The sequence below is a fragment of the Limnohabitans sp. WS1 genome, from assembly GCF_003063265.1.
Lineage (GTDB): Bacteria > Pseudomonadota > Gammaproteobacteria > Burkholderiales > Burkholderiaceae_C > Limnohabitans_A.
This window is the reverse complement of sequence record NZ_NERU01000015.1, coordinates 57,051-114,721: the sequence shown is the minus strand read 5'-3', so window position 1 is coordinate 114,721 and position 57,671 is coordinate 57,051. Positions and strand designations below refer to the sequence as shown.

41 protein-coding genes and 1 riboswitch (2 of these 42 cut by a window edge) are annotated in these 57,671 nt (G+C 57.6%); of the genes, 12 read left to right on the top strand and 29 right to left on the bottom strand.

What is annotated here, in order from left to right; all coding sequences use genetic code 11:
- Positions 1 to 549, bottom strand: the start of a protein-coding gene (ahcY, locus tag B9Z48_RS16620; RefSeq protein WP_089963788.1) for an adenosylhomocysteinase. It extends 885 nt beyond the left edge of the window; only the first 549 of its 1,434 coding nucleotides appear in the window; it begins with the start codon at positions 547 to 549; its stop codon lies off the left edge, out of view.
- An 82-nt stretch (positions 550 to 631) separates the two neighbouring features.
- Positions 632 to 723, bottom strand: a riboswitch (S-adenosyl-L-homocysteine riboswitch).
- A gap of 278 nt (positions 724 to 1,001) precedes the next feature.
- On the opposite strand from ahcY, the gene B9Z48_RS16615 reads away from it, so the two are divergent.
- From B9Z48_RS16615 to B9Z48_RS16600, 4 genes are all read left to right on the top strand, one after another.
- Positions 1,002 to 1,232: an antitoxin of toxin-antitoxin stability system gene (locus B9Z48_RS16615; RefSeq protein ID WP_108379876.1), complete on the top strand. Its 231-nt coding sequence runs from the start codon at positions 1,002 to 1,004 to the stop codon at positions 1,230 to 1,232.
- Positions 1,219 to 1,587 carry a type II toxin-antitoxin system PemK/MazF family toxin gene (locus tag B9Z48_RS16610; RefSeq protein ID WP_108379874.1) on the top strand — a complete coding sequence of 123 codons (369 nt, stop codon included), beginning with the start codon at positions 1,219 to 1,221 and terminating at the stop codon, positions 1,585 to 1,587. Before B9Z48_RS16615 ends, B9Z48_RS16610 begins: the two co-directional genes overlap by 14 nt.
- Positions 1,588 to 1,776: 189 nt before the next feature.
- Positions 1,777 to 3,405, top strand: coding sequence for a peptide chain release factor 3 (locus tag B9Z48_RS16605; protein ID WP_108372276.1), 1,629 nt, complete (start codon positions 1,777 to 1,779; stop codon positions 3,403 to 3,405).
- A 1,189-nt stretch (positions 3,406 to 4,594) separates the two neighbouring features.
- Positions 4,595 to 5,374 (top strand): HAD-IIB family hydrolase, encoded by a 780-nt coding sequence (locus tag B9Z48_RS16600; RefSeq protein ID WP_108379872.1) that lies wholly within the window; start codon positions 4,595 to 4,597, stop codon positions 5,372 to 5,374.
- 604 nt (positions 5,375 to 5,978) lie between these two features.
- Here B9Z48_RS16600 and B9Z48_RS16595 read toward each other — a convergent pair.
- From B9Z48_RS16595 to B9Z48_RS16545, 11 genes are all read right to left on the bottom strand, one after another.
- Positions 5,979 to 7,316 (bottom strand): TolC family outer membrane protein, encoded by a 1,338-nt coding sequence (locus B9Z48_RS16595; RefSeq protein ID WP_108379900.1) that lies wholly within the window; start codon positions 7,314 to 7,316, stop codon positions 5,979 to 5,981.
- Positions 7,316 to 8,692, bottom strand: coding sequence for an HlyD family type I secretion periplasmic adaptor subunit (locus tag B9Z48_RS16590; RefSeq protein WP_108379870.1), 1,377 nt, complete (start codon positions 8,690 to 8,692; stop codon positions 7,316 to 7,318). Before B9Z48_RS16590 ends, B9Z48_RS16595 begins: the two co-directional genes overlap by 1 nt.
- A gap of 73 nt (positions 8,693 to 8,765) precedes the next feature.
- A complete protein-coding gene (locus tag B9Z48_RS16585; protein ID WP_108379868.1) occupies positions 8,766 to 10,454 on the bottom strand; it encodes a type I secretion system permease/ATPase in 1,689 nt (562 codons plus the stop codon).
- A gap of 8 nt (positions 10,455 to 10,462) precedes the next feature.
- Positions 10,463 to 12,214 (bottom strand): type I secretion system permease/ATPase, encoded by a 1,752-nt coding sequence (locus B9Z48_RS16580; RefSeq protein ID WP_108379866.1) that lies wholly within the window; start codon positions 12,212 to 12,214, stop codon positions 10,463 to 10,465.
- Positions 12,214 to 12,834, bottom strand: coding sequence for a hypothetical protein (locus tag B9Z48_RS16575; protein WP_089963754.1), 621 nt, complete (start codon positions 12,832 to 12,834; stop codon positions 12,214 to 12,216). The genes B9Z48_RS16580 and B9Z48_RS16575 overlap by 1 nt, the downstream gene beginning before the upstream one ends.
- 754 nt (positions 12,835 to 13,588) lie before the next feature.
- The gene (locus B9Z48_RS16570; RefSeq protein ID WP_233261167.1) at positions 13,589 to 14,059 is read right to left on the bottom strand and encodes a PIN domain-containing protein; all 471 of its coding nucleotides are present in this window, start codon (positions 14,057 to 14,059) and stop codon (positions 13,589 to 13,591) included.
- Positions 14,059 to 14,529: a helix-turn-helix domain-containing protein gene (locus B9Z48_RS16565; RefSeq protein WP_089963985.1), complete on the bottom strand. Its 471-nt coding sequence runs from the start codon at positions 14,527 to 14,529 to the stop codon at positions 14,059 to 14,061. Before B9Z48_RS16565 ends, B9Z48_RS16570 begins: the two co-directional genes overlap by 1 nt.
- A gap of 368 nt (positions 14,530 to 14,897) precedes the next feature.
- The gene (locus B9Z48_RS16560; RefSeq protein ID WP_255419496.1) at positions 14,898 to 15,926 is read right to left on the bottom strand and encodes an IS4 family transposase; all 1,029 of its coding nucleotides are present in this window, start codon (positions 15,924 to 15,926) and stop codon (positions 14,898 to 14,900) included.
- Between the two features lie 213 nt (positions 15,927 to 16,139).
- A complete protein-coding gene (locus tag B9Z48_RS16555; RefSeq protein ID WP_108379862.1) occupies positions 16,140 to 17,087 on the bottom strand; it encodes an Rpn family recombination-promoting nuclease/putative transposase in 948 nt (315 codons plus the stop codon).
- A gap of 400 nt (positions 17,088 to 17,487) precedes the next feature.
- Positions 17,488 to 19,398 carry a hypothetical protein gene (locus B9Z48_RS16550; RefSeq protein WP_158273296.1) on the bottom strand — a complete coding sequence of 637 codons (1,911 nt, stop codon included), beginning with the start codon at positions 19,396 to 19,398 and terminating at the stop codon, positions 17,488 to 17,490.
- 225 nt (positions 19,399 to 19,623) lie between these two features.
- Positions 19,624 to 23,001: a DUF4214 domain-containing protein gene (locus B9Z48_RS16545; RefSeq protein WP_108379858.1), complete on the bottom strand. Its 3,378-nt coding sequence runs from the start codon at positions 22,999 to 23,001 to the stop codon at positions 19,624 to 19,626.
- A gap of 212 nt (positions 23,002 to 23,213) precedes the next feature.
- Here B9Z48_RS16545 and B9Z48_RS16540 point away from each other — a divergent pair, with 212 nt between their 5' ends.
- Entirely contained in the window at positions 23,214 to 23,930 is a 717-nt protein-coding gene (locus B9Z48_RS16540) for a Crp/Fnr family transcriptional regulator (RefSeq protein WP_158273295.1), read from the top strand.
- On the opposite strand, the gene B9Z48_RS16535 is transcribed toward B9Z48_RS16540, so the two are convergent.
- The 14 genes from B9Z48_RS16535 to wbaP form a co-directional block, all read right to left on the bottom strand.
- Positions 23,889 to 24,986 carry a hypothetical protein gene (locus tag B9Z48_RS16535; RefSeq protein WP_146186316.1) on the bottom strand — a complete coding sequence of 366 codons (1,098 nt, stop codon included), beginning with the start codon at positions 24,984 to 24,986 and terminating at the stop codon, positions 23,889 to 23,891. The genes B9Z48_RS16540 and B9Z48_RS16535 overlap by 42 nt on opposite strands.
- Before the next feature lie 38 nt (positions 24,987 to 25,024).
- Positions 25,025 to 26,920, bottom strand: coding sequence for a CHASE2 domain-containing protein (locus tag B9Z48_RS16530; RefSeq protein WP_108379852.1), 1,896 nt, complete (start codon positions 26,918 to 26,920; stop codon positions 25,025 to 25,027).
- Between the two features lie 15 nt (positions 26,921 to 26,935).
- On the bottom strand, positions 26,936 to 28,297 hold the full coding sequence (locus B9Z48_RS16525) for a FecR domain-containing protein (protein ID WP_108379850.1): 1,362 nt from the start codon (positions 28,295 to 28,297) through the stop codon (positions 26,936 to 26,938).
- Positions 28,298 to 28,374: 77 nt separating this feature from the next.
- Complete coding sequence (locus tag B9Z48_RS16520; protein WP_108379848.1) at positions 28,375 to 28,722, bottom strand: VanZ family protein; 348 nt, start codon at positions 28,720 to 28,722, stop codon at positions 28,375 to 28,377.
- 24 nt (positions 28,723 to 28,746) lie between these two features.
- A complete protein-coding gene (locus tag B9Z48_RS16515) occupies positions 28,747 to 29,910 on the bottom strand; it encodes a glycosyltransferase family 4 protein (protein WP_108379846.1) in 1,164 nt (387 codons plus the stop codon).
- A complete protein-coding gene (locus B9Z48_RS16510) occupies positions 29,907 to 31,046 on the bottom strand; it encodes a glycosyltransferase family 1 protein (protein ID WP_108379844.1) in 1,140 nt (379 codons plus the stop codon). The genes B9Z48_RS16515 and B9Z48_RS16510 overlap by 4 nt, the downstream gene beginning before the upstream one ends.
- Complete coding sequence (locus B9Z48_RS16505) at positions 31,040 to 31,924, bottom strand: GDP-mannose 4,6-dehydratase (protein WP_108379842.1); 885 nt, start codon at positions 31,922 to 31,924, stop codon at positions 31,040 to 31,042. The genes B9Z48_RS16510 and B9Z48_RS16505 overlap by 7 nt, the downstream gene beginning before the upstream one ends.
- A complete protein-coding gene (gene gmd / locus B9Z48_RS16500) occupies positions 31,924 to 32,958 on the bottom strand; it encodes a GDP-mannose 4,6-dehydratase (RefSeq protein ID WP_108379840.1) in 1,035 nt (344 codons plus the stop codon). Before gmd ends, B9Z48_RS16505 begins: the two co-directional genes overlap by 1 nt.
- Before the next feature lie 14 nt (positions 32,959 to 32,972).
- Positions 32,973 to 35,528, bottom strand: coding sequence for a glycosyltransferase family 1 protein (locus B9Z48_RS16495; protein WP_108379838.1), 2,556 nt, complete (start codon positions 35,526 to 35,528; stop codon positions 32,973 to 32,975).
- Position 35,529: 1 nt separating this feature from the next.
- The gene (locus B9Z48_RS16490; RefSeq protein WP_108379836.1) at positions 35,530 to 36,882 is read right to left on the bottom strand and encodes a bifunctional 2-polyprenyl-6-hydroxyphenol methylase/3-demethylubiquinol 3-O-methyltransferase UbiG; all 1,353 of its coding nucleotides are present in this window, start codon (positions 36,880 to 36,882) and stop codon (positions 35,530 to 35,532) included.
- Positions 36,879 to 38,099, bottom strand: a complete 1,221-nt coding sequence (locus B9Z48_RS16485; protein WP_108379834.1) for an ABC transporter ATP-binding protein — start codon at positions 38,097 to 38,099, stop codon at positions 36,879 to 36,881. Before B9Z48_RS16485 ends, B9Z48_RS16490 begins: the two co-directional genes overlap by 4 nt.
- Positions 38,099 to 38,893: an ABC transporter permease gene (locus B9Z48_RS16480; protein ID WP_108379832.1), complete on the bottom strand. Its 795-nt coding sequence runs from the start codon at positions 38,891 to 38,893 to the stop codon at positions 38,099 to 38,101. The genes B9Z48_RS16485 and B9Z48_RS16480 overlap by 1 nt, the downstream gene beginning before the upstream one ends.
- Complete coding sequence (locus B9Z48_RS16475; protein ID WP_108379830.1) at positions 38,894 to 40,306, bottom strand: mannose-1-phosphate guanylyltransferase/mannose-6-phosphate isomerase; 1,413 nt, start codon at positions 40,304 to 40,306, stop codon at positions 38,894 to 38,896.
- Positions 40,307 to 40,491: 185 nt separating this feature from the next.
- Positions 40,492 to 41,880: an undecaprenyl-phosphate galactose phosphotransferase WbaP gene (gene wbaP, locus B9Z48_RS16470; protein WP_233261165.1), complete on the bottom strand. Its 1,389-nt coding sequence runs from the start codon at positions 41,878 to 41,880 to the stop codon at positions 40,492 to 40,494.
- A 398-nt stretch (positions 41,881 to 42,278) separates the two neighbouring features.
- On the opposite strand from wbaP, the gene B9Z48_RS16465 reads away from it, so the two are divergent.
- Positions 42,279 to 43,487 carry a class I SAM-dependent methyltransferase gene (locus B9Z48_RS16465; protein ID WP_108379829.1) on the top strand — a complete coding sequence of 403 codons (1,209 nt, stop codon included), beginning with the start codon at positions 42,279 to 42,281 and terminating at the stop codon, positions 43,485 to 43,487.
- 383 nt (positions 43,488 to 43,870) lie between these two features.
- Here the strand turns inward: B9Z48_RS16465 and B9Z48_RS16460 are convergent, their stop codons facing one another.
- The 3 genes from B9Z48_RS16460 to B9Z48_RS16450 form a co-directional block, all read right to left on the bottom strand.
- Positions 43,871 to 50,365 carry an excinuclease ABC subunit UvrA gene (locus tag B9Z48_RS16460; RefSeq protein ID WP_108379827.1) on the bottom strand — a complete coding sequence of 2,165 codons (6,495 nt, stop codon included), beginning with the start codon at positions 50,363 to 50,365 and terminating at the stop codon, positions 43,871 to 43,873.
- 486 nt (positions 50,366 to 50,851) lie between these two features.
- Positions 50,852 to 51,046, bottom strand: coding sequence for a hypothetical protein (locus tag B9Z48_RS16455; RefSeq protein WP_089952509.1), 195 nt, complete (start codon positions 51,044 to 51,046; stop codon positions 50,852 to 50,854).
- Between the two features lie 88 nt (positions 51,047 to 51,134).
- The gene (locus B9Z48_RS16450; RefSeq protein WP_108379825.1) at positions 51,135 to 52,895 is read right to left on the bottom strand and encodes an MFS transporter; all 1,761 of its coding nucleotides are present in this window, start codon (positions 52,893 to 52,895) and stop codon (positions 51,135 to 51,137) included.
- Positions 52,896 to 53,247: 352 nt separating this feature from the next.
- Between B9Z48_RS16450 and B9Z48_RS16445 the strand changes: the two genes are divergently transcribed.
- The 6 genes from B9Z48_RS16445 to B9Z48_RS16420 all read left to right on the top strand — a co-directional run.
- Positions 53,248 to 54,963, top strand: coding sequence for a GMC family oxidoreductase (locus B9Z48_RS16445; RefSeq protein WP_108379896.1), 1,716 nt, complete (start codon positions 53,248 to 53,250; stop codon positions 54,961 to 54,963).
- A gap of 14 nt (positions 54,964 to 54,977) precedes the next feature.
- A complete protein-coding gene (locus B9Z48_RS16440) occupies positions 54,978 to 55,226 on the top strand; it encodes a DUF4212 domain-containing protein (protein ID WP_108379823.1) in 249 nt (82 codons plus the stop codon).
- A gap of 294 nt (positions 55,227 to 55,520) precedes the next feature.
- Positions 55,521 to 55,817, top strand: coding sequence for a hypothetical protein (locus B9Z48_RS16435; RefSeq protein WP_062407371.1), 297 nt, complete (start codon positions 55,521 to 55,523; stop codon positions 55,815 to 55,817).
- On the top strand, positions 55,808 to 56,425 hold the full coding sequence (locus B9Z48_RS16430) for a tetratricopeptide repeat protein (protein ID WP_108379821.1): 618 nt from the start codon (positions 55,808 to 55,810) through the stop codon (positions 56,423 to 56,425). The genes B9Z48_RS16435 and B9Z48_RS16430 overlap by 10 nt, the downstream gene beginning before the upstream one ends.
- An 81-nt stretch (positions 56,426 to 56,506) precedes the next feature.
- The gene (locus B9Z48_RS16425) at positions 56,507 to 56,770 is read left to right on the top strand and encodes a DUF4212 domain-containing protein (protein WP_089952515.1); all 264 of its coding nucleotides are present in this window, start codon (positions 56,507 to 56,509) and stop codon (positions 56,768 to 56,770) included.
- Positions 56,767 to 57,671, top strand: partial view of a sodium:solute symporter family protein gene (locus B9Z48_RS16420; RefSeq protein WP_108379819.1) — the 5' end (the start) only. Its footprint extends 1,210 nt past the window's final position; the window shows 905 of its 2,115 coding nt (coding positions 1-905); its start codon is at positions 56,767 to 56,769; the stop codon falls past the right edge of the window. The genes B9Z48_RS16425 and B9Z48_RS16420 overlap by 4 nt, the downstream gene beginning before the upstream one ends.

Sequence of the window (57,671 nt, the reverse complement as noted above, 5' to 3'; positions counted from 1 at the left end):
GGCCAGCTTGGCTTTGATGGCGTTGAAGAGGCAGGTCTCTTCTTCGCTGGTGGGGTTGGCGATGAGAGATGCGTCGGTTTCGGCACGCTTGCCCAAGTGCATGAGCAAGGTGGCGTCGCCGCCGTCGTCCAAGATCATGTTGGGGCCTTCGCCGGGCGTGCCTGCGGGGCCAAAGTCAAAAATGCGGTGGGTGTAATCCCAATAGTCGGCCAGGGTCTCGCCCTTGATGGCAAAAACGGGCGTGCCCTTGGCGGCAATCGCCGCAGCGGCGTGGTCTTGGGTCGAGAAGATGTTGCAAGAAGCCCAACGCACGTCAGCGCCCAGGGCTTGCAGGGTCTCGATCAGCACGGCCGTCTGGATGGTCATGTGCAGCGAGCCGGTGATGCGAGCGCCCTTCAAGGGCTGCGCTGCGTTGAACTCTTCGCGGATGGCCATCAGGCCGGGCATTTCGGTCTCGGCGATTTTGATTTCTTTGCGGCCCCAATCGGCCAGGCCGATGTCGGCAATCACGCAATCAGCGTTAACGGTGGAAGGCATACGTGCATTCATGAGAAAAGCTCCAAAGCAATGTGAAAAAGCCACACGCATGGATGAAAGCACTGAATGGAAGGTACAGGCTCACCGCACGTCGTGTGGATGAGCGTCGTTGCTGTTTGAAGGTTCCGAGCCTCACGCCTGCTGCCAGCTTTGGGGCTGGTGGGCGCTGCAACGCTCCTCGGAAGTTGGGCATTGTAACGACTACCGAGCCACCCGATAGCCGTCTTGATGAAAAGACATGTTTTTTCGGTCAATTGAAGCCCCGGGGCGATGGGTCGTTGTTTACGGGGCTTTTCGCGACGAGGGCGTCGCTCCTGCGGGGAGTTTCGTAGCGTGCCAGCGCCCGCAAGGCACGGGCCCTGTCCAGCGACCACCTTCAATGACGACAAATTCCACACACAAAAACGTATTACAATTTTTGCCATAGCTTTTGTAAGTTCATTTTCAACCACAAGGAGATCACCATGCATGCCGCCACGCTTTCATTTCGAGCCGGTGACGAGTTCGCCGAGCAAACCCGTGCGCTGGCCAGCCTGCTGGGTTTAAAGAGCTCTGACTACATTCGTCAGGCTGTTCGGGAGAAAAACGAGCAGGTCATGGCGCAGCGCATGGCGATGCTCTCCAAAGCACTCTCCGCTGATCACCTGAGTCTGAATGAATCGCTTGAGGACTCGCTCGAAGATGGCCTCCATTAAGGTCTTGCGGGGCCAAATCTGGGAAGTCAATTTCGAGCCTCAGGCCCACAAAGAAGAACCCGGAAAACGCAACAGACCGGCCCTGGTCATTCAGACCGATTTGTTAAACCGGGCCGGGCATCCCACCACCATTGTGGTGGTGGGGACAACACAAATAAGGCGTGACCAAGACTACTTTCCTTTGCGAATTGCCTTGGTCAACCAAGCCGGGCTCATCCAGGAAACTGATTTGCTCATCGACCAGATTCGCGCCATCTCCAACCAACGGTTCATGGGCACGCAGCCGCTTGCCACACTGAGCAGCAACCATCTTAAAAAAGTCGAAGAAGCACTCAAGCTGCTGGTTGGACGTTGAAGGGATTCACACTGAGCGCCTTGAATCTGCCACGCACGAACAAAGCACAGGGTGAGAATTGGGGCTGCATTTGACCGGCCCCAGCGCCCACAAGGCCCCCCCTTGGCCCGTTAAAATCTCCCCCATCGCGACCACCCTTGGCCGCCCGCTCAGCACCCCCTGCGGTGCCACCCCGATCAGGACCCCCTTGTGACCTACGCCAATGAAACCCGGCGCCGCCGGACTTTTGCCATCATTTCGCACCCCGACGCCGGTAAAACCACGCTGACCGAAAAGCTCTTGCTGTTCTCGGGCGCGATCCAGATTGCCGGTTCGGTCAAGGCCCGCAAGGCCTCGCGCCACGCCACATCGGACTGGATGGAAATCGAAAAGCAGCGGGGCATTTCAGTCGCTTCGTCCGTGATGCAAATGCTCTACCGCGAGCACGTCATCAACCTGCTCGACACCCCCGGCCACAAGGACTTTTCCGAAGACACCTACCGCGTGCTCACGGCGGTGGACTCGGCGCTCATGGTCATTGACGCGGCCAACGGCGTGGAAGCACAAACCCGCCGCCTGATCGAGGTCTGCCGTCAGCGCGACACGCCCATCATCACCTTTGTGAACAAGATGGACCGCGAAGTGCGCGACCCGCTCGACATCCTTGACGAAGTCGAGCGCGAGCTGGGCATGCCCTGCGTGCCCATGACCTGGCCCGTGGGCCAGGGCAAGAGCTTCGGCGGCATCATCAACTTGCGCACGCAGGCCATGACGGTGTTTGACTCCGGCAGCGAACGCCTGCCGCAAGACTTCGAGACCATTCCCCTCACCGAGCAAGCCCAACTGGCCGAGCGCTTTGGCCTGGAGTGGCAGACCGCCATGGACAGCATGGAGCTGGCCACCGGCGCATCGCCCGCGTTTGACGAAGCGGCCTTCTTGGCAGGCAAACAAACACCCGTGTTCTTTGGCTCCGGTGTGAACAACTTCGGCGTGATGGAAGTGCTGGACGCCCTGGTCGATTTAGCCCCCGCGCCCAAGCCCCGCACCAGCAACTTGCTGGTCAACAAGCAGCCCGTGGTCAAAGAAATCCAGCCCGAAGACAGCGCATTCTCGGGCGTGGTGTTCAAGGTGCAGGCCAATATGGACGCCAACCACCGCGACCGCATCGCTTTTGTGCGCATGGCGTCTGGCAAATACACCCCCGGCATGAAGCTCAAGGTGCAGCGCACGGGCAAAGAGCTGCGGCCCACCAGCGTGGTGACCTTCATGAGCCAACGTCGCGAAGCTGTGGAAGAGGCCTTTGCGGGTGACATCATTGGCTTTACCACCCATGGCGGCGTGCAGCTGGGGGACACCATCACCGACGGCGCGAATTTGCAATTCACCGGCCTGCCGTTTTTTGCACCCGAACTCTTCATGACCGTGATCCTGAAGAACCCGCTGCGCACCAAGCAACTGCAAACCGGCTTGGACCAGTTGGGTGAAGAAGGCGCGATCCAGGTTTTCAAACCCGAAATCGGCGGTCCCATGCTGCTCGGCGCAGTGGGTCAGCTGCAGTTTGAAGTGGTGCAGCACCGCCTCAAAGCCGAATACGACTGCGATGTGCGACTGGAAGGCTGCCAGTACACCGGCGCCCGCTGGATCACCGCCGACACCCCGGCCGAGCTGCGTGAGTTCACCAACGCCTACCCGCAGCGCATGTCGCTCGACGCGGCCGGCACCTTGGCGTATTTGTGCACCAGCCCTTACGACGTGCGCCTGGCGCAAGAACGCTTTCCCAAAATACACTTCCACCCGCTGCGCGAACACGCGGGATTGGCGTTGGGCAGCGCGGGCTGAATGAGTTTGGCATTGGGCGTCTCCCTTGTGGGAGCGACGCCCTCGTCGCGATAAGCCTTATGGACCACCAAGAATCGCCCCGAGGGCGGGGCTCCTACAAATTGCAGGCATCCCCTTGTAGGAGCGACGCCCTCGTCGCGATAAGCCTTGTGGACCACCAAGAATCGCCCCGAGGGCGGGGCTCCTACAAAACGCAGGCATACCCTTGTAGGAGCGACGCCCTCGTCGCGATAAGCCTTGTGGACCACCAAGCATCGCCCCGAGGGCGGGGCTCCTACAAAATGCAGACATCCCCCTGTAGGAGCGACGCCCTCGTCGCGATAAGCCTTGTGGACCACCACCCATCGCCCCGAGGGCGGGGCTCCTACAAAACGCAGGCATCCCCCTGTAGGAGCGACGCCCTCGTCGCGATAAGCCTTGTGGACCACCAAGCATCGCCCCGAGGGCGGGGCTCCTACAAAACGCAGGCATCCCCTTGTAGGAGCGACGCCCCCGTCGCGATAACCCCCGCAGACAACCAAGCATCGCCCCGAGGGCGGGGCTCCTACAAAATGCAGGCATCCCCTTGTAGGAGCGACGCCCCCGTCGCGATAAGCCTTGTGGACCACCAAGAATCGCCCCGAGGGCGGGGCTCCTACAAAAAGCAGACATCCCCTTGTAGGAGCGACGCCCCCGTCGCGATAAGCCTTATGGACCACCAAGAATCGCCCCGAGGGCGGGGCTCCTACAAAACGCAGGCATCCCCTTGTAGGAGCGACGCCCCCGTCGCGATAAGCCTTGTGGACCACCAAGCATCGCCCCGAGGGCGGGGCTCCTACAAAATGCAGACATCCCCCTGTAGGAGCGACGCCCCCGTCGCGATAAGCCTTGTGGACCACCAAGAATCGCCCCGAGGGCGGGGCTCCTACACAATGCAGGCATTCCCCTGTAGGAGCGACGCCCCCGTCGCGATACCCCCCGCAGACCACCACCCATCGCCCCGAGGGCGGGGCTCCTACAAAATGCAGGCATCCCCTTGTAGGAGCGACGCCCTCGTCGCGATAAGCCCCGCAGACCACGACCCATCGCCCCGAGGGCGGGGCTCCTACAAAAAGCAGACACCCCCCTGTAGGAGCGACGCCCCCGTCGCGATCAGCCTCGCAGACCACGACCCATCGCCCCGAGGGCTGGGCTCCTACAAAAGGTTTTCATGAAACCACTTTCAGACTGGCACACGCCGCAAGGCCTCATCGGCGTCTTCACCGACATCGACGACACGCTGACCACCGATGGCGCGATCACCCCCGACGCCTTGCAAGCCCTGGCCGATCTGAAAGCCGCTGGCCTGCATGTGGTGCCGATCACCGGGCGCCCTGTGGGCTGGAGCGAGCCCTTTGCGGCCAGTTGGCCGGTGGACGCCATCGTGGCCGAAAACGGGGCGGTGGGGCTGCAACACTCGGCCAACTTGGGTTTGCGCAAGCTCTACCAGCAAGACGCGGCCACACGCCGCGACAACTTCAGCCGCATGCAAACGGTCCTGACTCACATTGAAAACAGCGTGCCGGGTGCACAACGCTCACAAGACAGCGCCGGGCGCGAGACCGACATCGCCATTGACCACAGCGAATTCACACACTTGCCGCAGACGGCCATCAACAGCGTGGTGCGCATGATGCAATCAGCAGGCATGACGGCGACGGTGAGCAGCATCCACATCAACGGCTGGTTTGGCGAGCACAGCAAGCTGACAGGCGCCCGCTGGATCGTGCGCGAACTGTGGGGCCGCGATCTGGACGCCGAAATCGAGCGCTGGGCCTATGTGGGCGACTCGACCAATGACCAGGTGATGTTTGAGCACTTTGCGCACAGCGTGGGTGTGGCCAACATCCGGCGCTTTGAGGGGCAGTTGACCCACCCGCCGCGCTACATCACCCCCAGTGAACGCGGTGCGGGTTTTGCTGAAATGACACGGCATCTGCTTAAAATTTAATCGATGGTGGTGGTGTGCGGGGGTTATCGCGACGGGGGCGTTGCTCCTACAAGGGAATGCCTGCTTTTTGTAGGAGCCCCGCCCTCGGGGCGATGGTGGTGGTGTGCGGGGCTTATCGCGACGAGGGCGTCGCTCCTACAAGGGAATGCCTGCTTTTTGTAGGAGCCCTGCACTCGGGGCGATGGTGGTGGTGTGCGGGGCTTATCGCGACGGGGGCGTCGCTCCTACAAGGGGATGCCTGCTTTTTGTAGGAGCCCCGCCCTCGGGGCGATGGTGGTGGTGTGCGGGGGGCATCGCGACGGGGGCGTCGCTCCTACAAGGGGATGCCTGCATTTTTTGGGAGCGCTGCACTCGGGGCGATGGTGGTGGTGTGCGGGGCATATCGCGACGGGGGCGTCGCTCCTACAAGGGGATGACTGCATTTTTTGGGAGCGCTGCACTCGGGGCGATGATGGTGGTGTGCGGGGCATATCGCGACGGGGGCGTCGCTCCTACAAGGGAATGACTGCATTTTGCGGGAGCGCTGCCCTTGGGGCGATGGTGGTGGTCTGCGGGGGTTATCGCGACGGGGGCGTCGCTCCTACGGGGAGCGGTGCCCCTTGGGTCAGGGGGTGAAGGCGGAGTGGATGTCTTGCAGGGCGGTCAGGGGGTCGTGGCCGCTCAGGGCGTGCAGGCGCAGGCGGGACATCAGGTAGAGGTAGCGGGCCTGGATCAGGTCGCGGTGGGTGGTGGCCAGTTGTTGTTCGACGTTGAGCACATCGAGTTGGGTGCGCACACCGGCCAACACCGACTTGCGGGTGGAGTCGAGCAGCTGTTCATTCGAGCGCACGGCTTGCTCCAGGGCGCGGATTTTCAAAACCCCTTCGGTCACACCACGGTATTCCCGGTGGATGCGCAAACCCAAATCGCGGCGCATGGCCTCCAGGGCTTCTTCCTGGCGCAACTTTTCGGCCACGGCCTGGCGTTCAAGCGAGCTCACATAACCGCCTTGATACAGCGGAATCGTCAGCTGAAAACCGAGGGTCTTGTTTTCAAAGCTCGAATTCAAACGCGTCACGTTTTCGCTGCCACTGTCCGACCACTGCGCCACCGCGTCCAAAGTGGGGGCATGGCCAGCTTTGGCTTTTTGGATCTCTTTATCGGCTGCCTGCAAACGCGCTTGCAGCGACTTGACCTCGGGGCTGTGGGCCAGGGCTTTGTCCAGCCAGGCGTTCAGGTCCAGGCCCAAGGCGGGCAAGGCTTGCAAGCCGGTGGGGTGCAAAGACTGCAACTGCGGCACGGGCTGGTTGAGCAAAATTTCCAGCTGACGCCGCGTGTAGTCCTCGTTTTGACGCGCCTCCAACTCTTGCGCCAGCGCCATGTCCAAACGGGCCTTGGCATCGTCCATGTCGGTGCGGGTGCCGGTGCCCAGCGCCAGCGCTTTTTCGGCCGCCGCCAGCACGGTGGTGAACTGTTGCTTTTGGCTCAGCACCAGCTTGAGCTGCTCGCTGCTCATCAGGGCTTCGAAATATGCACCGCCCACACGCACCGACAGGTTTTGCAGCTCGCGCTCAAACACCGCCTCGGCCTCGCCCACCATGTCCGTGGCTTGCTGGTACTGGATGTACTTGGGCATGTTGAACAAGGGCTGGCGCAAAGACAGCGTCTTGTTGAAGCTGAAATAGTCGTCACGCGAGACCGACTCGCCCCCCAGCACCGTGTTGCTGGTGGTGGTGAGCCGGTTGCTGCTGCGTGCCCAATTGGCCGACACCGAAGGCAGCAACTGCGCCCGGGCCTGAGGCAGGCGCTCACGCCCGGCATCGAGCGCGGCACGCGAGGCGCGAATGGTCGCGTCTTGCTCCAAGGCCAGCTTGTAGGCGTCGAGCAAACCCATGGCCTGCGCCCCCAAACTGGCAGCGCTCAGGGCCAGCGCCCATGCGGTTTTTTGAAATGTCGTGCGCATCATTCTTCCTTCATCGAACCAGCCAAACGCTTGGTCAACGGGTTCAGCAAATACGTCAACATCGAGCGCTCGCCCGTCTTGATGACGAGTTCGACCGGCATGCCTGGCTGCAACTGGCGTGCGCCCAAGGTCTTTTTGCCTTCAGGCGTGAGCTGCAAACGGGCCAAAAAGTGCGCCATTTGTGGGTTTTGTGGATCGGTCACCAGGTCTCCCGAGATCGACAGCACCTGGCCCTCGACCACCAACTGGGGCGAATGCGCGAAGGTGTTGAAGCGCACATCGGCCAACAAACCCACACGGATCTTGTCGATCAAGTGCGGCGCAATGTGCGCCTCCAGCAACAGGTCTTGCTCTTGCGGCACCACATCCATCAGCTTTTGTCCGGGCTGCACCACAGCGCCCACCGTCTGCACCGCCAGGCCCATCACATGGCCTGCGGCGGGTGAGCGAATGTCGATGCGCTCCAGGTCTTGCTTTTGGGCCGCAAACTTTTCGGCATCGGCCTGCACTTCACGCGAGACCTCGGCCAACTGCGTCTCGACCTCTTTGCGGTACTCGGACGAACGGGCCAGCAAACGCTGGTTGAGCTCGGCAATCGAGCGGGTGGCGCGCAACGCCGTGCCCGACAAATCGGCCAGCGAGGCCTGCACATCGGCCACCTGCCGCTCAATCTCCATCTGGCGGTTGCGCGGGGCGTAGCCGTCTTTGACCAGCTCGCGCATGTTCTTCAACTCGTCTTGCAAAATGGCCAGCTGCTTTTGGCGCTGCGCCAACACCTCTTGCGAGGCATCACGCTGGGCCTTCAGGCCACCAATGGCCTCTTCCATGCCCTGCAAATCGGCCTGCAAAGCCTGGCGGCGCGACTCGAACAACTGGCGCTGGTTGTTCACCTGCGCCATGATTTGCGGGTCGCTCATGGCCTGCTGCACCTCGGGGCGGAACTCGATTTTGGCCAAGCCCCGCTGCTCAGCCTGCAAGCGGCTTTGCATGGCGCTCAATCCCACATAACGCTGGCGCACCGCCTCAAAATTGGCCTTGCTGACCGAGGCATCCAGGCGCATCAGCACCTGATCGGCCTTGACCTCTTGGCCTTCGCGCACCAACACCTCTTGCACAATGCCGCCCGTCAAGTGCTGCACCGACTTGCGCTTGGTGTCGATGGCCACCGTGCCGGCACTGGGCACGCCCTCGTCCAGCGGGGCCAGACCGGCCCACAGCAAAAAGCCGCCAAAACTCAGCGCCAACACCCACAAACCCTTGCGGGCAATGCCCTGCGTATCGGCCGAAGCCCGCAAAGCGTTTTCATCGCCAGGGCGCACCCACTGCGCATCCTCAACCCGCGAGCCCAACTGTTTGGATAATTTTTGATTCGACATCACCAGACCTCAAGATAAATAGTTAAGCCGACACACCGGCTGCAGGCGCAGAGGCGGCAGACAGTGCAGCGGCCTAGCGTTGTTCTTTCAGGGCCTGCAACACCCCGTCGCGGGGGCCGCTGGCCACCAGCTGACCGTCTTGCAAAAGAACCACCCGATCGGCCACCGACAACACCCCGGGGCGGTGGCTGATCAAGACCACATTGGCGCCTTTGCTTTTGAGCCAATGCATCGCGTTGAGCAAGGCTTTTTCGCCCTCGTCGTCCAAATTGGCATTGGGCTCGTCCAGCACCACCAGCGAAGGCTCGCCATACAAGGCCCGGGCCAGGCCAATGCGTTGGCGCTGCCCCCCCGACAAGAACGAACCCGCCTGCCCCATGGGCGTGTCATAGCCCTTGGGAAAACGCAAAATCATCTGGTGCAAACCGGCCGCCTCGGCCGCCGCAATCACCGCGTCCGAATTGACCTCGCCCATGCGGGCAATGTTTTCGGCCACCGTGCCATCGAACAGCTCGATGTCTTGCGGCAAATAACCCACATAAGGCCCCAAACTCTCGCGGGTCCAATCGGTGATGGGGCGGCCATCGAGCAAGACCCGGCCCTCGGGCAACAGGCCAATGCCCATCATGGCGCGGGCCAAAGTCGACTTGCCCGAACCCGAAGGCCCCAACACCACCGTCACCGTTCCCGGCAAGGCCACAAAGCTCACCCCATCGAGCACCGGCTTGGCACACCCCGGTAAACGCACCGTGACGTTTTCCAGGCTCAGCTGCCCCACCGGGCGGGTTTTGAGCACATCGGTGCGGCCCGGCGGCGACAGCTGCAGCAAAGTGCGCAAACGCTCATAGGCCTCTTTGGTGCTTAAAAAGTTCGGCCAAGTGCTCACCAGCAAATCGATGGGGGCCAAGGCGCGGGTCATCAACACATTGGCCGCGATCATGGCGCCCGGGCTGATCTCGCCCACCACCACCAACCACGCCCCCGCGCCCAAACTGAGCGACTGCTGCGTGTAACGCACAAACTTGCTCACCGCCGTCAAAACACCGGTTTTTTGCTGCGCATCGCCCGACAACAGCAAGGCCTTGACCTGCTTGTCGCGCCAGCGGCGGTACAGGCCATCGAGCATGCCCATCGACACCAACACATCCACATTGCGCAGCTTGGAGCTTAAAAACCCCTGCGTCTCGGACTGCGCCCCATTGGCCACACGCTGCGCCTCTTTGCTCAGGCCGTGGCCAAACCAGGCAATGCAGCCTTGCACCACGGCAAACACCAGCGCCAGCACCCCCAAAGCCGGGTGCAGCAAAAACAGCACTGCCACATAAATCGGCACCCAAGGGCTGTCAAAAAAGGCAAACACCCCATTGCCCGTGAGGAACTGGCGCAGCGCCGTCAAGTCGCCAAACGCCTTGGCCGGGGCCGAATCGCTGGGGTTGAGGTAAGCCAAAAACGTGCCCTTGAACACCCGCTGGCTCAGCATCTGGTCCAGCTTGACCCCTGTGCGCACCAACAACAAAGACCGCGCCCATTCAGAAAACGCCATCACCCCAAACAAAAACAAACAAATGACCGACACCACCAACAGCGTCATGTGACTTTGGCTGACCATGACGCGGTCGTACACCTGCAGCATGTAAATCGTGGGCGTGAGCATCAGCAAGTTGACCACCATGCTGAACACCCCCACCACCGCAAACTCGCGGCGCAAGCTCCACAACACGGCCTGCAACTCATCGCGCAACACTGGATTTTTGGGTTTCATCGACACACTCACGCTCCTTCTCCTGCCGGGGCAGACACCGCCGCCACGGGCGCAGCCGGGGGCACTTGCGGCGCGGGTGCGCCCCGCAACTTTTGCAACACATCGGCCGTGGGGCCAAACACCTGCTGCCCGCCATCGCGCAACACCAACATGCGGTCAGACACCGCCAGCACACTGGTGCGGTGGGTGATGACCACAAACGACGTGCCCTGCGCCTTGAGCGACGCAATCGCCTGGTTCAAGGCCAAATCGCCTGCCTCGTCCAAACTTGAATTGGGCTCATCGAGCACCACAAACACCGGCTTGCCATACAGCGCCCGAGCCAAGGCCACACGCTGACGCTGCCCGCCCGACAGCAAGCCCCCATCACGGCCCACGGGCGTGTTGTAGCCCTTGGGCAAAGCCTGAATAAAACCGTGCAAACCCACCCGCTGCGCCGCCTCTTGCACACGCACCATGTCCACCTCGCCAAAGCGGGCGATGTTTTCGGCCAGCGTGCCCTCCAGCAGTTCTACGCCCTGCGGCAGGTAACCCAAATACGGGCCCAACTCGGCCTTGTCCCACACATGCATGTCCACGCCATCCAGCCGCACCTTGCCCGCCGCCGGGTGCCAAATGCCCATGAGCAACTTGGCCAGCGATGTTTTGCCCGAAGCCGACGGCCCCACCACCGCCATCACCGAACCTGGCGGCACATCGAACTTGAGGCCGCTGAGCAAGGTTGTCGCCTGGCCGGGTGCCGAAGCCACCAAACCCTCGACCGTCAAATGCCCACGCGGTGCGGGCAAAGGCATGTTTTGCGCCCGCTCGGGCACCTCGGCCAACAAGGTCTCCAGCCGCTGCCAAGCTGCTTGCGCATTCACAATCGCGCTCCACTGCTGCACGATCTGCGTCAGCGGGGCCAACAAACGCCCGCCCAGCACCGAGCTGATGATCATCATCGCGCTGCCCCCATTGAGCTCGTTGCGCAACATGAACCACGCCCCCAAGCCCAACAACACCGAGCCCATCAACTGCTGCAACAACTTCGACGCCGCATTCAGCCCGCCCGCAGCTTCCGAGGCCTTGGCCTGAAAAGCCAAAAACGCATCCTGGCGCTTTTGCCACAGCCGCTGCACCGACGCCACCATGCCCATCGACTCCATGACCTGCGCATTGCGCAGCGAAGTCTCGGCATAGGTCTGGGCAAACTGCGACCGTCGCTGCGCCTCCAGCAAAGGCTGGCGCGAAACCTTTTGCAGCAACCAAGCCACCGAGGTCTGCGCCACGGCCCCCACCACCGCCGCCCAGCCCAGCCAAGGGTTGATCGCAAAAATCAAGAACATCGACACCAGGCCAATGGGCAACTCAAAAAACGCCGACAAAGCCGGGTTGTAAAAAAACTCCCGCACCGAGCGGAAATCGTTTTGCGCCCCAATGGCACCGGCCATTTGTTTGCGCTGAATGCCATCAAACATCGCGTTGTAAATGCGCTGCGACATCTTCAGCTCCAGCTGAATACCCACGCCCCACAACAGGCGCGAACGCAGCTTTTCCAGCACCTCCATCACCGCATAAGCGCCCAAAGCCACCACCGTCAGTGATGCCAAGGTCATCAAATTGCGGCTGTTGACCACGCGCTCGTACACCTCGAGCATGTACACCGTGGACGTGAAACCCAGCAGGCCAATGACCAAACTGAGCAACACCGCCGTTCGCCACGCCGGGGCAAATTGAGCCAGAGCCAACTTGAGCTCTGAGGGAGAAGAATTGGGCTTCATCAAGCAACCTCTACAGAAACGTAATCCGGAATCAAAGCGCCCGGGTCCAACACCACAGGCAGCTCGGCCGCCTGGTCAACCGGCTCCAAAGCCGACTCAGACGCCAACCAAAACGACAACACAAACACCCCGTCGGAGCCCCGACTGAGCACAATCTCGCGCAACTTGCCCTGCTCAAACAGCGCCAACTGCTCGGGCACCAAGGTCAACTCAAACTGCATGCGCCCATCCAGCGTGAACAGCGACAACTTGCCCTGCTTCAGGCTCAAGGTGTGGCGGTCAAAGTACACCGGGCAGGTCTCGGCAAAACGCAGCGAAGGCAAAGGCCGGTCGCCCATCTTTTGCACCTGAAACGGGCTGCTCGGGCTTTGGTAAATCAAGCGGGCCGTGCGCGACACCGCATAAATCGCGTTGCACACCATCTGCGAGCCCAGCGCCGGAAACTGATCGCGCAACGCCCGGTAATGCAAATGGTGCAAAGCCACCCGGTTCCACACCCGACTGCGCGACACCTCGGGCGCCAACTGGTTACACGCCTGCGAAAACACCTTCTGCAACGACAACAGCCGCTCAAATTGAGCGGCTGTGGTGTTCAGCGGGATGCGCAGAAAATTATTCATATAGGAAGATTATAGATACTCCTATATGAACTAATTTTCTATTTGATGTGTTTTTTTGTAATACCTGGGAGTGAATGGGGGTCTGCCCCCATTTTTGTGGGCGATGGTCTTCATGTCTTTGTGGGAGCCCCGGGCGATGGTCTGCTGCCTTTGTGGGAGCCCCGCCCTCGGGGCGATGGGTGGTGGTCTGCGAGGCTGATCGCGACGAGGGCGTCGCTCCTACAGGGGGCAGATCCCGTTTAATTGGGGTCAGATCCCAATTAAATTGCTAGATGCATCTAGCAAATGTCATCAATTCACTCATCCCCACCTTTTGGGGCTTCCAGCCAAAGGCCTGGCCAGCTTTTGTGCACAAACGCCACAAGCCTTGCGCATCATCATCACGCCCGAAAATTTCGCGCAGTTTTCCGACAACCCCTTAGGCTTTTTGCAGCAGGTGGCTTTGTCATAGCCATCCCCCCCTGTGGGCGAGGATTATTGTCTTTGTGGGAGCCCCGCCCTCGGGGCGATGGTCTTCTGGCTTTGTGGGAGCCCCGCCCCCGGGGCGATGGGTAGGGTGGTCTGCTAGGCTGATCGCGACGAGGGCGTCGCTCCTACAGAAAATTTAATGGGGTTCTAACCCCAATTTTTCACAACTTACAAATCAAATCAGCTCAGAAGCGGCTCGGAGTCTTTGTGCTGTTGTTGGTAAACCACCAAGCTCCAAAGCGTAGGCGAAATCTTCTGGGCTCGACTGAGGCTTTAAACGACGAGCTCACATCCGTTTAAAAGCGGATATGGCATTGACGGGGTCCAGATCCCATTGATTGATGATGAAGGTATCTGGATCAATGGCCTCAATACCGAAGACATCCAAAACGGTCGAAGGAAAATCTTTTAAATTCGAAGTCACGATGCAGTCAGCGTGCCCGGCAATTGCAGCAGCCAGGACATGCGTGTCGTCAGGGTCAGGCAGCTGGATTCCTTGCGCCAAAGACACCCATGCAGGCTCTGGAACTTCCCAGTCCAAAATAGCAAGACGCATACTGTCTCGGCGAACGTCGAGCCTACCCACTAAGTCTGGTCGCTGCCGCTCGATTGCACGAATCCATTCGAGTTCAATGCGCGTTGTCCACTTGGCAGAAAAAAAACCCGCCGTTGCCAGACTCAAAAGCGCATCTGTCATGGCCAACGGATACAAGACACACGCATCCAGTAAAGCCGTATATCGGGCATGGCCAGCCATCAGTATTCCAAACCCAACTCTCTTGCATTTTGAGCCAAACGCTCAAGAGCGCCGGCCTGCTGCCCACGCATCTTTTGCGTGTATGCCATCAAATCCTCCAGTGCAATCCTGCGATGCGTACCGACCTTTCTATGAGCCAGGCGACCGGCCTCCATCTCTTTGACAACAAACGGGCGCGAAACGTTCAGAAAATTAGCGGCCTCAACTGTTGTCAACTCTTGCTCTGTGGGCATCAACACCACCGGACGGCCTTCACTCATGGCACCCAACAACTGCCCTATCAACTTCAAAGCTGCTGGCGGTACCTCTACCGTCGGATGCTCACCACTGTCCGTTGTCAAAGTGATCGCTGCTGCGCGGGAATGGTCCAGCGACGCCATGATGCACCGCTGGGCCACGCGCACCATCTCCATGTCTTTGGCATTCAGTGGCGGAGGCGTTACCTCTCTCGCACGATCAATCGTCCTCATGACTTACTCCTGTTTTTTATCCTTAACAAGGTCAAAGATAGCACATCAAACGAAATAAACGCATCAAGTGCAACAGGAAAATCGACCCCTTGTTCATCCGACCTAATGATGTTTGCAGTGGCCGCAGCGTCCTCGCCGCGATGGTCTTTTGGCTTTGTGGGAGCCCCGCCCTCATCGTGACGGGTGGTGGTCTGCGAGGCTTTTCGCGACGAGGGCGTCGCTCCTACAAATACGCCCCTGAGGGCGATGAATTCTTGTCTTTGTGGGAGCCCCGCCCTCGGGGCGATGGGTGGTTGTCTTCGAGGCTGATCGCGACGAGGGCGTCGCTCCTACAGGGGGCAGATCCCGTTTAATTGGGATCTGCCCCACTACTGTCCGGAGATTTCTGGGAAAAGACAAAACTGGGCTTCAGGCTCCCCGGTTTCATCGTTTAGCAACTGCTCACCGAGCAGTTCGGCCAGCGGCTTGACCTCGAACAAGGACAAGCTGAGGACCTGCAAGATGGCGTGCATTGACCCCTCCAACGCGAGTCTTTTTTTGACAATGGCCACCACCACGTAGGTGCATACAGCGCACCAAATTTGGGTTTTGGCGGCGTTGGCGCTGGTGCCTACAAATGCCTTGATACGCAAGTTTTGTTTGATCCACTTGAAGAACAATTCGACCTGCCAGCGGCTTTTATAAAGCTCGGCAACGTGGCTCGCTGGCAAATCAAAATGGTTGGTCAAAAGCGTGATGTGGCGGGCTTGCTCGACAAGGTAGAACTCGATTCTGCGCAATGGCCATGTATAGGTTTTATGCGTTTGTTGCCCGGTCAGCTCGATGGACTCATCTGTGAGGATCACAAGGCTCGGGGTTGCAGGCGGAGTCGGTACGGAGTTAACGACGCGGTATTTCAATGGGTACTTGGAGCGCACGACAAAGAAGGCACCCGCATGACAAAAGCGCACGAGTCGTGCCATGTGAACGTAGCCTCTGTCCATGATGTAAAAACTGCCAGCCTCCAGGCGAAGATGGTCTAAAAAGGTTGCATCGTGCACGCGCGAACCTGTGATTTGAATGAAGGCTGGAATGTTGCCGCGAAGGTCGAGCAGCGTGTGCACTTTGACACCCGCACGGCCCTTGGTTGCAGGGGCCCAGTCAAACAAGCTCAGGCACAAATCGATGATGGTGGAGTCGATGGCATAAACACTCTGATCCAGGTCCAGCCCAAAAGCATCTTGGCCGTAAAGGCTGCGAGCAACACCGATGAGGTGCATGGCAAAGTCTTCAAAGATCCTGTAGTCTCGTCGCTCGTTGGCATCGGCCAAAGTGGAGCGAGCAACCTGGCTGCTAAACCAAGCTTGCCTTTGTGCATGGGCGCACCTCGCAAAAAAGCAAAGTGTGCTGCCAAGCAATGGACTATTCAAATAGATTTCGACTTGAAATCAAAAAAATCTATACAAATCATGAGGTTAGCGGCGGGGCCTGGAAAATCTCCGGACAGTAGTGGATCTGCCCCCAATTAATGACCCCAATTAACATTGGCGCAGGTTCATGTCGGGGCTAAAGCCGCCGACCTACGGGGACGGTCTTCGCAGGTCGGTGCTTTAGCGCCAAAGCGGTGTGCCTCACCGTGGGGCATCAGCCCCCAAAATGTCCAAAACCTGCTGCCCAGTCAGACCGGTGAACTGGCTAATTTGGGCCACACCCAGACCATTGGCGTGCATGGTGCGAACGATTTCGGCTTTCTCCTCAGCTTTGCCCTTGGCAATGCCCAAGGCTTCTCCCTCAGCTTTGCCCTTGGCAATGCCCAAGGCTTCGCCCTCTGCCAAGCCCTCTGCCTTGCCTTTTGCCTCTGCGTCTTCTAGCACCGTCAACTCAATTCGCGCTTTGTCGATTTGGATGTGGTAAGCCTCCAGCTCTTGCTCGGTAAAGGCCGCTGCCTCCACCAACTCCAGGGCCTGGGCAATGTCCGGGTCTTCGCGCCAGCTGGCGTCTGCGTCGACACCTTTGGCGGGACTCTCGCCCACTTCGCTCATGAAGCGCAGCCACTTGACCAGCATGCGCTTATCGGTGCGGCTTTGGGGCGTGAATTTGGGCAGTTCAATGAACACAAACTCCAGCCCCTCCAACACCCGCCGGGGCTCGTGCTGGCGCACGATTTGGTAGTGGTGGTAATACTCAGCCGTTTCGCGATCAAACACTTGGCTGGTCAGCGCCAAGGCATACACCGGCTGCAAGCTGGCGTAGCTGTGACCCGCGTGCAGCTGCTTCACATAGGCCTGGCTGGCAGAAAACAAAATGCGCTGCTCAAAGCTGGTGCTCCACAGCATTTGCATCTCCACGATGAAGGTGCGTCCGCGCTGGTCTTTGCACTTCACATCAACGATGGAGTTTTTGTACAAACCCGGCAGTTCGGGCACTTGCTCGGGCGTCAGGTATTCCAAGCTTTCAATCTGGCCATCGTCAGGCAAGGGCAGCAGCGCATTCAAAAAACTCCGCAACAAATGCTCATGCTCGCCAAACACGCGTTTGAAGACGAGGCCCACTTTAGGGTCGAGGTAGCGGGTGGGCATGGCGGTGTTTGAGGGGGGAAGATGTGATTTTATCGACCTCACCGTCTTTTGTAAGGGGTGGTTTGGCGCAGGTCCCTGTCGGGGCTAAAGCCGCCGACCTACGGGAGACCGAATTAATGCGAATCTGACCGCAATTTTTCAAACACGCCCCCGGGCGATGGTCTTTTGGCTTTGTGTGAGCCCTGCCCTCGGGGCGATGGGTGGTGGTCTGCGAGGCATATCGCGACGAGGGCGTCGCTCCTACAAACACGCACCCGCACCTAGGGCGATGGGTGGTGGTCTGCGAGGGTTTTCGCGACGAGGGCGTCGCTCCTACAAACACACGCCCGCCCACGGGGCGACGGGGGTGGTTTGCGAGGGTTTTCGCGACAAGGGCGTCGCGCCTACAAGGGGTTGGGGCTCAGCGGTAGCGTTGGTTCAGGTTTTTGAACTGGGACATGTCACCCACACTCAAAGTGCCACTTTCATTGCCGCTGACCACATTTTGTGGTTTGACAGCTTGTGCCAGTTCAGTGAAAAGCACCCCTAAGCCCAATGCACCCGAATAGTTGTAACCCCAAGACAAAACCTCACCTTTGCTGGTCAACGCATAACTGTTGGTGGCGGTGGCGCTGATCGCGACGATGTTGGCCAACGTGGATGTATCGGTCGCGTTGACCACAAAGGACGGCAAGTCACCACGGTCTATGGTTTTGCTGCCCCAGCCCAATTGGGGGTTGGATACGGGGCCCCAGCTCACAATCGAGCCATTGTTGGTCAATGCCAAGTTGTGGTTTTGTCCTGCCGCAATGGCTTTGATGTTGTTCAAATTGCCACCTTGCAACAGCGGTGCCTTGACCCAGCCTGGTTCAAAACCACTGTTGACGTTGCTGAAGGTATTTCCCCTGCCCAGTTGGCCGAATTGGTTGTTGCCCCAAGCCAAAACGTTGCCTTGTGCCGTCAAGGCCAAAGCGTGTGTGCTGCCGGCTGAAATGCTGACCACGTTTTGCAGCGGTGTTTTGGTCAGTGGATCATTGATGGGAGTGGCATAAGCGTATTGAGCGACAACGGAACCCTCGGCGTTGGGCAATTTCAAGCCCTGATTGGAGCCCCAGACATAAACCTCGCCCGAAGCTGTCAGGGCCAGTGTGTAGTTGTCCCCGGCACTGATCTGCACCACAGCAGTCAAGGGTGTGTTAGGGCCAACCATCACGACATTGGCATTGACAGAATTAAGGCCGCTTAAACCTTGACCTGAACCATTGGCCAAGCCCCATGAGTAGACCCGACCATCGTCGCGCAAGGCGGCGGCATTTTTCTGACCTGCTTGCACTTGGACCATATTTTTGAGGGCCACGTTGTCGGTGGCCGTGATGACCTTGCCAGTGCTGACACCGGCCGTGACCGTGCGCCCAAGCGTGGTGCCATCACCCCCCCATGAAACAACCTCACCGGCTTCTGACAATGCCAAGCTTGAAGCCGATGGTGAACCCAGGGCCAGACTGACTGTATTCAGCCTGATGGTGTTGAAGTTGGCCACAAAGAGTTGACCCACCAGCGGCTTAGGGCTGTCCGAATTGGGTATATTCGCATCGAATTGTGCCAATTTGCCCATGGCACCTGAGCCCCAGAGCAATGCCGTGCCTTGGCTGGGGTTGACTGCGAAGAGATTGGCCGCTTGCGATGTGGCTGGCAAGGCATGGCGTTGAGGAATTTGACTCACGTTGGCATTGGCGGCATGACCGGCAGAGCTCAAGACGCTGATTGTGTAGTTACCCAAACGCAATGCTTTGGCCCATGAGCAGTCAGAGGCCACCTCCAGGGCCTCCAAGTTTGTGCTCTGACAAGTCAATTTGCCGCCAATGGTTTGGCCTGCCTCACTTTTCAGGTTCACTTGGATGGGCGTTTGAACACGCCACTGCAGTTGGCTTTCACTCAACGATGCAGTTGTCAAACCGACGGTGGCGCAATTGATTTTGATCGCGCCCATGTTCACCTTGGCCACACCCGAGCCATTGGTGAAAACACACACCTGACCGGTGGGCTGTGATTGGACTTGCAAGTCAAAAACAGCCCCCGTGGCCAAATAGGGGCTGCCGCTGTTGAAAGCAAAGCTTGTTGCCCCACCGGGAATGCTGAGTGTGTTGCCAAGACCGTCCTGGACTGCAAGGCCACTGCCCAACAAGCCCTCTACTTGGCCGGCCAGGGCAAATGGCCCTGCCACAGTGCCACCGCCTGCATCACCCCCACCACCACCACCACCGCCACAGGCGGCTTGAAGCAAGAGTGCGCACAGAATCATGGAGGTTTTCAGCCAATTATTTCTGCTCATGGCGGGGTCCTTTCTGGGGGAAGTTGGAGGTGAGATCATGGGCACAAGCAATCCAAAAGACACATACAGTCCAAGGTCAGGATGAACATGTGTGTTTTGGATTGCAGCTGCCAATGCGCATTGGCTAGCGCCTGGTTGTATTTAGATCAGAAAAAACCCCCTCACCCGTGAGGGCAGGGGGTTCAGTCACAGGGCTAGTTCAGCTTGCGCTGAACGCCTGATTCCTTAGACGTTGAAGCTTGTGAAAACTTGCTCCACGCCAAAGTCCAAAGTGCCGATGACGCCAACTTCAGTGTCGGCAGCAGCACCGTTGTCTGTGTACACCGTTGCAACGTACGAACCGTCGTTGGTGGTGGACTCGGTCAACAACACGTACTTGTCACCGGCTACAAGCCCTGCGTATGTTCCCGATTGCACATCGGCACCACCTGTGTTGTCCACAGACCATGCCTTCAGACCGTAGCCCAAGAAGCTCACCATGTCTTTGGTGGCATCAAAGTTCACGATGGTGTCCACAGCGTCCTTGTCAAACAAGTTCTTGTAAACCACCACGTCTTTGCTGTCAGTACCTGTGCCAGTCACGATCACGTCGTTGCCTGCGGCACCTTCAATGATGTTGAAAGTCGCATTGGCGCTGTTGCTGCCGGAATAAACAGCATCCTTACCATTGTGGGCGAACTTGGCAGCGTAATCAGCGTTTGGTCCATTGACAGCGTTTGCCGCAGTATTGATTGCGGTAACCACATCCGCTTTGCTAGAACCAGCTGCAACGTAACCTGCAGTAATCAGTGCAGCCAACTCAACATCGCTGAACTCTGTGGCTTTTGCAGATGCAATTGTCACGGTCAAGTCAGCACCAGCAGTGGTGTCCACTTGTGTGCCGTCCACCAAAGAGGTAATCACCAAGGTGTTGGCAGGACCGTCGGTTGCCAACAAAAGCTTGCTCAAGACGGCATCGCTGTTGATGGCTTTCTTGATGGCTTGGTTGATTTGCAAATCAGACGTCAAGTAATTGGTGCTGTCGATGGTGACTGCTTTGCTGAAGCCTTGGTAGTCCACGGTGGCCGTGGCTTTGAACAATTTCAGCAACTGGTCATTGTTGTCAGAAACCAAGTTTTGAAGCGTACGTTCGAAAACAGGAGTAAGTGGTGCAGAAATAGCAGTCACCAGTGCAGCTGTTCCAGGCAGGGCAGTGAATGTCGCCACCGTATTACCAGCAATCGCCAAGTGCGCAGCCAAGGCTGTGTCATATGCGGCTTGTGCTGTAGCGATTGCAGCGATTGCAGCAGCTGAATCACCAGTTTGGTCCGCTGTATTCAACACCCAAACAGCCTTCTTGCCAGTGTTGTCGCTGTACACGGTGTCTGCACCTTCGCCTGCAGCGATGGTCCAGGTGCCTGCACCTTTGGCGCTGACGGTGTCGTCACCGGCACCGGCGTTGATGCTCAGGTTGCGGTTGAGGTTGCTGTTGATGAACCAAGCATCGGTTACAACGCCTTTGCCATCACCGATTTGCACGGTGACTTTGTCGTTGCCAGCGCCGGCACCGATGGCCATGCTGAAGTCTTCACGGGTGGTTGTGCCGCCAGCAGTTGCCAAGTTGGCTTTGCTGATGTTCAAGTTGAGCGTATCGTTGCCTGCACCGAAGTTGTAGGCAAAGTTGGCGTTGTCCTTGGCAGGGGCGTCGGTTGACTCGTCCTTGAGCTTCATGTACTTGGCCACGGACTCGTCGGACACGTGTGCGTTGAGCGTCACGTTGTTGGCGAAAGCTGATGCGTCGAAGTCACGAACGTCTTTGAGGGCGTTGGTGATGTCACCTTCAGTGTTGTGGTTACCGATGACCAGGTCAGCCTTGCTGCCGCTGGCCGATGTGACGACCACGGTTTGCAGAGTGTTGTTGGTGGACTGCAGGCTGGCCAAGCTGCTGAATTGCGTTGCATCGCCAGAGACTTTGACGTTGAATTTTTCAACGCCTTCTTCCAGGGTTTTGCTGCTGGAGAAGTCCCACTTGTTGTTGCCGTCCGTGGCCATGCCGCCAATGGTCAGGTCGCCGCCATCGCTGCCACGGCCGACTTTTTCGAGTTCAACATTGACGGTGATTTGTGACTTGGTGGTCACGGTGTCGGCCGTGATCACGGTTGCACCAAATGAGTTGTCGTCAGGCAAACCACTCGAAGCAATCCAGGCACCAGCGCCCTGCGATGTCAAGATAGAACCGGCCTTGGCAAAAGTGAAGGTGTCGGCTGTGCGCTGAACACCGTCACGCGAGTAGTAAGTGTATGCGCCAATGTTTTGCGTGAGCACCACATCGGTCAGGCCTTTCGCTGTCAAGCCCGCCTGGATCGCTGCCTTGAGGTCAGCATAAGTGGTGGTCACTGGCTTGTTGGCGGTGCCTGTGCCAATTGTGATTTCGTAGCTCACGCCGTCAATTTTGAAGCTCAACTTGTCGAAGGGGTTGAACTGCAATGGCTTGGCAGAATCGTAGCCTTTGGACACTTCCAACTGAGGGCTCAAAGCCACAGTCAGGGCAGCCGTGGCGGTGCCATTGCCGCGCAACAGGTAGTCGTTGTCGATCAACACAGCCATGTCGGATTCGGCGATGACCGCATCGTTACCGCTGTGGTCCATGCGCACGGTCAGGCTTTCTGTGAGGCGCTTGTTGGCGTACAGGCCGTCGTCTTTGAGGGTGTTGACGTTGGTCACCAACAGGGAAGCGTCGCTCTGTACGGAGCTGATGGTGCTCAGGCCATTCATGAACTTGGCGTTGACTTCGACCATCTTCTCATTGTTGCCAGTAGAGGCTGCTGTTGTCAGTGCCGTGAAGGACACTTTTTCAACCGCCACAGTTTCAGGCGCAATGGCAGTCACTGGACCCTGGTTCAGAGCGGAGGCTGCAATGATTTTGGCCGACAGGGTGTCTGTACCTGCACCGCCGTTGATTTGGTCACCGGTGGCCATCTGGTTGGTTTGTTCGCCGTTGTTGTTTTGAACCACGCGTGCGGTGAATGTGTCGTTGCTGGTGGTGCCCATGATGTTGTCGGCACCGGTGGTGAGGCTCAAAGTTTGCCCCATGCTGCTGCTGCCAGCGGACACTACCGATGTGACGGAAGCATCGAGTGCTGCTGCTGCGGTGGCTGCTGTCAGGGTAGCGGCATCAGACGTCACTGCTGCGAGGTAGGCGCGGGCTGGGGCGATAGCGGCTGCACCAGAGTACCCGATGATTTCGGCTGTGGTGTCGATAGCGGCAGTGAATGCCGAAGAAGCGGCCAGCTTGTTGGTCACAGCGAGTTTGTCGCTGTTTTGTGCGTTTTTCAGGATTTCCATAGCAGCGGCGGCCAAGGTCACTTCGCCCGAAATGATTTTGCCTGCCCAGTGGTTCAGGCCTGCGGGTTCTGCTTCGCGGTTGAACAGGTTCTTGTAGATCGTGTTGATCTGCTTGAAAGTGTCCATGCTGCCGAAGAACTGCTGCGATTCAGCCGATGCGCTGAACGAAGCAATGACCGAAGCTTCGCTGGCGTTGGCGAAAGTGAGCAAGCCCGCTGCGTCTGCAGGGCGGCCAAAGTAAGCCAAATAAGCTTGCTGAAGGAAAGATGTGCTAGCCATGAAAAGTCCTTTTGATGTGAAAAACGGATTTTTAACAACCGGGCGAGTGAATACTTTGAATAACTCATTTGCCAGTCAGTTGTATCCTTAAATATACCAGAAGACCTTTTTCAGGGTGTGATGCGCATCACACATGTAAAATTCTTTTCATGCGTTGCACTTTTGCAACACTGCAGCTCTACCTCCAGCCCCACACACGGACACGCCACACCATGACACGCCTTTTCAAGCTCAGCCTATGCCCTCTTTTCAACGACATTGACGCCGACACCTTGACCGAGCTGGAGTCGCGTGTACGTTGGCGGCATTTGCTGTCCGAGGATGTGGTGTGCAGAAAAGGCGACCCTTCGGACGGCTTGTTTATTTTGTTGGAAGGGCAGTTGCTTGTTTACGATTTGCTGCACAACGGCCAAGAGGTCAGCCTGAGTGTGGTGACGCCGGGTGCTTTTTTTGGTGAGCTGAGCGTGATTGACTTGCTGCCGCGCACTGCGTTCATCAAGGCCACGCAGCCCAGTTTGGTGGGCTTGTTGCCGCTGGAGTTTGCGCAGGCGTTTTTCTTTACCCAGCCGCAGTTGGCCAAGCGGGTCATGGAGCATTTGGTGGGCAAGGTGCGTGAGATGACCATTCAAAGGGTGTTGCTGGGTTTGCCCCAAGCTTTTCAGCGGGTGTGCGCTTGGCTAACGCACAGCAAAACCTTGGGCGCAGATGGTGCTTGGGGTGTGCGTTTGGTGCCCAAGCAGTCTGATTTGGCCAATATGCTCAACACGAGCCGCGAGACGGTGTCGCGCTCTTTTGCCCGCTTGGTGCGCGACGGGGTCATTTCCAAACAGGGCGAGGCCGTGCTTGTTTTGCAAGCGGATGAGCTGGACCGCTTGGCCCAAGAGGATTCACCGCCATTGCTGAATCCACCCCGCCAAAAGTCCATTTGAGGTGTGCTGGTACAGCGGCACATTGTCCTTGGCCGATGTGCGCTGGTATTCGAGATAGAAATGGCTGCGCGGGCCGAGGTTAATTTGGTAGCCCAGCGTCCATTGGGTGGTGGTGTTTTGACGCCTGTAGTCGATGAGGTTGGGCGAGAAGTCTTTGGCGGATTTCCAGCTCACCTGCGACCACTGCAGTTGCAGTTGTCCTTGTGTCAATGCCTGCTGCAGCATGATTTGCAGGGTTTGGCCATGCCGGTCCCCCCCGGCGCGTTGTTGGGCGTTGTCGCTGAGCCAACCTGCGCCAACGAGGCATTGGGCTTCAGGGGACCACTGAAATTGTCGTGTGGCACGGAGTGTGGTGGTTTGGGCGTTTTCGCTGCTGTTTGTTGAATGGTGGAGTTGCTGAATTTGTGCGTGCAGTTTCCAGTCGCGTTCGTCCTTGCCGAGTTGGCTTTGCCATTCGAGCGATGGCATGCGTCGGTCAAGGTGATTGTCTAGCCATGTTTGAGACCAGCCCACTTGCAACGATGAGGGGATGCCCAGTGGGTGCAGGGGGTATTTGGCGCTGAGGTGCAGGCTGGTGTTGTTGAACTTGCTGTAGCTGCTGATTTGCTTGTGCCCCAGGGTGCCGCGCAGGGTCCAACCACTTGGGGTGTTGATTTGCCGTGTGGCGGTGGTGGCCACGTAGTGGCTGCCTACGGGTTTGTAGTCGCTGTCGAGCACTAGGGTGATGGATTTGAGTGCACTGCCCAGGGTGATGGTGTCGGCTTGCAAGCCTTGGTTGATGTTGTCGTCGTAGCCGGTGATCAGCGCCCATTCGGTGACCGCGCCCTGGGCTTGCGTTGTGGTTTTGGGACAACCCGTATGGGTGATTTGGTCCAACAGTTGGCGTATTTCGGGTGGCGGGGTCAGTTGCTGCTCTATGGCTTGGCGGATGGCGAGGGCTTGCGCGACATCGCCAGCCCGGCAATGCTGCACCACAAGGTCGAGCAGTTCTTCGGCGTAATCGGCGTCTGTGTTGGACAGGGCCACGCCCGGCGCGAGAGCGCTGACAAGGAGCATGGCGCAGGCCCGAGCGAGCCAGTGACTTGTTGTTTTGCTCACGCCTTGGCCCACTCGGTATGGCTGTCAGGGCAGGAGCTGGGGCCTTGATGTGGGGCAAAGACGGCTTTGAGGTGCACGGTTTCACCCCATTGGATGTCGGCCACCTTGTGCAAAGGGACAATGGTGATGTGGGAGGCGGCGTCTTCGCCAATCAGGATGTCGTGGCTGTAATGCTTGGCTGCAGCTTGAATTTTGCTGGCACTGTTGATGCAGTTGCCCACTGCGGTGTAGGTGCTGCGAAATGGCGTGCCCAGGTCGCCAACCAGCGCAGTGCCCGATTCGATGCCGATGCGTACTCGCGCCACAGGCAGGCCTTGCGCAGCGCGAGTGGTGTTCCATGCGCGAACGGCTTGGACCATGTCGAGGGCCGCTTGCATGGCTTGGTTGGCGGGTTGCTCTGTGGGCAAGGGTGCACCCCAGAAGGCCAGCAATCCGTCGCCGGTGTATTTGTCAAGCGTGCCTTGGTGCTTGAGCAGCGGCTGGGTGATGCATTGCAAAAAACCCCGGGTCAGGTCGGCGGTTTGTTGCAGCGTGCCCCGGTCGGTCAGTCCCGAGTAGTTTTGCATGTCGGCCGACAAGACGGTGATGTGGGCGTGCTGGGGTGTGAGGGGTTTGTCCAAGCCCTGGCGGACCATTTTGTCGAGGACCGAGGGGGCCACGTAGTTTGCAAAGGTGCTGAACAGTTGCTTGCTTTCTTTTTGGGTGCGCCACCAGACCCATGGCACCACCAGCAGCACAGCCCAATACGCCAGCAAGGGGGCGCTGATGGAAAAGTCTTGCTGCCAGGGGATCATGGCGCGGGCCATGGCCAACCAGGCCAGGGTCAAAATGGCAGCGACGGGCAACAACAACCAAGCACGCCAGTAGGCCATGACCCGGATCATGAGCATCAAGCCCAAGACGCTGCACGCTGCCGCAAATAGTTGGCCCCCGTTTGAAGTCATTGGGCGGTTGCGCATGGGCTGCAGTTGGTCCAGCCATGTGGTGAGTGCCTGGGCGTGAACCATGACACCGGGGACCCTGTTGGCCAGCGGGGTGGAGACGGTGTCGTTGAGTCCGAGCGCAGACGAGCCAATCAAGATCCATTTGCCACGCACAAGCTCGGGGGACACTTGGTGTTGCAAAATGTGACTGGCAGGGATGACGGTGTAGGCGGTCATCTTTTTGCTGTAAGGCACTTCCCACTCTGGGCCCAGAATGGCTCCAAAGAGGGTTGGCAGCTGTGGGGCTGTCTGGGGGTCGCAGGCCAGCATGGCCAGTGAAAGCGCCAGGTTTTGTGACTTGCCCCAGGTGATGATGGGGTTGATTTTTCTGACGATGCCATCTGTATCAACAACGCTGTTGATGTGCCCCGCACACCGGGCTTGGGCCAAGCCGTTGTGGTTGGACAAATGGCCCTTTGCACTTGGCCATTTGCCCGGAAATTGCTGAGTTGAAGCAATGGGCACGCCGCTGGCCAAGGGGTGCTCGCGATCCACTAGGTCGAACAGCTGTGCGACCACCAAAGGGCCGAACTGCGACAGTGCGTGCAGTCGGGCATCGCCCGCCGGGTCGGCTTTGGCCGGAAAAACGATGTCCAGGCCGATCATGCGGGCGTTGTGCTCAGCCATCAAGATTTCGAGGAGTTGGGCCATTTGGCTTCTGGGCCAGGGCCAAGGTCCGATGAGGTTCAGACTGTTTTCATCGATGTCGATGATGACAATGCGCTCTTCTGGCACCGAATTGGCGACGCTTCGGCGCATGCCGTCTTTGAGCGTGTTTTCAAGCTGCGTGACGGTGCTTGGCTGCTTGGGTGTGAATTGCAACCAAAGTGAGATGCAGCCGATGAGCAAGATCACCGGAAGCCATACGAGTTTTTTGTTGATCGCACTGACGCGCGGCAAATGGTTCAAGGATGGCCCACGCTCTCAGCGACTCCAATGGGTTGCACCCGAAAGCTCCAGGCCGGTCGTGCCGGGTTGGCGGTAGATGTATGTGGCTTGTTTGGCACCACTGCCGCCCACAAGGCCTTGTACTGCCGTGGTGGAGGTGAAGCTGTTGGAGCGCAACACGCCGCCTTCTTCGACTTTGCCCACCGCACCAATTTGAACGCTTTGACCGAGTACGTCGAGTTTGAGTTCGGTCTGAAAGCTTTGTTTGGCAAAGTCGATGCGCAAACTGCCGTCGGTGGCCTTGGTGCTGTGCACTTGACCTGTTTGGGGTTGAACCACGATACCGTCGTGTTCAATCAATTTGAAACTGGCAACACCCGATTCGGGCAAGGGGCTCAGGGGGCCGGGTGCGCGTGCCAGGATGTAATAAGAGTTGATGGCCAAGAGATCGCGGCCATTGAGCAGGTTGGCAACGATTCGATCACGATCAGTGGCAGAGGCGACATCACCCCAACGACCCCATACGGCCAGTGGCGGCGGTGGCGGCGGGGGGGCAACTTCGACTTCTGAGGTCTGCACGAGAAGTTTGGTCACGTCTTGACCCGTGCGAATGTCGCCTTTGAGTGTCACAAGACTGGTTTGTCCGTTGGCAGATTTGTCCTCTTTGGCAACAGGTTCATTAAGGAGTGGGGGCGTGGTTTGTTCAGGGCCGAGTTTTTCGTTGTTGTGGATCAGCTGCGGGCGTTTTTCTCCGGCTTTGATTTGGAGATAACCCGCGCTGGGTTTGGCGAACAGTTCGGCAGCGGTGCGACCTTCGCAGGGCCCTAATGCGTTGGCTTTGCAGTTGGCGTCAAAACCGCTGACGATGACACCTCCCGCGCGCACAGACACCTCGGTGAGTTCGGGCCGCGACAAAACGGTGAAGTCTGTGCCACGGACACCAATGGCGGCCAAAGGGGTGTTGAATCGAAATTGGTCTTTGGCAGCCTGCGAGCCTCGTCCTGAGACGTAGCGACTCAGACCGTGGTGCAGTGTGTATTTGATTTGGGATTGTTCAGGCTTTTGGGCGTCGTAGCGCCAGACGTCGACGCTCAGTGTGGAGCCCGGCCGCAGGACCAGCAAGGCGCCGTCACTCATGCGTGTGTAGATGTAGGCGTCGGGGGCGGTGATGAGTCGGTCGCCTTGCCGCACTTCCATGTCTTTGGCCACGGCGATGTCTTGACCCTTGGCATCTTGTTTCGTGGCTTTGCCCGTGACAAACATGACGCGACCGGCCGCAGGGTCTTGCGCCTGTGCAGGGCAGATTTGAAGGGCGAGCATGCCGAGCAGAACCAGCTGCACCAACAACTGGATGGGCTGGAGTCCAACGCAATGGTTAAACTTATAGGATGCATTCATACTATTATTATGTATTAAATTGGATTTAAATCCAATAAAAACTGCAATTTGCCATGACCTTTATGGGGCATTGATATTCAAGGCCCCAATTGGGAGATCACGGTCAGCACAGCCGCAGCCCCCAGTGCATTGGCCAGCGCATCTCGCCAGCAAAAACGCCGCTTGACCGTGAGGTGCTGGGCCACTTCGGTCAAAAGACCCAATGTCGAGATGGTGAACCACAGTGCCCATAAGTTGAGACCAGGCCAAGCGCCGTGGGCCATGCCAGCCAACATTCCAAATGCCACGAAATGCGCCACTTTGTCGTGCCGATGCACCCAAGATGGGATGATGACCGCCTCTGTCAACATGCCAACAAGCACAGCGGCCAAGGTGCATAGCCAGAGGATTTGAAAGATGGTTGGGGTTTGGATGATGTCGTTCAACGGGCTGCATTCATGCTGCAGACTTCAGCAAAGGTTTTTGTGTTTTTGTTTTTGAAACTCTGTGCTGCGAGTTTCGACGAATTGAACAAAATTGCGCCTGAATTGTTCAATGGAAAACCTTTGCGCATTGTTGCGGCAGTTCTGGCCCAAAAATTTAGATGCCTGCAATTCAAATTGATGGACAACACGAACGATGGCTTGGCTTGTTTGCTCATTGAAAAAAAGGCCGGTGTCGTTTTCACTGACACCATGGGCGTTGTTGCATTGAATGGTTTCGCGTGCGGCCCCGCTGCCGTATGCAAGAACAGGGGTGCCACAGGCCTGGGCTTCAATGGGGGCGATGCCAAAGTCTTCTTCGGCCGCAAAGATAAAGGCCTTGGCTTGCTGCATGTGGTGGCGCAGGCTGTCTGCGCTTTGACGTCCGAGCAGGGTCACATTGGGGCCAGCTGCTGCCACGCAACGGCTCATTTCAGGCCCCTCGCCGATCACCAATAATTTTTTATCAGGCATGTCCTTGAAGGCTTCGATGATGATGGCCATTTTTTTGTAAGGGACCATGCGTGACGCGGTCAGGTAGTAATCGCCTTTGACCTGATGATTTGGCAGGTCAAAGTATGCGGTGTCCACTGGTGGATAAATGACAGTGGATTGACGGCGGTAATTTTTTTCAATGCGCCGGGCGATGTAGTGCGAGATGGCCATGAAATGGTCAACGCCATCGGCGGTGCGGGCATCCCAGAGTCTGATTTTGTGCAGCAGCCATTTGACCACCCAGCCTTTGAGGCTGCTTTGCAGACCTGACTCTTGCAGGTATTGGTGCTGCATGTCCCATGCGTAACGAATGGGGGTGTAGCACATGCACAGGTGCAGTTGGTCGGGCGAGACAAGGATGCCTTTGGCCACTGCGTGCGAACTGGACAGGATGAGGTCGTAGCCGGTCATGTCGAGTTGCTCGATGGCCAAGGGCATGAGGGGCAGGAAGTTTCTATAGTGCTTGCGTGCACCCGGCAGGTTTTGGATGAAGGTGGTGCGTGGCTTTTTGCCCTGCAAAAAAGCGCGTTCATGCTCAGGCACGAAGTCGACCACACTGAAGAGGTCGGCCTGTGGGTAGCAGTGGAGCATTTGCTCCAACACGCGTTCTGAGCCGGCATAGTTGACCAGCCATTCGTGGACGATGGCGATTTTCATGCCAAAGCGGCGCGGTAAACGCCGATGGTTTCTTGCTGGCATTTGTGCCAGTTGAATTGGCGGCTGCGCAAGAGGGCTTGCTGACTGTAGGCTGCGCGTAACTCGGGGGCCTGGGTCATTGTTTGCATGGCCTGACTGATGGCGTCCGGGTTGAGGGGGTCAACAAGCAGGCCGGTTTCTCCCACGACTTCGGGCAATGATGTGACGTTGGAGGCGATGACGGGAACACCACAGGCCATGGCTTCGAGGGGGGGCAGGCCAAAGCCTTCGTAGAGCGATGGATACACCATGGCACTGGCACTGGAGGTGACATGGATGAGTTCTTGGCGGGTCAGGTAACCGAGCTGAATGATTTCTCCTGCGGCCAGAAGGGGTGACATGAGTTTTTCGAGCGGGCTGGCGTGCCAGCCTGTCATGCCTACGATGACCAAGGGGTATTGACGGCGCACCGCCTTGGGCATGGCCATGAAGGCCTGCAGGACCATGCCCATGTTTTTGCGGGGCTCCAGCGTGCCAACGGCCAGCAAGTATTGCTGGTGCTGAAGGCCATGCTTGGCCAGTGTGGCTTGGGTTTCTTTTACAGTATGGGGCCTGAACTGGCTTTCAACACCCAGGTAAACGGGGTGAATGATGTCGGGTGAGAGTCCAAACACGTCAATGACTTCTTGCTTGACAAAGGCGGAGTCGGTAATGATGCGACTGGCTCTGCGCAAGGCGGGCTCGAAGTATTGGTTCATGGCCCGTACGCGCTCTAGGGGGTGGTGCTGCGGGTAGCGAATCCAAGACAGGTCGTGCACGGTGATGACGCTGGGGCCGTCAAATTCGAAGGCCAAATAATTGGGCTCGTGGTAGAGGTCGGGTTTGAATTTGGCAACGCCTTTGCTGAAGATTTTTTGCTGGGCAGCCCGTGCGTATTGGTAGCTGTTGGGCAGCCATTTTTTGAGCCATTTTTTCCAAATTTGTGCTGATTCTGGCAACGGTTGAAGGCGTGTTTCAGCGCTCCATTTGGACGCATAGAATTTCTCGATGCGCATGTCTTTTTGCGCGTCGAGTCCTTCGAGCAGTTGCAAGGTGTATTGCCCTATGCCCGTCAGCGGGGACAACAAGGGCACGGCGTTGAGTGCAAGTTTCAGCATGCGATGACGTCAGCCACATGGCTTTCGTTCAACATGGCTTGCAGTGTTTGTGCCAAGGTGGGCTGACTGCAGGTAATGCCGGCCTGGGCCAAGATTTGGTGCAAGCGCTGTGGGTTGCCGCAGAGTTTGTGCACTTCGGTGGCTCGCACAAAGGCGGGGTTGACGTTGACTTGAAGTTGGTGGCCGGTGAGCTGCACCAGGGTGTCCAGCACTTGCTGAAGTGTGTAGGTTTGACCAGAGCAGATGTTGTAGGTTTCTCCGCTTTGACCGTGTTGCAGCAAGGCGAGGTAGCTTTCGCAAACCATGCGCACGTCGTTGAATTCGCGCTCGACATGCAGGTTGCCCAATTCGATTTGCGGGGCTTTGCGGGCAAAGTGCTCGACCAATTTGGGAATCAGAAATTGTTTGCCTTGCCCTGGTCCTGTGTAGTTGAAGGGACGGGTGATGACCAAAGGCAAGCGGTCAGCGTAGGTGCGGGCCAGATGCTCCATGGCGAGCTTGCTGGTGCCGTAGTGGTTGACGGGGGCCGGTGTTTGCTCTTCGCCGATGGGTGAATTGGCGCAGTTGCCGTAGATGTTGGCACTGCTGGCCAAGAGCACTTTGCGAGGCCTTTGTGGCAAGGCTGCGCACGCAGACAGAAGGTTGATGCACCCTGTGACGTTGACGCTGTAAAAAGCGGCGTCGTCGGCATTGCCCACAAAGCTGATGGCCGCAAGGTGGACCACCGTGTCTGCTTGGGCCTGCTGGACTTGATCGGCCACGGCGGCTTTGTCGGTCAGGTCGGCCAGCATGGGCGTGACTTGGTGGCCTGCTTGTTCGGCGCATTGAACAAAATGTCGGCCGGTGAAGCCGTTGGCGCCCGTCAGGAGGATTTTCATCAGAAAGAGAACCCGGCTTGGTTACGACGCAGGTCGGCTTCGACCATCATTTGACACATATGCTCAAGTGTTGTTTGGGGTGCCCAGCCGAGTTTGGCTTTGGCTTTGGCGGGGTCTCCGATGAGCAGTTCGACTTCGGCAGGGCGGTAAAACTTGGGGTTGATGCGCATGACGGTTTTCCCGGTGTCTGTGTCGGTGGCGGTTTCGTTTTCTTCACGCCCCTGAAATTCGACGTTGATGCCCGCGCCTTTGAAGGCCATGTGCACAAAGTCGCGCACGGTCTCGGTGCGGTTGGTGGCCAACACATAGGTGTCGGGCTCGTCGGCCTGGAGCATGCGCCACATGCCTTCGACATATTCTTGGGCATAGCCCCAGTCGCGCTTGGCATCCATGTTGCCCAGCTGCAGGCAGTCGAGTTGGCCCAGTTTGATCTTGGCCACTCCGTCGGTGATTTTTCGAGTGACGAACTCTCGCCCGCGCAAGGGGCTTTCGTGGTTAAAGAGGATGCCACTGGCACCAAAGATGCCGTAGCTTTCGCGGTAGTTGATCGTCATCCAGTGGGCATAAAGCTTGGCCACACCGTAGGGACTGCGAGGGTAGAAAGGTGTGCTTTCGATCTGCGGTATGGCTTGCACTTGGCCAAACATTTCAGATGTGCTGGCTTGGTAGAAACGAATTTTTGGATTGACCAGACGAATGGCTTCCAGCAGGTTGAGTGCGCCAATGCCCGTGATTTGTGCGGTGGCGTTGGGCTGCTCAAAGGAGACGCCCACAAAGCTTTGTGCAGCCAGGTTGTAGATTTCGTCGGGCTGTACTTTTTGCACCAGTGCAATGCTGGAGCCCAGGTCTGTGAGGTCGTATTCGACGAGGTGCAGATTGGGGTGGTTTTGCACACCGAGTTCGTCAAGCCGCCAAAAATTGACCGAGCTGGTGCGGCGGTAGGTGCCGTAAACGGTGTAGCCTTTTTCAAGCAACAACTGGGTGAGGTAGGCACCGTCTTGGCCTGTGATTCCGGTGATGATGGCTTTTTTCATACTTGCTTTTTCAGTCATGCTGTTTTGTGGTTTTTTATTTCACGCCCGCTGTCCATAGACTGGATGTTGTCCAGAAGTTGGTTTGCACTTTGTTGCCAAGTCAGGCAATTCATACGGTCTGATTTGGGGTGCTGGCCTTGCTTCCATTTCTCGTGCCATTCCTCTATGGCATCGCGCAAAACTTGTGGCTCTGCGCTGTCTGGAAAATAGCTGGCGTGTTGTTGTGCAACCTCTTTGAAAATGGCGGTATCTCTCGCGATGATGGGCAGCGCGTGCCGCGCCGCTTCGATCAGTGGTAAGCCATAGCCTTCACAATAGGAAGCGGCAATCAATGCGCTTGTTTGCGCATAAAGCTTTTCAAGGTATTTGTCACTTGAGTCCTGAAGCCAAAACAGGCGTTGGTTCAATTCGCAGCTCTGTTGAATGTGATCAAAGAGTTGGTCTGCCTTCCAACCGGGTTTGCCAATCATGATGAGGTTGGCATCAAAACCGCTGGCCCAAAGAAGTTCGAAGGCTTGTACGGTTTGTTGGTAGCCCTTGCGTGGCTCCAAGGTGCCCACCATCAGAAAAGAGGGGCGCTGTTGGATGGCACTTTCAATGGCCGCTGCATCGGCAGGATCACCACGGGTCGGCACGGAGTTTTCCAGGTCTGCCCCCAAATGGAAATGCCCTATTTGGAAAGTTTCAACTTGCTTGGGTTTGTTGGTTCTTAACCATTCTGTGACATCTGAAGCAACCGTTTGCGATATGCAAATGGCACCATCGGCTTCGGTCACGATGTCCAGCCACTGGACATGCCCCTCGGGTACGCCCGCGTTGGCATACTGGGGATACAGGATGGGAATAAGGTCGTAGATGACAAAGTATGTTTTGACACCACGTAGCCTTAAGGCTTCGAGGCTGACGCGCTGCGCTTTGAGTATTTCCGGATGAACAAGGTCCAGCCCTAAAAAAATATCGCCGGGTGCCGCTCTAACAGGACCATTCTTTGTTTCGGCATCTGTGGGCAGTGATTGCCATGGAAGGCTTTGCACGTACTGATAGGTTTGGTTCGGCGTTGCATAAACGGGACGAACTGACATGCCGAGTGGCTTCAATTCAATGAGTTCTTTCAGAATGGCTCTGGTGACTCGTTGTATGCCTGTGTGCGCATCGTGTTTTACCAATTCAGAGATGTCTATGAGCAGTTCGCGCTGCTGGCTTTGTTGTTCGTTTGCCGCCAGGAGTGTTGCGAGTTGACGCAATTGAGCATCGTCAATAGCGCGATGGTGTGGTGCGAGTTGTTGCCCCAGTTTTTGAAGGCCTGTTTTTTGTTGTGCGCCTTGATGGGTTTGTGTATCTTGTTTGACTTGTGCAACGACGCGCTCCATGGCGAGCAGGGCCGCGCGTGCACTGGCATCCCAATTGAATTTTTTGGCGTGCAAGATTTGGGTTTTGACCAGCGTTTCCCGGTAACCTTGATCCGTCAGAAGTCGCTGCATTTTTTTCGACATGTCGTGAATGTCGAAAGGATCAAACAGTGCAGATTCATCCCCAATGACTTCGGGCAGGCTTGATGTGTTTGAAGCAATGACCGGTCGCCCGCATTGAATTGCTTCCAGGGCAGGCAAGCCAAAACCTTCGTGCCATGATGGGAAGATGTAGCCTTTGCACAGGCTGTAAAGTTTCACCAGACTGTCGTCGTCGACGAGTCCCACAATCTTGCAGTCTTGTTCGCTGAGACCACATCGTTGGGCTTCAGCCTGGAACGCTGATTTGTGTTCATCGGGCAACCCACCCACAATGGCCAGTTGATGTTCTTTTCTGATGTTTTCTGGCAGTTGCGCGTACGCTTGTATCAGTCGGATGTGGTTTTTTCTGGGATCTGTTGCCCCCGAATACATCAGATACTCTTTTGGCAAACCAAATTGCTTTCGCACCTGACTTGCCTCTTCTGGCGACAGGTTTTTAATTTGAAACTGATCGTCTGCGGCAGATGAAATGTTGGTGATTTTTTCTGCTGGGTATCCAAGCAGATCAACCGCCTCTTTGCGTGAAGATTCGGAGATTGACAACAGCAAACTGCTTTTGCAAAGTGTTTTTACGTGTCCGTCGTACCACTGTCTGACCCGCTCATCCGCCAGGTATTCCTTGGGATTCATCATGGGTATGAGGTCGTACAAAATTGTGGCAACTGGAATTTTTGTTTCATTTGCATCGTCAATGGATGCGATGAAGTTGTCTCCAAATCCCTCAAACAAAGTTGTGATGAGAACAATGTCTGGGGCTATTTGCCGTATCCGCTCTTGTCGGATGTAGTTTGCTGCTGCTCGTCGCCATGCGTTGGCATCATCCATGGCATGGGTCGGCCCAATGGCCTCCCAAATTTTGATCTGCTCAGGACGCAACAGGCTTGAAAATTCCTGAATGATGGAGACGATTGTTTCGGGGAAAAGTCTATTGAGTAACAAGCATATTTCGTGACTTTTCCCATTGCGGATCATGGCTTTGACGAGCGCTCGCGTATATCGCCCTATGCCGCGATGTCTGCTGCCCGTCTGGAGTCCTTGCATGTCGATAAGAATTCGCATGTTATGCCGCCTCTTGATGTTGCTCTATGGCCTTTTTCAGGTCTTCATAGATGATCTGTGCGCGAGGAGACAAGGGCTCAATGGTTGATGCTGCGACGATGTGCGCAGGTTCATTGCTGGCTTGGTCACGCCACTGACTTTGTGCTTTTTTTAATGCCGCATGCAATCCGATTTTTTGGCTGAGTCCCATCAATTGCAGACGCAATGCCGGCCGGTGCGTCAGCTCTTGGTCAATGCATCGAAGCACTTTAAGAATCAGTGCTTTTGAGCGCGCTTTTGGGCCTTCTGCTTTGAGGCGTCTTGTTTGCCCAAATACCCAGCGAAGTGGCTTGGTGTAACGCCATGATTTGCTGGCGTACAAGGCGTTGAGTTCTTGGGCTTGATGTTGCGCTGCGTGCACAGCTTGAATGGCTGTCGCTTGGGCTTGATCGGCTGTGTTTTTCGCTTGACCTGCTGCAGCTTGGGCTTGCTCGGCCTTGGCTTGTGCATGTTCAGCTGCCGTTTGCGCCAACTGTCCAAGCGCCAATGCTTCTTGCACTTGGCTTTGCAATTCTTGTGCGATGGCCTGGGCTTGATCTTGTGCCTGCTTGACTTCGGTCATTTGGCTTTCAAAGCGTGCATCCCAACGGTTGAGCAGGCCGGAAAGGTCCAAGCCATGATTGGCCTTGAATGCATGTGCAGTCAAATCGAGAACTGGCTGGGGTGCCGCTTTTTGCGCCACGATGGCGTAATCCGGACTGACGCCTGTCACCACATCTTCCAGGTTGACTTGGACCTTGGTTTGCAAGCCCTTGGACTCTTGCAATCTCAATGTTTTGACTTGGAAAAAGCCTGCATACTCCGCGAGGAAACTCAAGAGCAAAGGCGGAATGGGCTTTTCGTGGCTGGGGTCTACATAGAAGTTTGAGGTGCCCACCACAAGATTTTCTGGATTGGGGGTTTCCATGATCAAAAGTCCACCTGGCTTGAGCACGCGAATGGCTTGCATGACCAGTTCTTGAAGTTGATCAAATGGCATGTGCTCCACAAGATGGAATGCGGATACAACCGTTTGACTTTGGTCAGGCAGGGTTTGCAGGTGTTGAATGGCGTCACCCGTTTGGGCGTTCAGTCCCCGTTGGTGGCAGGCCTCGAGCATGCCTTCATCGAGGTCAAAACCTTGAATGTCATAACCTGTTTCGGCCATTAATTCGAGCCATTCACCACGACCACAGCCCAGGTCAACGGCTTGCGCGTTCGGGTAGGCTTGCAGCAAGGCTTGCACGAATGGTGTGTAGACGCGCAGCCTGTCTTTGATCGTTTCGCGGGTACCTCTGTGGCGATCTTCAAAGGCTCGATAGAAGGTACTGCTCATTGTTTGCACCTGACTCCGGGCGGCATCCAAGCCACACCTACAAATTCGGCATGCTGGGTATTGACCACGTTGAAAATGATCGCCTGGTCACGCCACTCGTAGTTTTTTCCAATGTGCGTGTCGGCTGTGTGTGCAGCGACTGCAATCGAATAAGTGCCTGGTCCAAGATTGGCGTCGAAATCAAAATTGAACTGAATTCGGTCTTGGGCTTGAAGATTTTTCAGTTGCCGCTTGAGGTGGTGTGTGTTGGTACCAAAGACAGGCTGTCCCAGTCTGTCTTTGATCATGTAGCCGATGACCAGCTCAGGAATAGATTGATGGCAATGGATCTGGATACTCAGTGAGACGGCTTGACCAACGGCCACCAGTTCAATGGTTTGGCCTTTGTCATCCACGAGGTTGACCTCTTCCAGAGAGACTTCCCCTGTGCCTGAAATGGTCTGCACTTTCCCATCTGCCGTGGTCTCTTGCTTGACGGTCTGGTTTTGGTGGTCTGCCAGCATGGCGTTGTAATAGTCCATGACCGCCTCTGGCTCTCCTTGCATGGCAAGTTGCCCGGCATTGAGCAATATGGCTCGGTCGCAGATGCTTTGAATTGCGCCTTTGTCGTGACTGACGATGAGCAAAGTGGTTCCGCTTTTTCGAAATTCACGAATGCGGTCAATGCTTTTGTGCTGAAAATAGGCGTCGCCCACCGACAGCGCTTCGTCGACGATGAGGATGTCTGGACGGATGGCGGTGGCCACACTGAAGGCCAGCCGCATTTGCATGCCACTGCTGTACACGCGCAAGGGTTGGTCGATGTAGTCGCCAATTTCGGCAAAGTCTTCGATCTGGGGCATGAGGCGAGCAATGTCTGCGCTGCTGATGCCCAAGAGTTGCCCGGCCATGAAGGCGTTTTGCCTGCCGGTGAAGTCGGGATGAAAACCCATGCCCAGCTCCAACATGGCGGCCACACGGCCGGTCATGTGCACGCTGCCCGTGGTGGGCTGGGTGGTGCCGGTGATGAGCTTGAGCAGGGTGCTTTTGCCAGCCCCGTTGATGCCCACGATGCCCACAGCCTCACCCGGATTGACGGTGAAGTGGATCCCCTGCAGCACCCACTTGAGTTGGTGTTGCTTGGCATGGCCGGGCGTGAGCCATTCTTTCAGGCGAGACCAGTGGCTGGGGTATTGTTTGTACGCCTTGCCCAGGTTGTTGACAACGATCGTGCCCATCAGAGTTCGTCCACCATTTCGCCTGCATTCTTTTTAAAGAGATGCAAGCCCAACAAGCACAAGAAGGCAGCCAGAACTGCAGTTGGCCAAAGTTGGGTCCAGTCTGGCCATTGTTGATTGGCAAAAATTGCCTGATAAGCACCGATGACCGAGGTCATGGGGTTCATGTGAATGAATGGTGTGATGGATTCGGGCAGGATGCTTGCGGGGTAAACCACTGGCGTTAACCAGAACCAGAACTGCAGGAAGATGCTGAAAAATTGACCGACGTCGCGGAAAAAAACATTCAACACACCAAGGACCATGCCCAGCCCCACGGCCAACATGATTTGCAAGGCCAGCACGGGCAGTGCGGCCAACACCACCCACCCAGGGAAGTTGCCGCTGATCACCAAAAAGGCCATGAACAGCCCAAAGACAATGGCGAAGTTGAGCATGGCATTGAGCACAACAACGATGGGCAGCGTGATGCGTGGGAAACTGATTTTTTTGAGCAAGTTGGCGTTGTCAATGAACATGGTTTGCCCACGTCCCACCACTTCAACAAACAGGCCCCACGTCAAGACGCCGGCACACAGGTAGATGCTGTAGGCAAATGTGCTGTCGACACCGGGGAGTTTGGCCCGCATGACTTGAGCAAATATGACCGTGTAGACCACGATCATGGCCAAGGGGTTGATGATGTTCCAGGCCGCGCCCAGCAGTGAGTTGCGGTATTTGCTTTGGAATTCGCGTTGTACGCTGCCCAAAACAAAACCACGATAGCCCCACAGTGCTTTCAACAGGACGCTCATTTAGCCAATGCGTCCGTATTGGTCTTCAAACCTGACAATGTCGTCTTCGCCCAGGTAGGTGCCGCTTTGCACTTCGATCATGACCAGCATTTGGTCTTGCTGATTTTCGAGTCTGTGTTTGCGACCGGCCTGGATGTAGGTCGATTCGTTGGTGGCAATCGTCAGTTCAGCGTCGCCGTTTTGTACATGGGCTTTGCCCGAAACCACGATCCAGTGTTCGCTACGATGGTGGTGCATTTGCAGGCTCAAGCGCCCACCGGGGTTGACCTCGATGCGTTTGATTTTGAATCCGTCGCCCTCGCCCAACACCGTGTAGGTGCCCCAAGGGCGGTGAACGGTTTTGTGCGTCTTGTGGGTTTCATGCCCCAGGTTTTTCAAGGTGGCAAACAAGTGCTTGACGTCTTGGGCCTTGCTTCGGTCTGCGACCAACAGCGCATCGGGGGTATCGATGATGAGCAAGTTGGACACCCCCACCGTGCCTACCAGCCTGTCACTCGATTGGATGGTGCAGTTGCTGGAGTCGTGCAACAGGGCTTGTCCTTGCACACGGTTGCCACGGTCATCGCTGTCGGTGAGATCACCCAGTGCGGTCCATGAACCGATGTCGGTCCAGCCAATGTTGCAGGGCACGACGGCCATGTTTTGGCACTTTTCCATCACGGCATAGTCGATGGAGTTTTCTGGAACTTGGATGAAGCTGTCGGGATCGAGTTCGACTTGCGTGATGTTTTGACCTTGCGTGCGCCGCGATGCGGCAAGGCACTGGCGGGTTGTGTGCAAGATGTCTGGGCAGTGTTGCTGCATTTGCGCGAGCAAGACGCCGGCTTTGAAACAAAACATGCCGGCATTCCACAGGTAGTGACCTGCGTCAAGGTACTCCTGTGCTTTTTGAATGTTGGGTTTTTCTACAAAACGGATGACGCGCTGGCCATGGGTTTCGATGTACCCATAACCGGTTTCTGGGGCGGTGGGTTGTATGCCAAATGTGACGATCTGGTCTTGCTGGGCCATGGCGTGCGCTTGTTCAACAGCGAGCTCAAACCCGGACTGGTCGGTGATGAGGTGGTCGGCGGCCAGCACCAGCATGATTTCGTTGGGCCCATGCTGGCGTTCGATTTCGAGGGCTGCTGCGGCAATGGCGGCCGCTGTGTTTCGTCCAAAGGGTTCGAGCACGTAGTCAAAACGTGTGTTGAGAGACGCGACTTCGGCGTAGTCGTCTTGGGTCTTGAAGAACAAATCCCGGTTGGTGACGGTCATGACCGCCTTGGTGGCCTTCAGTTGGCTGGCCCGCAAAAATGCCTTTTGCAGCAAGCTTTGACCATCGCCGAGTCGAATGAAGGGTTTGGGGTGTTGCTCGCGTGAAACAGGCCACAGCCGTGAGCCAACGCCCCCAGAAACAATTACAGGAATCATGATTTTTATCGCCGCTTGCGCTTTAAATTAAATTTATTGCTTTTAATGAATATTTCAATTAAAAACCAAATAAATTAATTTAATTCAACGACATTTTGAGTAACTTTGATTGATTTTAACTGAGTCAATCTTTTGTTTACTCAAACCATCACCTGTACTTTGTGGCCATTTATTGGCCACTTGATTCAATATGCGCCAGCACGGCTCAAAACCACAGATATGGTTTTGAACAAGATGATTTGGTCATGCCACAGTGACCAGTTTTTGACGTACCAAGTGTCCAGGTACACCCGTGCGTCATAGTCGAGATCGTTGCGACCACTGACTTGCCACAGCCCTGTCATGCCTGGGCGGACCATCAAGTAATAGCCCGTTTCTTCGCCGTATCGGCCCAACTCTCCAGGGACCACCGGTCTTGGCCCTACCAAACTCATTTCACCGCGCATGACGTTGAGCAACTGCGGCAGTTCATCCAAACTGGTGCGTCGCAACAGGTGCCCAAAGGGACTGATTCGTGGGTCTGTTTTCAATTTGTGGTCTTGAACCCATTGGGTGCGCAACGCGGGACTGCTTTGCAACAGTTGTTCGAGTTGCGCCTCCGCATCGACCACCATGGTGCGAAATTTGTAGCAATCAAACATGCGTCCTTGTTTGCCGACCCGTTTGTGCGCGAACAAGGCTGGGCCACCGTCTTTTCGAATCCATAAGGTGATGACGAGCATCAATGGACTGAGCACCATCAGCAACATGCATGCTGTGACGGTGTCAAAAATGCGTTTAGTCAACCTGGCGGGCCAGCGCCTGAGGTTGTTGCGCATGCGCAGCAGGGCCACTTCGTGAGAGAAAAAATGGGACATGTCGGTCCCGTGCAATGGCACCCCCCTCATGGCAGGGATGACCGCCACGTTGGGGACGTTCCATTGCGCAAGCTGTCTGAGCCAATATTCACGTTGATCGGATTGACTGTGCTCCAAGGCGATCACCCATTGGAATCCGTCTTGTTTTGCCAACTCGGCCATGCGGTGAGCTGGAAATCGTGGGTAGGTTGCATACGATGCTTCTGCGTGGCCAAGGTGCCCTTGCCGTGGGTCGACGAATCCACAAACTTCAAGCCCCATTTCGGGCTGGCTTTGCAGGGCCAATGCCGCCTCCGCCGCGTTGGAGCCCACGCCAACGATGATGGTGGGCATGACCCACAAATTGAGCTTTTTGAGCAATGACCTGGTGACCATGCGCACCCCTATCAAAAACGCAGCCACCAGAGTCCATGAAAGAGCCCACCACTGGCGGGACCCATTCCAGCCAAAGAGTGACACGATGGTCATGTCCAGCATTGCCAAGACGAGCACCATTCGCACGACATCTCTGAGCTCATCCCAAAAGGGCCGTCTGTCGCTGTAGTGCTGATAGCTCATCAGCAAAGTCACCAAGCCCAAGGCGGCGACAAAACCCCAAGCCATGAAGCGTGACAGGTCAGGCTCTGATGCGAGGGTCAGCGAGATCAAAAGTTCGAGGGCAAGGCCTTGGCCGAGCACCACGCTCGAAATGATGAAGGCCAGAGAAATTGCCAACATGTCACCCAGCAATATGGCAAATTTAGAAAATCTGATTTTCTTTTCGCTCAAACCAGAGACGGGGAGTTTTTCGGAGGACATGCCAGGTTCTAGGGTGGTCAGTTCATGGCCGATGGCGTCAGTTGGCGTGACAAGACGGCCCATGAAGTTGTTTGCACATTCGGTGTTGGCGCTTTGTGCGGTGAGGTTGCAGAGCTGGTTCTCTGGTGGAAGCCACCAGTTACAAATCAAATGAAATCGTCATTTCATACTGATATTTACCCGGTATTGTGCCCTTTTTGATTCATGAGAATTATCCATTTTTGAAGAAATAGTCAAATTTGTTGCGTCCGGGCTATAGTCCCGCACCGGCCAAATGGCCCTCTGTGTAGAAAAAAGGCGCCTGAAGGCGATACGGCATGAATGTGCAACCCGAGTTGGTCTGGACTGAGGACAACGAGACGCGGTCTTTGTTTTGGCGCATGGACCAGGGGGCGGCGGTGCCCAAAAAGGTGGCGTTGGCCGATGACACGATGAGCGCGGACACGGCTTTCAGGCTGGCTTGTGAGGGCACGGGCTTGTTGTGGCGGGGGGATTTTCAGAACGCCCGGCAGTTGTTGCAGGCTTTGGCGCGGCGCATCGACAAGCCCAAAAAGGTGCGCGTCAAGAAATCAGAGGCGGCCCCCGCCGTGGTGCCCGGGGCTGCGTTTCACACGCATCGCCAGGCGCAGGCGCACCGAAGCCGGGTGCTCAACCAAGTGTTGATTGAGTTGCAGGGCGATTACGGGGTGGCTTTGCGGCGTGCGCCCGATGTGCGCCAGGCTTGTACGCAGGCTTTTGGGCCGGCCAATGGGCAGGGTTCGGTGCTGTCGCTGCGCAGCTTGCAGGGCGTGGTGGGGGCGTTTGAGTGGCGCAAAAACGGGGTGGAGGTGCCCGCTTTGGGCGAGGCTCTGAAGATTTTTCCGCACTATGGGGTGTTTTCGCCCATTCGCGGCGAGTATGTGGCGTTGGTGGCCAAGGCCCCCTGGCCTGCCGCCATGGGCACGCATTCGGTGGCGTTTGACATTGGGGTGGGCACAGGGGTGCTGTCAGCGGCACTGGCCCGTCGCGGTGCAGCCCAGGTGGTGGGCACCGATTTGAGCGATCGGGCCATGGCTTGCGCCAAAGACAATTTGCAGCGTTTGGGCGTGCAAAACCAGGTGACGTTGTTGCAGACCGATTTGTTCCCCCCAGGGCAAGCGGCTTTGGTGGTGTGCAACCCGCCTTGGTTGCCGGCCCGGGCCACGTCGCTGTTGGACCAGGCCGTGTACGACGAGGGCAGCCAGATGCTCAAGGGTTTTTTAAAGGGTTTGCCTGAACACCTGTGCCCAGGGGGCGAGGGTTGGCTGATTTTGTCGGACTTGGCCGAGCATTTGGGTTTGCGCTCGCGGCAGGAGCTGATGGGCTGGATCGAGGCGGCAGGCTTGGTGGTGCTGGGCCGCATGGACGCCAAGCCGGTGCACGGCAAAGCCCAAGACGCGACCGACCCGCTGCACGCAGCAAGGGCGGCCGAGGTGACATCGTTGTGGCGTTTGGGGGTGGTCTGCGAGGGTCATCGCGACGAGGGCGTCGCTCCTACAGGGGAATAACCCGCATTTTGTGGGAGCCCCGCCCCCGGGGGAGATGGTCTTTTTGTAGGAGCCCCGCCCCCGGGGCGATGGGTGGTGGTCTGCGAGGGTCATCGCGACGAGGGCGTCGCTCCTACAGGGGAAGAACCCGCATTTTGTAGGAGCCCCGCCCCCGGGGCGATGGTCTTTTTGTGGGGGCCCCGCCCTCGGGGCGATGGGTGGTGGTCTGTGAGGGTCATCGCGACGGGGGCGTCGCTCCTACAGGGGAAGAACCCGCATTTTGTAGGAGCCCCGCCCTCGGGGCGATGGTCTTTTTTGTGGGAGCCCCGCCCCCGGGGCGATGGGTGGTGGTCTGTGGGGGTTTTCGCGACGAGGGCGTCGCTCCTACAGGGGGGGCTCGGAGGTCAGACACGGGCCAGCACGGGTGCCAGGGCCTTGCCGGTGTGGGTGCCCAGGATCACCAAGGCTTCGGGTGTCATGGCGGCCACAATGCGGCCGCCTGCGTTGCCGCCTTCCGGTCCCAGGTCAATCACCCAGTCGGCTTCGGCGATCACGTCGAGGTCGTGCTCGATGACGATCACGCTGTGGCCTGCATTGACCAAGCGGTGCAGCACACTGATGAGTTTGTCCACGTCGGCCATGTGCAGGCCCACCGTGGGTTCGTCCAGCACATACAGCGTGTGCGGGGCTTTGTTGCCGCGCTTGCCCACTTCGTCGCGCACCTTGGTCAACTCGGTCACCAGCTTGATGCGCTGGGCTTCGCCGCCGCTGAGCGTGGGTGAGGGCTGACCCAGCGTGAGGTAACCCAGCCCAACATCTTTGAGCAGCTGCAGCGGGTGCGCGATGCTGGGCATGCTGGCAAAGAAGTCCACGGCCTCGTCGACTTCCATCTGCAACACATCGCCAATGCTTTTGCCGCGCCAGGTCACGGCCAGGGTCTCGGGGTTGAAGCGAGCGCCTCGGCAGGTTTCGCAGGGCACTTTCACGTCGGGCAAAAAGCTCATCTCGATGGTGCGCATGCCCTGCCCTTCGCAGCTGGGGCAACGGCCTTCGCCGGTGTTGAAGCTGAAGCGTCCGGCGGCGTAGCCACGGGCTTTGGCCTCGAGGGTTTCGGCAAACAGTTTGCGGATCGTGTCCCAAAAACCAATGTAAGTGGCGGGGCACGAACGTGGGGTTTTGCCGATGGGGGTCTGGTCGACTTCGAGCACGCGGTCGATGGTTTCAAAGCCTTGCACATCGCTACACGCGGTCAAAGCCACGCGTTGGCCTGCATCTTGTGCGGTGCGGCCTGCAAAGGTGGAGCGCTGGCTGACCAGGGCTTGCACATTGGCCAGCAAGACATCGCGGGCCAAGGTGGATTTGCCCGAGCCACTGACACCGGTGACGGCGACCAAGCGCTTGAGGGGCACTTGCACATCGACTTGGCGCAGGTTGTGCAGGTTGGCACCGGTCAGGGTGAGCCACTGAAGTGTGGGCGCTTCGGGCGTTGCTGCCACAACGGGTGAGGCGGCTTTCTTTTTGCCCTTCACTTTGGCTGTGGCTGTGGCCGCTGTATTGACGGTCTCAGCGGCCGTAGCAGCTGGCAAAGAATTGGGATCTGACCCCAATTTCCCCGCCTCTGCTGCTTCTGCGTGGGGCACTGGGCTGGGCGACGATTTTGGCGTACCCCCGCCGTATGAGGAGCCCACGGCATGGCCCCGCGCAGAAGCATCCACCACCCTGCGGGCTTGCATCGGATGCTTCATCGCGTGCAACAGATAGCGGCCGGTTTGCGAATCGGCAGACGCCGTGATGTCTGCCACCGAGCCTTGTGCCACCAAACGACCACCGCGTTTGCCAGCACTCGGCCCGATGTCGATGATGTGGTCGGCGCGGCGGATGGTGTCTTCGTCGTGCTCCACCACCACCAGGGTGTTGCCTTTGTCGCCCAGCTTATGCAGGGCATTGAGCAAGATCTGGTTGTCGCGGGCGTGCAGGCCGATGGTGGGTTCGTCAAGCACATAGCACACGCCCTGCAAGTTGCTGCCCAACTGCGCGGCCAAGCGGATGCGCTGCGCCTCGCCACCCGACAAGGTGGGTGCACCCCGGTCGAGCGTGAGGTAACCCAGGCCCACTTCTTCGAGGAATTCGAGGCGACTCTTGATCTCGGGCACCAAGTCGCGGGCGATGTCGGCGTCACGACCCGTGAGCTGCAACTTGTCCACCCAATGCCGCACATCGGTGACGGACAAGCTGGCGATGTCGGTGATGCGCCAGCCCTGGCCAGGTGCTGAGCCCAAGCGCACAGCGCGGGCTGTCGCGTTCAGGCGGGTGCCTTCGCAGCTGGGGCAAGCCACGTTGGCCAGGTCTTCGATCTCGGGTTCGGCAAAGGTTTGCTCGCGCCCTTTGTCTTTGTCGTCGCGCACCGAGTCGTCAAACACTTGGCGTTCGTCTTTGCTGAGTTTGACGCCCGTGCCCACGCAGTCGGGGCACCAGCCGTGTTTGCTGTTGTAGGAGAACAAGCGCGGGTCGAGTTCGGCATACGAGGTGTCACAGGCCGGGCAAGCCCGCAGGGTCGAAAACACGCGATGCTGGCCAATGCGGGCGGTGGATTCGCCGCTGAACATGGCTTCGCGCAGGCCGTCCAGATCGCTCAGCACATGCACCACGCCTTTACCGTGTTCCAGTGTTTTGCTCAGGGCTTGGCGCAGGGCGGTTTCGTTGGTGGGCAACACATCGAGACTGGCCACGGGCAGTTCAATGTTGTGTTCTTTGAAGCGGTCGATGCGCGGAAAACCTTGTGTGGGCAAAAAGTCGCCATCGACGCGCAGGTGTGTAAAGCCACGCGGCCGCGCCCAGTCGGCCAGCTCGGTGTAAACGCCTTTTCGGTTGACGACCAAGGGGGCCAGCAGGCCAATGTGTTGCCCCCGGAACTGCGTCATGAGCTGCGCGATGATGCTGTCGGACGTTTGCGGTTGCACGGGCGTGTTGTCGTGCACGCAATGCTGAATGCCCAGCTTGACATAAAGCAGGCGCAAAAAGTGCCAAACCTCGGTGGTCGTGCCCACGGTCGATTTGCGGCCGCCGCGTGACAAGCGCTGCTCAATCGCCACGGTGGGCGGGATGCCGTACACCGCATCGACCTCGGGGCGACCAGCGGGCTGCACGATGGAGCGGGCGTAGGCGTTCAGGCTTTCCAAATAACGACGCTGGCCTTCGTTGAACAAGATGTCAAACGCCAGCGTGGATTTGCCAGAACCACTGACGCCGGTGACCACGTTGAACTTGCCGCGTGGAATGTCCACGCTCAGGTTTTTGAGGTTGTGCTCTTTGGCGTTGACGATTTGGATGTTGTTGTTCAACACAGGTGCGCGCCGAGCAACCGGAACCAGTGAGGAGGCACCCTCCACGCCTCGAACGCGAGCCAGCGAGGCTGCGGTGTCAGCGGGTGACGATTTTGGCGTACCCCCGCCGTATGAGGAACCCGCTGACACCGCAGCCTCGCCCCCACGAACACCCGACCGCCCAGCCAGAACATCGAAATCGCCCCCATAGACACTCAAACGCTCAGCCACACCCAACACCTCGCCCATCGACTCAGCGTACTCACGCAGAGCCAGCCCCGTATGAGAGGTCGCATGTTGGCGCACATCTTCTGGCGTGCCTTGGGCCACGATCAGCCCCCCGGCATAACCGCCCTCTGGCCCCAGGTCGATCAGCCAATCGCTGGCACGGATCACATCGAGGTTGTGCTCGATGACGATGAGCGAATGCCCCGCTTCGAGCAGCTTGCGCAAAGCGCGCATGAGCTTGGCGATGTCGTCAAAGTGCAAGCCGGTGGTCGGCTCGTCAAACAAAAACAGCGTGCCTTTGCGCGCCAGACTCTGGCGGCTCTTGGACGCGCTTTTGGCGGCTTCGGCCAGAAAGCCCGCGAGCTTGAGGCGCTGCGCCTCACCGCCCGACAAGGTGGGCACTGGTTGGCCCAGCTTCACGTATTCCAGGCCCACATCGACAATGGGCTGCAGGGCGCGGATCACGTCGCGGTCTTGTGCGAACAAAGCGGCCGCTTCGCTCACCGTCAAGTCCAGCACATCGGCCACGTTCAGGTGGCGCGGCTGCGCCTGACCCAAGGCCTGGCGCTCGACGGTGATCTCCAGAATCTCGGGGCGGTAACGCTTGCCATCGCAGTCAGGGCAGCGCAAATACACGTCGCTCAAGAACTGCATCTCGACATGCTCAAAGCCCGAGCCGCCGCAGGTGGGGCAACGGCCATCGCCACCGTTGAAGCTGAACTTGCTGGCGGTGTAACCGCGTTGACGCGAGAGCGGCGCGGTCGCAAAAATCTCGCGGATCGCGTCCCACGCGCCCACATAACTCACGGGGTTGGAGCGGGCGGTTTTGCCAATGGGCGACTGGTCCACAAACACCACATCGCTCAGGTGGTCTGCGCCCAACAGGCGGTCGTGTGCGCCGGGTGTTTCGGTGGCTTTGCCAAAGTGGCGCATCAGCGCCGGGGCCAGCACGTCCTGAATCAAACTCGATTTGCCCGAGCCACTCACACCCGTGATGGTGACCAGGCGCTGCAGCGGAAAATCCACGCTGATGTTTTGCAAGTTGTGTTCGCGTGCGCCTTCCAGAATCAACCGTGGCGTGCTGTCGGTGACCATGCGCTTGAAGCCCAGGCCCACTTGTTTGCGCCCACCCAAATAAGCGCCGGTGAGCGTGTCTGCGTTGCGCAGGTCGGCGGTGGTGCCGTCAAAAACGATCTGCCCTCCACGCTCGCCCGGGCCGGGACCCATGTCGATCATCCGGTCGGCGGCCATCATCACGGCCGGGTCGTGCTCGACCACGACCAGGGTGTTGCCCGCGTCTCGCAGGCGGTGCATGGCCAAGGTGATGCGGTGCATGTCACGCGGGTGCAGGCCGATGCTGGGCTCGTCGAGCACGAACAGGGTGTTGACCAAGCTGGTGCCCAAGGCGGTGGTCAGGTTGATGCGCTGGACTTCACCGCCGCTCAGTGTGCGGCTTTGGCGGTCGAGGGTGAGGTAACCAATGCCGACGTCGCACAGGTATTTGAGGCGGGTGGTGATTTCTTCCAGCAGCAGTTGCAGGGCTTTTTGTTCGGCGCTTTTGCCTTGTCCTGGCTCTTCGTAGGTTCGGTCTGCATCAGAGCGGGGGGCGGGCTCCTCATGCGGCGGGGGTACGCCAAAATCGTCGCCCGCCCCCCGCTCTGACGCAGACCTTGTGGTCGATCGGGCGTCTTGCGCCCTCTCTGTCGCTGTATCAATCGCCGTCTTGGTGACTCCGTGTGTCTGTGCGTTTGCACCCGCCCCTACGGCTTCGGCCGGGGATGGGCTGGGCGACGATTTTGGCGTACCCCCGCCGTATGAGGAGCCCAGCCCATCCCCGGCCGGAGCCTCCCCCAAGGTCCTCAACAATCCAGCAACCGAAGAGGCTGCCTCAGCCCCCAAAGACGCCTGACCCGACGCCGACAACCGGTCAAAAAACAATCGCAGTCGATCGAGCGGCATGATCATCATGTCGTGCAAACTCAAACCCGGCAGCGCCTCCAACTGCGCACGCGTCCACTTCACACCTGCGGGCATGAAACGCTTTTCCACCGGCAAAACGCCATCGGCATCCGAATGGCTGCCAATGCGCCAGAGCAAACTCTCGGTCTTCAAACGCGCCCCTTGGCACGTTGGGCACTCGGTGTAACTGCGGTACTTGGACAAGAGCACCCGGATGTGCATCTTGTAGGCCTTGCTCTCCAGGTACTCAAAAAAGCGCTTCACGCCGTACCACTGGTGGTTCCAGCGGCCCTTCCACTCGGGCGAGCCGTTGATGACCCAATCTTGCTGCGCTTTCGTCAGCTTGTCCCAGGCCGTGTCGCGCGGAATGCCAGCCGCCTCGGCGTGGCGCATCAGGTCGTCCTGGTTTTCTTGCCAGGCGGGCGTTTGCAGCGTCTTGATGGCCCCAGCGCGCAGCGTGAGCTTGGGGTTGGGAATGACCAGGCCGTAGTCGACACCAATCACCCGCCCAAAACCCCGGCAGGTCTCGCACGCACCCACGGCGGAGTTGAAGGAGAACATCGACGGGATGGGGTCGGTGTAGCGCTGGTCGCTGTCGGGGCAATGCAGACCTGTCGAAAAGCGCCAGATGTCGAAGGCGGCTTCTGAGGAAGCAGCAGCGGAGAAATTGGGATCTGACCCCAATTTCTCTGCATACACGTTCAGGCGGCCGCCACGCTTCAAGGCCACTTCGATGGCTTCGACCACGCGGGCTTTTTCGGCCTTGCCCAAACGGAAACGGTCGGCGATCACGTCCAGCACTTTGCGTGGGCCGGTGAGGGTGGCCACTTCGCGTTCGGCCTGCACCTTGGTGAAGCCGCTGGCAGATAACCACTGCTCGACCTGCTCTGCGCTGGTGTTGGCCGGCAACTCGACCGGGAAGGTCAGGTACAGGCGCGGGTCGCCCGCTTGCTCGGCACGCTGGGCCAGCTCGGCATAGATGGTGTCGGGGTTGTCGTGGCGCACCGGCTGTGCGGTGTCTTTGTCAAACAGCTGGCCTAGGCGGGCGAACAACAACTTCAGGTGGTCGTTCAGCTCGGTCATGGTGCCCACGGTGGAACGCGAGCTGCGCACCGGGTTGGTCTGGTCGATCGCAATCGCCGGCGGCACGCCTTCGACCTTATCGACCGCCGGTTTGTCCATGCGGTCCAAGAACTGGCGGGCGTAGGCGCTGAAGGTCTCCACATAACGGCGCTGGCCTTCGGCGTAAAGCGTGTCGAACACCAGGCTGGACTTGCCCGAGCCGCTGGGGCCGGTGACCACCGTCAGCTCGCCCGTGCGGATGTCCAGATCGAGGTTTTTGAGGTTGTGCTGACGGGCACCACGGATGCGGATGAGACCTTGGGACATGGACGGGCTTTATGGGGTGAGGGCCAAGCATTCTAGGGCGGCAGGATAAACCCGCCGCTGACTGAGGGGAGCCTCGACCTCGGGGCGATTGGCTATGGTCTGCTAGCGCACCATCGCGACGGGGGCGTCGCTCCTACAGGGTGGAATGCCCTGCATTTTGTGGGAGCCCCGCCCTCGGGGCGATGGGGGGTGGTCTGCGGGGCTTATCGCGACGAGGGCGTCGCTCCTACGGGGGGAAGGCCCTGCATTTTGTAGGAGCCCCGCCCTCGGGGCGATGGGGGGTGGTCTGCGGGGCTTTTCGCGACGGGGGCGTCGCTCCTACGGGGGGAAGGCCCTGCATTTTGTGGGAGCCCCGCCCTCGGGGCGATGGGTGATGGTCTGCGAGGTTTTTCGCGACGAGGGCGTCGCTCTTACAAAACAAAAGCCACGCATTGGCGTGGCTTGGGATCGCTCGTCAGGGCCAAAAGCCCTGAGACAGCAGTGTGCTTACTTGGCAGCGCTGGCGTCAGATGCTGGTGCAGCAGCAGGAGCTGCAGCGGGTGCATCGGCTTTGGCGGGCTCTACATGCACAGCATCAGCGCCGTGCTTTTCGCCGCTCATGTCCAGGCTGTCACCGCCTTTGCTGATGACGTACAAAGCCAAGCCAGCAAAGATCACGAATCCAACAACAATTTTCCACATCATTCATCTCCAAAATAAAGAAGGCCCTCCACAGGGGGAAGGCCTTGAATTTAGCACCCGAGTCACCCCGGGATGCTTACAACAAAGATCAGTCGTCTGCGTAGATGTCGACGTCTTTGGTCTCTTTGATGAACAGACCACCGATCACGACGGTTGCACCGGCGATGATGATCGGGTACCACAAGCCGTTGTACATGTTACCGGTCTGAGCCACGATCGCGAAGGCGGTGGTGGGCAACAAGCCGCCGAACCAGCCGTTACCGATGTGGTAAGGCAAGGACATGGAGGTGTAACGGATGCGGGTGGGGAACATCTCGACCAGCATGGCGGCGATAGGACCGTACACCATGGTCACCAACAACACCAAGTAGGTGAGGATGATGATGACGGTAACCTTGTCGAACTTGGCCATGTCGGCTTTGACAGGGTAGTTGGCCCCTTTCAGAGCAGCGCCCAGGTTGGAAGCCAACAGTGTTGCACCAGCGGCCTTCTCGTTGCTCAGGTCTTTGACAGACTTGGTGGCAGCTTCGATCGCCTTGGCGTCTTTGGGTTCTGCAGCGTTCAGAGCAGCCAGCTTTTCCTCGGCCTTGGCCTTGGCAGCAGCCACGTCTTCAGCTGTGTACTTGACCTTCACGACGGTCTCGCCCACCTTGATGATGGCAGGGGTGCCAGCAGGTGCGACTTCGTTCGAGTAGCTCACCGATGCGCCAGCCAAACGTTGCTTGGCGATGTCGCAAGAAGAAGTGAACTTCTTGGTGCCTGTGGGGTTGAACTGGAACGAGCACTCGGCTGGATCAGCAACAACAACCACTTGTGATGCGGCTTGGGCAGCGTACAAGTCTGGGTTAGCAGCCTTGGTCAATGCCTTGAACACAGGGAAGTATGTCAAAGCGGCCAACAAGCAACCGGCCAAAATGATCGGCTTGCGGCCAATCTTGTCAGACAAGGCACCGAACACGATGAAGAACGGTGTGCCGATGATCAAAGACACAGCAACCATGATGTTGGCAGTGGCGCCGTCCACCTTCAACGCTTGTGTCAAGAAGAACAAAGCGTAGAACTGACCGGAGTACCAAACCACAGCTTGACCCGCAGTCAAACCGATCAGGGCCAAGATCACGATCTTCAGGTTTTTCCACTGGCCGAAAGACTCGGACAGAGGGGCCTTGGAGGTTTTGCCTTCGGCTTTCATTTTCACGAAAGCAGGCGATTCGTTCATGCTCAAACGGATGAAGACCGAGATGATCAACATGATGATCGAGACGATGAACGGAACGCGCCAGCCCCAGTCAGCAAAAGCTTCTTCGCCGATGATGGTCCGTGTACCCAAGATCACCATCAAGGACAGGAACAAGCCCAATGTTGCTGTGGTCTGGATCCAGGCGGTGTAGGCACCACGCTTGCCGTGAGGAGCGTGCTCGGCCACGTAAGTGGCAGCACCACCGTACTCACCACCCAAAGCCAAGCCTTGCAACAAGCGAAGGCAGATCAGGATGACGGGGGCGGCCACACCAATGCTGGCGTAGTTGGGCAAGATGCCCACGATGAAGGTCGATGCACCCATGATCAGGATGGTGACCAAGAAGGTGTACTTGCGGCCGATCATGTCGCCCAAGCGGCCGAAGAAGATCGCGCCGAAAGGACGCACGATGAAACCAGCAGCAAACGCCAACAGCGCGAAGATGAAAGCAGAGCCTTCGTCCAAGCCGCTGAAGAATTGCTTGGCAATGATCGCGGCCAATGAGCCGTACAAATAGAAGTCATACCATTCGAAAACGGTACCCAGAGAAGAGGCAAAAATCACCTTCTTCTCTTCCGCCGACATCGGGCGGGGTGCAGTTGTAGCCATGAAGCTGTCTCCAAAAAAGAGTCCCCAACACGAGAACTTGAGCCGATTCTTGATGCTGGCACTTGCCCCTGTCTGACAGGCAACCAACACGGGCTTACATACCAAGTGTTAACCCTTGGTATTTTTTTCACATCGCGAGAAAACCACCTCTTCCAAGGGTAATTACTCAGTACCGTTTGATGCGCATGCTTGAAAGGCGTCGCCCAATTTGCACGCCAAACCCCCTTGCGGCCTCAAAATTCAACCGTTCACCTGGATCGTGACCTTCAGCGCCGACCCTTCACCTCATCCATTACAGTCAGACGCCCAGCGAACTTCGCTTTTCAAATCAGCAGACCCCACGAACAACATCATGAACGACAACACCTTTGACTACATCATCGTTGGCGGTGGCACCGCTGGATGCCTGTTGGCCAACCGCCTGAGCGCTGATGCCAGCCAACGCGTGCTGTTGATCGAAGCCGGCAAAAAAGACGATTACCACTGGATCCATATTCCCGTGGGCTACCTGTACTGCATTGGCAACCCACGCACCGATTGGCTGTACCAAACCGAAGCCGCCGAGGGCCTGAACGGGCGCAGCCTGCGCTATCCGCGTGGCAAGGTGCTGGGTGGGTGCTCCAGCATCAACGGCATGATTTACATGCGCGGCCAATCGCGCGACTACGACCAGTGGGCCCAGATCACGGGCAACGATGCTTGGCGCTGGGACCAAACCTTGCCCTACTTCAAACTGCACGAAGACCACTACAACGGGGCCAACGAGTTTCACGGGGCCAAAGGGGCCAAGTCCGAGTTGCTGGCACCTACCGATTTGCCCAAAGGCAGTTATTTGCACACGCTGCGTGGACGCAACACAGGTGGCGAATGGCGCATTGAAAAGCAACGCCTGCGCTGGGACGTGCTAGACGCGTTTTCGCAAGCGGCCCAGCAGGCGGGCATTCCCGCCACCGACGACTTCAACCGGGGCAACAACGAGGGAGTGTCTTACTTCGATGTGAACCAACGCAGCGGCTGGCGCTGGAACACGGCCAAGGCGTTTTTGCGCCCCACCTGTTATTCACGCCCCAACTTTGAGTTGTGGAACAAAGCCCAGGTGAGCAAGCTCTTGATTGAAACCCAGGCCAATGGCGAAAAACGTTGCACGGGCGCTCAGGTCTGGACAGGGCTGGAGATGGTCGAGGTCAAGGCCACACAAGAGGTGATTTTGAGTGCGGGCAGCATCGGCTCTGCGCAGATTTTGCAGCTGTCGGGCATCGGGTCTGCAGCTGTGTTGCAAGGTGTGGGTGTGGATGTGCAGCACGATCTGCCGGGTGTGGGGGCCAACTTGCAAGACCATTTGCAGATTCGCTCGGTCTACAAGGTCAAGAACGCCAAGACCTTGAACACCCTGGCCAACAGCTTGTGGGGCAAGGCCATGATCGGTCTGGAATACGCCATGAAACGCACTGGCCCCATGAGCATGGCGCCGAGTCAGTTGGGCGCATTCACCAAGAGCGATCCGTCGCAGCCCCACGCCAACATTCAGTACCACGTTCAGCCTTTGAGCCTGGACGCGTTTGGCGAGCCGTTGCACAGTTTTCCGGCCATCACGGCCAGCGTGTGCAACCTCAACCCCACGAGCCGGGGCACGGTGCACATCAAGAGCCCGCGTTTTGAAGACGCCCCCGCCATTGCGCCCAATTACCTGGCCACTGCAGAAGACCGCAAAGTGGCCGCCGACAGTTTGCGTGTGACGCGCCGCATCATGGCGCAAGACGCGATGAAGCCTTTTCAGCCCGAGGAGTTCAAGCCCGGCGTGCAGTACCAAAGCGATGAAGAACTGGCCAAATTGGCCGGTGACATTGCCAGCACCATCTTCCACCCAGTAGGCACCACCCGCATGGGGCGCGACGACGACCCGATGGCGGTGGTCAATGGGCGCTTGCAGGTGCGCGGCATCGCGGGCTTGCGTGTGGTGGATGCGGGGGTGATGCCCACCATCACCAGTGGCAACACCAACAGCCCTACCCTCATGATTGCTGAAAAAGCGGCGCAGTGGATTGGCGAAGATTTCGTGAAAATTTAACGCCACCAAGTGCCATGACTTTCATCCACAAAAAACGCCTGTTGACCACGATCCTTTTGCTGGTCTGGGTGTTGGTGAGCTTTGGCCCCAGTTTTTTTGCGCGAGACTTGTCTGTGACGGTTTGGGGCTGGCCTTTGTATTTTTGGATGGCAGCACAAGGCTCCATCTTGCTGTTCATCTGCATCGTTGTCGTTTATGCGTGGCTCATGAACCGCTGGGAAGCGCAAGAAACCGCTGCAGGCAGGCCCATCGCCAAAGGCTGATCGCGAGCGATTTTTTTCAGCTATTGGGATGTGTTGATCGTTTGTCAAGCCCCCTAAAAACCCACCCCTGTTTTATCGGTGTTTTCCCTTGAATTCAGGGCACACCGACAGTGGCAAACAAAGCAAAACTGTAAGTTAGCCGTCAGGCAAAACAGCCTCTCCCAATGAAGCGGCTGAATCCTCGCGGAAAAATTTTATTTACGCATTTTTCAAAAGGGATTAATTGCGATTAGGTGGACAAGAAGGCAGTTCATAGAATTCGAAAAAATTCTTGATCTACATCAATAAAGTCCTATGTTGCTTGCCATCGTCATCGCCAAAAGTTTGATCGAACTTTCACTCATGTTCATCGTCGGGCGCTTCTTGCTGGGATTGCTGGCAGGGTCCAACCGTGACAACAATGTTTTTTGGCAATTGCTGGATGTGGCCTCCAAGCCTGCGCTTTGGTTGACTCGCAAAATCAGCCCTAAACTGATCCTGGACCAACACATCCCGCTGGCCACCAGCAGCTGGCTTTTGATTGCCTGGGTCGTGGTGGTGCAACTGAAAATCGAACTTTGCCTTGAGATGGGGATCGCTGCATGTCAGTGAAATCCCATACCACCCCCACGCACTTGAACACCTCCAGCCGAAGCCGGTGTTTTTGGCTTCGTCTCCGCGCCAAGGCACTTTTGGTCTTGGGTTTGCGCAAGCAAGCCCATGCGGTGTTTCTAGAGATCCTGCGGATCAACCCAGAGGATGTGCTGGCCTTGAACAGCGTGGGCTTCAAGGAACTGAACGACAAGCGTTTGATTCAGGCTTTGGGATTTTTTGAACGGGCTCTGGTGCTCACACCCAACAACGCCAATGCCCACTTCAACGTGGGGTTTGTGTGCGAAGAGTTGGGGCGAAGCCAAGAAGCCGAACACGCCTTCAGAGCTGCCATTCAGATCGACGAAAAAATGGACCGTGCCTGGTATGGCCTGGGTTTGGTTCTGGTGCGCCAGCAACGGTTTGAAGAGTCTTTGATCGCCTTCAAGCGCAACACCGAATTGCAATCCATGAGCCCTTATGCCTGGTACCAAATGGCCCGGGTGCACATGGAGATGCATGAACCCGACAAAGCGTTGGAAGTCATGCGCCATTTGAATGGATTCGAGCCCAAGGTGGCCGCTCAATTGGAGCGAGAAACCGGTCTCAAACTGAACAGGCCTGCGTGAATACCAAGCCCAGACCTGTGGGCTGAGACATTGAAGTGTGACAGTCGGTAGTTTGATTTTTTTAACAAGAAGGAGATGAAGATGCAGCTCACTGCAAGGCACCAGGAATACTGGGGCAAAAACTTAAGGATCACGGGGCTATTGCTGGCCCTGTGGTTCTTTGTCACGTTCGTGCTTTTGTACTTTTCGCGTGATTTGACGTTCAGCTTTTTTGGCTGGCCGTTCTCGTTTTGGGTCGCCGCCCAGGGCGCACTGATCGTGTATTGCCTGATCATTTGGTACTACGCCCGCTATATGAACAACCTTGACAAGGAATATGGCGTTTCTGAAGGAGAAGAATCATGAGCGTTTTCGGCGGAGAAGGCCAAACCCAAAGCCAGTTTCAGAAATCTCTGAACAAAGTTTTCTTGTTCTACGGCGGAGGCTTTGCAGCCTTCGTGATTTTGCTCGCCATTCTGGAGCAAATAGGCATGCCCAAAGAGTACATTGGCTACGCCTTCTTGGCGGCCACCGTGCTTTTGTACGGCGGTATTGGTGTGATGAGTCGCACCAACGATGCCGCCGAATACTATGTGGCCGGCCGTCGTGTGCCCGCCATCTACAACGGCATGGCCACAGGCTCTGACTGGATGTCAGCGGCTTCGTTCATCGGTATGGCCGGTACGCTTTACCTGACGGGTTACGGCGGTTTGGCCTTTATTTTGGGCTGGACAGGCGGTTACTGTTTGGTGGCTTTGTTCCTGGCACCTTACCTGCGCAAGTTTGGCCAGTTCACCATCCCTGACTTTTTGGGCGCACGTTACGGCGGCAACATGGCGCGTCTGATTGGCGTGTTTGCGGCCATCTTGGTGTCCTTCGTTTACGTGGTAGCGCAGATCTTCGGCGTGGGCTTGATCACCGCCCGTTTGACAGGCCTGTCCTTCGACGTGGGGGTGTATGTGGGCTTGGCCGGTATCCTGGTGTGCTCGTTCTTGGGCGGTATGCGCGCTGTGACCTGGACTCAGGTGGCGCAATACCTAATCTTGATCGTCGCTTACATGATCCCTGTGGTTTGGTTGTCGGTGAAACACACCAGCATGCCTGTGCCGCAAATCTCTTATGGCTACCTGCTTGAAAAAGTCAGCGCCAAAGAAGAGCAATTGCTCAAAGACCCCAAAGAACTCGAAGTTCGCGGCATCTTCAAAGCACGCGCTGATGCAGCCACTGAAAAGCTGAAAGACGTGCCAGCAGCCATGGCCGCTGACAA

What these genes read in the sequence shown, in the direction of transcription:
- B9Z48_RS16585 (WP_108379868.1), bottom strand. Translation starts at nt 10,454, where the DNA reads ATGAAACCCAAAAATCCAGTGTTGCGCGATGAGTTGCAGGCCGTGTTG.
- B9Z48_RS16525 (WP_108379850.1), bottom strand. Translation starts at nt 28,297, where the DNA reads ATGAATGCATCCTATAAGTTTAACCATTGCGTTGGACTCCAGCCCATC.
- B9Z48_RS16425 (WP_089952515.1), top strand. Translation starts at nt 56,507, where the DNA reads ATGCAGCTCACTGCAAGGCACCAGGAATACTGGGGCAAAAACTTAAGG.
- B9Z48_RS16550 (WP_158273296.1), bottom strand. Translation starts at nt 19,398, where the DNA reads ATGAGCAGAAATAATTGGCTGAAAACCTCCATGATTCTGTGCGCACTC.
- B9Z48_RS16575 (WP_089963754.1), bottom strand. Translation starts at nt 12,834, where the DNA reads ATGAATAATTTTCTGCGCATCCCGCTGAACACCACAGCCGCTCAATTT.
- B9Z48_RS16430 (WP_108379821.1), top strand. Translation starts at nt 55,808, where the DNA reads ATGTCAGTGAAATCCCATACCACCCCCACGCACTTGAACACCTCCAGC.
- B9Z48_RS16475 (WP_108379830.1), bottom strand. Translation starts at nt 40,306, where the DNA reads ATGATTCCTGTAATTGTTTCTGGGGGCGTTGGCTCACGGCTGTGGCCT.
- B9Z48_RS16610 (WP_108379874.1), top strand. Translation starts at nt 1,219, where the DNA reads ATGGCCTCCATTAAGGTCTTGCGGGGCCAAATCTGGGAAGTCAATTTC.
- gmd (WP_108379840.1), bottom strand. Translation starts at nt 32,958, where the DNA reads ATGAAAAAAGCCATCATCACCGGAATCACAGGCCAAGACGGTGCCTAC.
- B9Z48_RS16505 (WP_108379842.1), bottom strand. Translation starts at nt 31,924, where the DNA reads ATGAAAATCCTCCTGACGGGCGCCAACGGCTTCACCGGCCGACATTTT.
- B9Z48_RS16515 (WP_108379846.1), bottom strand. Translation starts at nt 29,910, where the DNA reads ATGAAAATCGCCATCGTCCACGAATGGCTGGTCAACTATGCCGGCTCA.
- B9Z48_RS16455 (WP_089952509.1), bottom strand. Translation starts at nt 51,046, where the DNA reads ATGTGGAAAATTGTTGTTGGATTCGTGATCTTTGCTGGCTTGGCTTTG.
- B9Z48_RS16445 (WP_108379896.1), top strand. Translation starts at nt 53,248, where the DNA reads ATGAACGACAACACCTTTGACTACATCATCGTTGGCGGTGGCACCGCT.
- wbaP (WP_233261165.1), bottom strand. Translation starts at nt 41,880, where the DNA reads ATGTTGGCAATTTCTCTGGCCTTCATCATTTCGAGCGTGGTGCTCGGC.
- B9Z48_RS16595 (WP_108379900.1), bottom strand. Translation starts at nt 7,316, where the DNA reads ATGCGCACGACATTTCAAAAAACCGCATGGGCGCTGGCCCTGAGCGCT.
- B9Z48_RS16495 (WP_108379838.1), bottom strand. Translation starts at nt 35,528, where the DNA reads ATGCGAATTCTTATCGACATGCAAGGACTCCAGACGGGCAGCAGACAT.
- B9Z48_RS16510 (WP_108379844.1), bottom strand. Translation starts at nt 31,046, where the DNA reads ATGCTGAAACTTGCACTCAACGCCGTGCCCTTGTTGTCCCCGCTGACG.
- B9Z48_RS16450 (WP_108379825.1), bottom strand. Translation starts at nt 52,895, where the DNA reads ATGGCTACAACTGCACCCCGCCCGATGTCGGCGGAAGAGAAGAAGGTG.
- B9Z48_RS16465 (WP_108379829.1), top strand. Translation starts at nt 42,279, where the DNA reads ATGAATGTGCAACCCGAGTTGGTCTGGACTGAGGACAACGAGACGCGG.
- B9Z48_RS16440 (WP_108379823.1), top strand. Translation starts at nt 54,978, where the DNA reads ATGACTTTCATCCACAAAAAACGCCTGTTGACCACGATCCTTTTGCTG.
- B9Z48_RS16435 (WP_062407371.1), top strand. Translation starts at nt 55,521, where the DNA reads ATGTTGCTTGCCATCGTCATCGCCAAAAGTTTGATCGAACTTTCACTC.
- B9Z48_RS16600 (WP_108379872.1), top strand. Translation starts at nt 4,595, where the DNA reads ATGAAACCACTTTCAGACTGGCACACGCCGCAAGGCCTCATCGGCGTC.
- B9Z48_RS16535 (WP_146186316.1), bottom strand. Translation starts at nt 24,986, where the DNA reads ATGCTCCTTGTCAGCGCTCTCGCGCCGGGCGTGGCCCTGTCCAACACA.
- B9Z48_RS16485 (WP_108379834.1), bottom strand. Translation starts at nt 38,099, where the DNA reads ATGGGCACGATCGTTGTCAACAACCTGGGCAAGGCGTACAAACAATAC.
- B9Z48_RS16580 (WP_108379866.1), bottom strand. Translation starts at nt 12,214, where the DNA reads ATGAAGCCCAATTCTTCTCCCTCAGAGCTCAAGTTGGCTCTGGCTCAA.
- B9Z48_RS16460 (WP_108379827.1), bottom strand. Translation starts at nt 50,365, where the DNA reads ATGTCCCAAGGTCTCATCCGCATCCGTGGTGCCCGTCAGCACAACCTC.
- B9Z48_RS16540 (WP_158273295.1), top strand. Translation starts at nt 23,214, where the DNA reads ATGACACGCCTTTTCAAGCTCAGCCTATGCCCTCTTTTCAACGACATT.
- B9Z48_RS16480 (WP_108379832.1), bottom strand. Translation starts at nt 38,893, where the DNA reads ATGAGCGTCCTGTTGAAAGCACTGTGGGGCTATCGTGGTTTTGTTTTG.
- B9Z48_RS16490 (WP_108379836.1), bottom strand. Translation starts at nt 36,882, where the DNA reads ATGAGCAGTACCTTCTATCGAGCCTTTGAAGATCGCCACAGAGGTACC.
- B9Z48_RS16545 (WP_108379858.1), bottom strand. Translation starts at nt 23,001, where the DNA reads ATGGCTAGCACATCTTTCCTTCAGCAAGCTTATTTGGCTTACTTTGGC.
- B9Z48_RS16565 (WP_089963985.1), bottom strand. Translation starts at nt 14,529, where the DNA reads ATGAGGACGATTGATCGTGCGAGAGAGGTAACGCCTCCGCCACTGAAT.
- B9Z48_RS16555 (WP_108379862.1), bottom strand. Translation starts at nt 17,087, where the DNA reads ATGCCCACCCGCTACCTCGACCCTAAAGTGGGCCTCGTCTTCAAACGC.
- B9Z48_RS16590 (WP_108379870.1), bottom strand. Translation starts at nt 8,692, where the DNA reads ATGTCGAATCAAAAATTATCCAAACAGTTGGGCTCGCGGGTTGAGGAT.
- B9Z48_RS16615 (WP_108379876.1), top strand. Translation starts at nt 1,002, where the DNA reads ATGCATGCCGCCACGCTTTCATTTCGAGCCGGTGACGAGTTCGCCGAG.
- B9Z48_RS16570 (WP_233261167.1), bottom strand. Translation starts at nt 14,059, where the DNA reads ATGGCTGGCCATGCCCGATATACGGCTTTACTGGATGCGTGTGTCTTG.